61 protein-coding genes and 1 pseudogene (1 of these 62 running past the window's edge) are annotated in these 54343 nt (G+C 62.8%); 31 read left to right on the forward strand and 31 right to left on the reverse strand.

The features are described 5' to 3' along the window. Positions 1-9 precede the first annotated feature (9 nt). Entirely contained in the window at positions 10-1005 is a 996-nt protein-coding gene (locus ASD15_RS22610; RefSeq protein ID WP_057157241.1) for a S49 family peptidase, read from the forward strand. Between the two features lie 28 nt (positions 1006-1033). Here ASD15_RS22610 and ASD15_RS32570 read toward each other — a convergent pair whose 3' ends face one another. The 3 genes from ASD15_RS32570 to ASD15_RS22615 form a co-directional block, all read right to left on the reverse strand. Beyond that, positions 1034-1900, reverse strand: a complete 867-nt coding sequence (locus ASD15_RS32570; protein ID WP_157201084.1) for a hypothetical protein — start codon at positions 1898-1900, stop codon at positions 1034-1036. Positions 1901-1969: 69 nt separating this feature from the next. Beyond that, a complete protein-coding gene (locus ASD15_RS31945) occupies positions 1970-2224 on the reverse strand; it encodes a hypothetical protein (RefSeq protein ID WP_082552062.1) in 255 nt (84 codons plus the stop codon). After that, positions 2217-3284: a PRTRC system protein D gene (locus ASD15_RS22615; RefSeq protein ID WP_057157242.1), complete on the reverse strand. Its 1068-nt coding sequence runs from the start codon at positions 3282-3284 to the stop codon at positions 2217-2219. The genes ASD15_RS31945 and ASD15_RS22615 overlap by 8 nt, the downstream gene beginning before the upstream one ends. A gap of 437 nt (positions 3285-3721) precedes the next feature. Here ASD15_RS22615 and ASD15_RS32575 point away from each other — a divergent pair, with 437 nt between their 5' ends. From ASD15_RS32575 to ASD15_RS22625, 3 genes are all read left to right on the forward strand, one after another. Next, complete coding sequence (locus ASD15_RS32575) at positions 3722-3919, forward strand: hypothetical protein (RefSeq protein ID WP_157201085.1); 198 nt, start codon at positions 3722-3724, stop codon at positions 3917-3919. Between the two features lie 613 nt (positions 3920-4532). After that, on the forward strand, positions 4533-5567 hold the full coding sequence (locus tag ASD15_RS22620) for an integrase domain-containing protein (protein ID WP_057157243.1): 1035 nt from the start codon (positions 4533-4535) through the stop codon (positions 5565-5567). Further along, positions 5560-6237: a restriction endonuclease gene (locus ASD15_RS22625; RefSeq protein ID WP_082552063.1), complete on the forward strand. Its 678-nt coding sequence runs from the start codon at positions 5560-5562 to the stop codon at positions 6235-6237. The genes ASD15_RS22620 and ASD15_RS22625 overlap by 8 nt, the downstream gene beginning before the upstream one ends. 272 nt (positions 6238-6509) lie before the next feature. Here the strand turns inward: ASD15_RS22625 and ASD15_RS22630 are convergent. Continuing rightward, a protein-coding gene (locus ASD15_RS22630) for an IS3 family transposase (protein WP_373888198.1) occupies positions 6510-7633 on the reverse strand; the annotation gives its coding sequence in 2 pieces (ribosomal slippage) (positions 6510-7384 and positions 7384-7633; 1125 coding nt in all). Between the two features lie 93 nt (positions 7634-7726). On the opposite strand from ASD15_RS22630, the gene ASD15_RS33565 reads away from it, so the two are divergent. The 4 genes from ASD15_RS33565 to ASD15_RS22645 all read left to right on the forward strand — a co-directional run bounded on the left by ASD15_RS33565 (position 7727) and on the right by ASD15_RS22645 (position 10746). After that, complete coding sequence (locus ASD15_RS33565; RefSeq protein WP_082552064.1) at positions 7727-9214, forward strand: Ig-like domain-containing protein; 1488 nt, start codon at positions 7727-7729, stop codon at positions 9212-9214. Then, positions 9168-9653 (forward strand): hypothetical protein, encoded by a 486-nt coding sequence (locus ASD15_RS32580; protein WP_229418302.1) that lies wholly within the window; start codon positions 9168-9170, stop codon positions 9651-9653. The genes ASD15_RS33565 and ASD15_RS32580 overlap by 47 nt, the downstream gene beginning before the upstream one ends. 131 nt (positions 9654-9784) lie before the next feature. After that, positions 9785-10162: a hypothetical protein gene (locus tag ASD15_RS32585; protein WP_157201087.1), complete on the forward strand. Its 378-nt coding sequence runs from the start codon at positions 9785-9787 to the stop codon at positions 10160-10162. A gap of 215 nt (positions 10163-10377) precedes the next feature. Beyond that, positions 10378-10746: a restriction endonuclease gene (locus ASD15_RS22645; RefSeq protein WP_057157247.1), complete on the forward strand. Its 369-nt coding sequence runs from the start codon at positions 10378-10380 to the stop codon at positions 10744-10746. Between the two features lie 19 nt (positions 10747-10765). Here ASD15_RS22645 and ASD15_RS22650 read toward each other — a convergent pair whose 3' ends face one another. Both ASD15_RS22650 and ASD15_RS32590 read right to left on the reverse strand, forming a co-directional pair. Continuing rightward, positions 10766-11125, reverse strand: coding sequence for a hypothetical protein (locus ASD15_RS22650; RefSeq protein ID WP_057157248.1), 360 nt, complete (start codon positions 11123-11125; stop codon positions 10766-10768). A 258-nt stretch (positions 11126-11383) separates the two neighbouring features. Continuing rightward, positions 11384-11602, reverse strand: a complete 219-nt coding sequence (locus ASD15_RS32590) for a hypothetical protein (protein ID WP_057157249.1) — start codon at positions 11600-11602, stop codon at positions 11384-11386. Between the two features lie 30 nt (positions 11603-11632). Between ASD15_RS32590 and ASD15_RS22660 the strand changes: the two genes are divergently transcribed. The 8 genes and pseudogenes from ASD15_RS22660 (at position 11633) to ASD15_RS22695 (ending at position 20316) form a co-directional block, all read left to right on the forward strand. Further along, the gene (locus ASD15_RS22660) at positions 11633-14374 is read left to right on the forward strand and encodes an efflux RND transporter permease subunit (RefSeq protein ID WP_229418303.1); all 2742 of its coding nucleotides are present in this window, start codon (positions 11633-11635) and stop codon (positions 14372-14374) included. A gap of 10 nt (positions 14375-14384) precedes the next feature. Continuing rightward, the gene (locus ASD15_RS22665; protein WP_057157250.1) at positions 14385-15818 is read left to right on the forward strand and encodes a TolC family outer membrane protein; all 1434 of its coding nucleotides are present in this window, start codon (positions 14385-14387) and stop codon (positions 15816-15818) included. A 107-nt stretch (positions 15819-15925) separates the two neighbouring features. Next, the gene (locus ASD15_RS22670) at positions 15926-16126 is read left to right on the forward strand and encodes a hypothetical protein (RefSeq protein WP_057157251.1); all 201 of its coding nucleotides are present in this window, start codon (positions 15926-15928) and stop codon (positions 16124-16126) included. Positions 16127-16138: 12 nt separating this feature from the next. Continuing rightward, a complete protein-coding gene (locus ASD15_RS22675) occupies positions 16139-17785 on the forward strand; it encodes a PAS domain-containing methyl-accepting chemotaxis protein (RefSeq protein ID WP_057157252.1) in 1647 nt (548 codons plus the stop codon). Between the two features lie 439 nt (positions 17786-18224). Beyond that, positions 18225-18934 (forward strand): annotated as a pseudogene (locus tag ASD15_RS22685) (cation transporter). Between the two features lie 138 nt (positions 18935-19072). Beyond that, positions 19073-19450, forward strand: coding sequence for a transposase (locus ASD15_RS32960; protein ID WP_200954055.1), 378 nt, complete (start codon positions 19073-19075; stop codon positions 19448-19450). Between the two features lie 294 nt (positions 19451-19744). Next, positions 19745-20026 (forward strand): hypothetical protein, encoded by a 282-nt coding sequence (locus ASD15_RS32595; RefSeq protein WP_157201088.1) that lies wholly within the window; start codon positions 19745-19747, stop codon positions 20024-20026. Positions 20027-20100: 74 nt separating this feature from the next. Then, positions 20101-20316, forward strand: a complete 216-nt coding sequence (locus ASD15_RS22695) for a hypothetical protein (protein WP_057157255.1) — start codon at positions 20101-20103, stop codon at positions 20314-20316. A 194-nt stretch (positions 20317-20510) separates the two neighbouring features. Here the strand turns inward: ASD15_RS22695 and ASD15_RS22700 are convergent, their stop codons facing one another. Then, positions 20511-20738, reverse strand: coding sequence for a hypothetical protein (locus ASD15_RS22700; RefSeq protein ID WP_057157256.1), 228 nt, complete (start codon positions 20736-20738; stop codon positions 20511-20513). A 186-nt stretch (positions 20739-20924) separates the two neighbouring features. Further along, positions 20925-21167, reverse strand: a complete 243-nt coding sequence (locus ASD15_RS22705; RefSeq protein ID WP_057157257.1) for a hypothetical protein — start codon at positions 21165-21167, stop codon at positions 20925-20927. Between the two features lie 716 nt (positions 21168-21883). On the opposite strand from ASD15_RS22705, the gene ASD15_RS22710 reads away from it, so the two are divergent. From ASD15_RS22710 to ASD15_RS22730, 5 genes are all read left to right on the forward strand, one after another. Further along, positions 21884-22375, forward strand: coding sequence for a hypothetical protein (locus ASD15_RS22710; RefSeq protein ID WP_057157258.1), 492 nt, complete (start codon positions 21884-21886; stop codon positions 22373-22375). Between the two features lie 439 nt (positions 22376-22814). Then, positions 22815-24851, forward strand: coding sequence for an endonuclease (locus tag ASD15_RS22715; protein WP_057157259.1), 2037 nt, complete (start codon positions 22815-22817; stop codon positions 24849-24851). Between the two features lie 590 nt (positions 24852-25441). Continuing rightward, positions 25442-25690 carry a hypothetical protein gene (locus tag ASD15_RS22720; RefSeq protein WP_157201089.1) on the forward strand — a complete coding sequence of 83 codons (249 nt, stop codon included), beginning with the start codon at positions 25442-25444 and terminating at the stop codon, positions 25688-25690. Further along, on the forward strand, positions 25687-25896 hold the full coding sequence (locus ASD15_RS22725) for a hypothetical protein (protein ID WP_157201090.1): 210 nt from the start codon (positions 25687-25689) through the stop codon (positions 25894-25896). Before ASD15_RS22720 ends, ASD15_RS22725 begins: the two co-directional genes overlap by 4 nt. Positions 25897-26037: 141 nt before the next feature. Beyond that, positions 26038-26490, forward strand: coding sequence for a hypothetical protein (locus ASD15_RS22730; protein WP_157201091.1), 453 nt, complete (start codon positions 26038-26040; stop codon positions 26488-26490). On the opposite strand, the gene ASD15_RS22735 is transcribed toward ASD15_RS22730, so the two are convergent. After that, a complete protein-coding gene (locus ASD15_RS22735; RefSeq protein WP_057157263.1) occupies positions 26476-26706 on the reverse strand; it encodes a hypothetical protein in 231 nt (76 codons plus the stop codon). The genes ASD15_RS22730 and ASD15_RS22735 overlap by 15 nt on opposite strands. Before the next feature lie 170 nt (positions 26707-26876). Between ASD15_RS22735 and ASD15_RS22740 the strand changes: the two genes are divergently transcribed. Together ASD15_RS22740 and ASD15_RS22745 are read left to right on the forward strand one after the other, a co-directional pair. Further along, positions 26877-27158, forward strand: a complete 282-nt coding sequence (locus tag ASD15_RS22740) for a hypothetical protein (protein ID WP_157201092.1) — start codon at positions 26877-26879, stop codon at positions 27156-27158. Beyond that, positions 27142-27495, forward strand: a complete 354-nt coding sequence (locus tag ASD15_RS22745; protein WP_157201093.1) for a hypothetical protein — start codon at positions 27142-27144, stop codon at positions 27493-27495. The genes ASD15_RS22740 and ASD15_RS22745 overlap by 17 nt, the downstream gene beginning before the upstream one ends. Before the next feature lie 155 nt (positions 27496-27650). Here the strand turns inward: ASD15_RS22745 and ASD15_RS22750 are convergent, their stop codons facing one another. After that, entirely contained in the window at positions 27651-27941 is a 291-nt protein-coding gene (locus ASD15_RS22750; protein ID WP_057157266.1) for an H-NS family nucleoid-associated regulatory protein, read from the reverse strand. Between the two features lie 242 nt (positions 27942-28183). On the opposite strand from ASD15_RS22750, the gene ASD15_RS32600 reads away from it, so the two are divergent. Continuing rightward, positions 28184-29137 carry a hypothetical protein gene (locus tag ASD15_RS32600; RefSeq protein WP_157201094.1) on the forward strand — a complete coding sequence of 318 codons (954 nt, stop codon included), beginning with the start codon at positions 28184-28186 and terminating at the stop codon, positions 29135-29137. Between the two features lie 17 nt (positions 29138-29154). Here the strand turns inward: ASD15_RS32600 and ASD15_RS22755 are convergent, their stop codons facing one another. From ASD15_RS22755 to ASD15_RS22790, 8 genes are all read right to left on the reverse strand, one after another. Then, a complete protein-coding gene (locus ASD15_RS22755) occupies positions 29155-29916 on the reverse strand; it encodes a PRTRC system ThiF family protein (RefSeq protein ID WP_057157267.1) in 762 nt (253 codons plus the stop codon). Further along, entirely contained in the window at positions 29916-30554 is a 639-nt protein-coding gene (locus ASD15_RS22760) for a PRTRC system protein A (protein ID WP_057157268.1), read from the reverse strand. The genes ASD15_RS22755 and ASD15_RS22760 overlap by 1 nt, the downstream gene beginning before the upstream one ends. After that, positions 30547-31278 (reverse strand): PRTRC system protein B, encoded by a 732-nt coding sequence (locus ASD15_RS22765; protein WP_057157269.1) that lies wholly within the window; start codon positions 31276-31278, stop codon positions 30547-30549. Before ASD15_RS22765 ends, ASD15_RS22760 begins: the two co-directional genes overlap by 8 nt. A 25-nt stretch (positions 31279-31303) precedes the next feature. Next, entirely contained in the window at positions 31304-32293 is a 990-nt protein-coding gene (locus ASD15_RS22770; protein WP_057157270.1) for a PRTRC system protein F, read from the reverse strand. Positions 32294-32310: 17 nt separating this feature from the next. Further along, on the reverse strand, positions 32311-32529 hold the full coding sequence (locus ASD15_RS32810; protein WP_057157271.1) for a hypothetical protein: 219 nt from the start codon (positions 32527-32529) through the stop codon (positions 32311-32313). Then, positions 32526-32741 (reverse strand): PRTRC system protein C, encoded by a 216-nt coding sequence (locus ASD15_RS22780; protein WP_057157272.1) that lies wholly within the window; start codon positions 32739-32741, stop codon positions 32526-32528. Before ASD15_RS22780 ends, ASD15_RS32810 begins: the two co-directional genes overlap by 4 nt. Before the next feature lie 11 nt (positions 32742-32752). After that, on the reverse strand, positions 32753-33205 hold the full coding sequence (locus ASD15_RS22785; RefSeq protein ID WP_082552068.1) for a PRTRC system protein E: 453 nt from the start codon (positions 33203-33205) through the stop codon (positions 32753-32755). A gap of 227 nt (positions 33206-33432) precedes the next feature. Continuing rightward, the gene (locus tag ASD15_RS22790) at positions 33433-34434 is read right to left on the reverse strand and encodes a chemotaxis protein CheB (RefSeq protein ID WP_057157274.1); all 1002 of its coding nucleotides are present in this window, start codon (positions 34432-34434) and stop codon (positions 33433-33435) included. Positions 34435-35654: 1220 nt separating this feature from the next. Between ASD15_RS22790 and ASD15_RS22800 the strand changes: the two genes are divergently transcribed. Continuing rightward, on the forward strand, positions 35655-35870 hold the full coding sequence (locus tag ASD15_RS22800) for a hypothetical protein (protein WP_057157276.1): 216 nt from the start codon (positions 35655-35657) through the stop codon (positions 35868-35870). Positions 35871-36502: 632 nt separating this feature from the next. On the opposite strand, the gene ASD15_RS22805 is transcribed toward ASD15_RS22800, so the two are convergent. Further along, positions 36503-36712: a hypothetical protein gene (locus ASD15_RS22805; RefSeq protein WP_057157277.1), complete on the reverse strand. Its 210-nt coding sequence runs from the start codon at positions 36710-36712 to the stop codon at positions 36503-36505. 994 nt (positions 36713-37706) lie between these two features. Here ASD15_RS22805 and ASD15_RS33570 point away from each other — a divergent pair. Continuing rightward, entirely contained in the window at positions 37707-37838 is a 132-nt protein-coding gene (locus ASD15_RS33570; RefSeq protein WP_267877835.1) for a hypothetical protein, read from the forward strand. 68 nt (positions 37839-37906) lie between these two features. Here ASD15_RS33570 and ASD15_RS22810 read toward each other — a convergent pair whose 3' ends face one another. The 6 genes from ASD15_RS22810 to ASD15_RS22840 form a co-directional block, all read right to left on the reverse strand. Then, positions 37907-38179: a hypothetical protein gene (locus tag ASD15_RS22810; protein ID WP_057157278.1), complete on the reverse strand. Its 273-nt coding sequence runs from the start codon at positions 38177-38179 to the stop codon at positions 37907-37909. 151 nt (positions 38180-38330) lie between these two features. Next, positions 38331-39779 carry an ATPase domain-containing protein gene (locus ASD15_RS22815; RefSeq protein WP_057157279.1) on the reverse strand — a complete coding sequence of 483 codons (1449 nt, stop codon included), beginning with the start codon at positions 39777-39779 and terminating at the stop codon, positions 38331-38333. Next, positions 39776-40174, reverse strand: coding sequence for a hypothetical protein (locus ASD15_RS22820; protein ID WP_157201095.1), 399 nt, complete (start codon positions 40172-40174; stop codon positions 39776-39778). Before ASD15_RS22820 ends, ASD15_RS22815 begins: the two co-directional genes overlap by 4 nt. A 96-nt stretch (positions 40175-40270) precedes the next feature. Then, positions 40271-41962, reverse strand: coding sequence for a bifunctional diguanylate cyclase/phosphodiesterase (locus ASD15_RS22825; RefSeq protein ID WP_057157281.1), 1692 nt, complete (start codon positions 41960-41962; stop codon positions 40271-40273). Between the two features lie 33 nt (positions 41963-41995). After that, positions 41996-42637 carry a hypothetical protein gene (locus ASD15_RS32605; RefSeq protein WP_157201096.1) on the reverse strand — a complete coding sequence of 214 codons (642 nt, stop codon included), beginning with the start codon at positions 42635-42637 and terminating at the stop codon, positions 41996-41998. A 289-nt stretch (positions 42638-42926) separates the two neighbouring features. Next, positions 42927-43424 carry a pyridoxamine 5'-phosphate oxidase family protein gene (locus ASD15_RS22840; protein WP_057157284.1) on the reverse strand — a complete coding sequence of 166 codons (498 nt, stop codon included), beginning with the start codon at positions 43422-43424 and terminating at the stop codon, positions 42927-42929. 953 nt (positions 43425-44377) lie between these two features. Here ASD15_RS22840 and ASD15_RS22845 point away from each other — a divergent pair. Continuing rightward, positions 44378-44635, forward strand: coding sequence for a hypothetical protein (locus tag ASD15_RS22845; RefSeq protein WP_057157285.1), 258 nt, complete (start codon positions 44378-44380; stop codon positions 44633-44635). After that, positions 44632-44931, forward strand: a complete 300-nt coding sequence (locus ASD15_RS22850; protein ID WP_157201097.1) for a hypothetical protein — start codon at positions 44632-44634, stop codon at positions 44929-44931. Before ASD15_RS22845 ends, ASD15_RS22850 begins: the two co-directional genes overlap by 4 nt. Before the next feature lie 141 nt (positions 44932-45072). On the opposite strand, the gene ASD15_RS22855 is transcribed toward ASD15_RS22850, so the two are convergent. Both ASD15_RS22855 and ASD15_RS32610 read right to left on the reverse strand, forming a co-directional pair. Continuing rightward, positions 45073-45312 carry a hypothetical protein gene (locus ASD15_RS22855; protein ID WP_057157287.1) on the reverse strand — a complete coding sequence of 80 codons (240 nt, stop codon included), beginning with the start codon at positions 45310-45312 and terminating at the stop codon, positions 45073-45075. 290 nt (positions 45313-45602) lie between these two features. Beyond that, positions 45603-45776: a hypothetical protein gene (locus ASD15_RS32610; RefSeq protein WP_157201098.1), complete on the reverse strand. Its 174-nt coding sequence runs from the start codon at positions 45774-45776 to the stop codon at positions 45603-45605. Between the two features lie 576 nt (positions 45777-46352). Between ASD15_RS32610 and ASD15_RS22860 the strand changes: the two genes are divergently transcribed. Then, positions 46353-47588, forward strand: coding sequence for a sensor histidine kinase KdpD (locus tag ASD15_RS22860; protein ID WP_307188297.1), 1236 nt, complete (start codon positions 46353-46355; stop codon positions 47586-47588). Positions 47589-47787: 199 nt separating this feature from the next. On the opposite strand, the gene ASD15_RS22865 is transcribed toward ASD15_RS22860, so the two are convergent. Next, positions 47788-48843 (reverse strand): zinc-binding dehydrogenase, encoded by a 1056-nt coding sequence (locus ASD15_RS22865; protein ID WP_057157288.1) that lies wholly within the window; start codon positions 48841-48843, stop codon positions 47788-47790. Positions 48844-49157: 314 nt separating this feature from the next. On the opposite strand from ASD15_RS22865, the gene ASD15_RS22870 reads away from it, so the two are divergent. Both ASD15_RS22870 and ASD15_RS22875 read left to right on the forward strand, forming a co-directional pair. Next, positions 49158-51857 carry an HAD-IC family P-type ATPase gene (locus tag ASD15_RS22870; RefSeq protein ID WP_057157289.1) on the forward strand — a complete coding sequence of 900 codons (2700 nt, stop codon included), beginning with the start codon at positions 49158-49160 and terminating at the stop codon, positions 51855-51857. Positions 51858-52583: 726 nt separating this feature from the next. Continuing rightward, on the forward strand, positions 52584-52898 hold the full coding sequence (locus tag ASD15_RS22875) for a hypothetical protein (protein WP_057157365.1): 315 nt from the start codon (positions 52584-52586) through the stop codon (positions 52896-52898). A 180-nt stretch (positions 52899-53078) separates the two neighbouring features. On the opposite strand, the gene ASD15_RS22880 is transcribed toward ASD15_RS22875, so the two are convergent. From ASD15_RS22880 to ASD15_RS22890, 3 genes are all read right to left on the reverse strand, one after another. Then, positions 53079-53372 carry a hypothetical protein gene (locus ASD15_RS22880; protein WP_057157290.1) on the reverse strand — a complete coding sequence of 98 codons (294 nt, stop codon included), beginning with the start codon at positions 53370-53372 and terminating at the stop codon, positions 53079-53081. An 83-nt stretch (positions 53373-53455) separates the two neighbouring features. Next, the gene (locus ASD15_RS22885; protein ID WP_057157291.1) at positions 53456-54001 is read right to left on the reverse strand and encodes a DUF1643 domain-containing protein; all 546 of its coding nucleotides are present in this window, start codon (positions 53999-54001) and stop codon (positions 53456-53458) included. A gap of 61 nt (positions 54002-54062) precedes the next feature. After that, positions 54063-54343: the 3' portion of a hypothetical protein gene (locus ASD15_RS22890; RefSeq protein WP_057157292.1), read on the reverse strand. 34 nt of this gene lie beyond the right edge of the window; 281 of the gene's 315 nt are visible here — the last part of the coding sequence; the start codon falls outside the window, past its right edge; the stop codon is at positions 54063-54065.

The following is a 54343-nucleotide window of genomic DNA, read 5'->3' on the forward strand; positions in this document are numbered from 1 at the left end:
GAGGAAGAGATGGCTATTGAAAAGGATGCGGCGCCGATCGCGCCGCAGGAGGTCGTGTTGCAGTTGCTCGTGGATCTGCAAGCCCAGCAACTTGCCATTCGAGAGGAGCAGCGCCAGAGCGCCCGGGAGCGCAAGTCCGAGCGCCGATGGAGTATCGGAATTAAAGCCTTGTTGGTGCTGGCCCCAATTGCCGCCGGCGCGATGTTCCTGGTGAACGCCTCAGGCTATTCCTTCGGCCCGCTCCGCGATGTCGTCGGGGTCGTGCGCATCCAGGGCGAGATAGCCCAGGGCACGTTGGCCTCTGCGGACAAGGTCATACCGGCGCTGGAGGACGCTTTTTCCAGCGCGCGCGTCAAGCACGTCGTGCTGGCCATCGACAGCCCTGGTGGCGCCCCTGCGGAGGCGGAGCGTATCACCCGCGCCATCTCGGTCCTGAGGCAAAAACATCCGAAGCCCGTCACTGCGATTATCGGCAACATGGGCGCTTCTGCCGCGTACATGACGGCGATGCATGCCGATCGCATCGTGGCCGGAAAATACAGCCTGGTCGGGTCGATCGGGGCCATCATCGCGCCATGGCAGCTGGACCAGGCGATCGCCCAGTTTCACGTCTCGCAGCGCGTCTACGCGTCAGGGAAATTGAAGGCCTTCCTGAATCCGTTTACGCCGGTGTCGGAGGCGTCCGACGCGAAGGCCCAGCAGCTGGTCAGTCATGTGGGGGCGATGTTCGTTAACGAACTTGTCGCGCAACGAGGGATGCGGTTAAAGGCTGGTATCGACTACGGGACCGGAGAGGTCTGGAGTGGAGAAGAGGCCAGGTCGCTTGGCCTGGTGGACGAGATCGGCAGCTTGGAGTCGCTGGTACGGACTGCACCGGACCTTAAACCGTTTCATTTTGGGCCGCAGGAATCGTCGATTGCGCGTTTTGCTTCCACTATAGGCCGAACAGCGGCAGCAACACTCGCAGGCGCATCTTTGCGTGACGCGGGGCAAAGCATTCGATAGCGATTCAACTGAACAAAAAATTGCTGCGCTACAGCGATTTCAGATTGTCCGAGAATGGGCCGTGCACCAGTGTTTTTAGGAATTCGACTATGCCTGACTTTGTGAATACATGCAGATGTGAGACAGCATAGGTGATTGAGCTGCTTCCGTACCAGTGTATTGAGTATTTCTCGCCGACAAAAATTTCGGCGGAGTTGATCTGGAGTGGATCATTGATTAGGTGGCCAGTTTCATCATAGTCAGCAACCCATAGTGTTTCATCCGATACGACCAAAATCGGGAAAACTGCAACGTTAGCTTGGTCTCTTCCGGGATACGGGCCTCTCTTGAGCGCATCCTGAATCAAGTCGTTCGCAGACGCTAGAGCCTGGCCCCACTTTTCAAAGACTTCCGAATCGTTGGACGTCAACGTACTCGGTTCGTTGCCGCTTCCTCGTTTTCTGCCGACTTGTGCAGTCGATTTGCCGACGCTGAGCAAAGCCGGGTAGAGTGAACGCCCTTCGACAAACCTTAACACTTGTGGGTACCCGCGCTTCAATCCATCCATGGAGCTAGGATCGTCCTGGGTGTTAGGGCGGATGATTACTTCGTTGAAAGATTCCTCAAGGGAGCGGGGTATTCGACTAACAAGGAGCGGAAAATGAGGCTTTAAGCATTTGCATTCAATGGCTAGCTCGATTCGAACGTTGTCGGTGAGCGAAATCCCAGCACGCACGTCGAATTGCCTAGAAATTCCTGTAACTCGATCTGAGTATGAGCCGCCGTGCACGGCCTGGTATCCCTCTTCAAGGGCACTTCTATATACGAACAATTCCAGTGCGAAGTCGTCCTGATTATGAACAAACTCGAGTAAGTCATCTTTCTTTATCGGAGTTGTTACGAAACTCGTTGCCATGAACGCTCCTCGGAAATTGCCAAAGTGGTTACGATGAATCTTATCACCGGTCTACCTCCACCGCTTATCCTAACCAATAGATGGCCCGAAAAGCTCAACGCTGGCTGTTGCATGAACTGGATCCCCGTTGTCGATGGGCTGTTCTTGCTCTGCCACATTCCTCGATGTAGTTGCGACAGGCGCCTGCATCATTAGGCCCGCATGGGCGAGCGTCCGCAGACGGTTCACGCGCTTTGCGCCCTTGCTGAATCGGGCCAGCTCGTCATAGAGTGGCGGATTATCGGCGCGATCCAGTTCAAAATTGATGCGCAGGCCCTTACTCATGGCAACTGCTCCCAGCGTCGTTGATGTTAGCGGATAGGTTGGCGCCGGTCCCTCCGCTAACCAAGGCGCGCGCCAGTTCCATTCCTGCTTGCTGGAATCCCTTCACGTTCGCGAAGATGGGGTCCTTCAACTCGTGGATGGCATGGTTCGGAAAAGCAGCCTTGAGAGCTGCTCTGTAAAAGAACGCGCCGCCGCCGACCAGGATGATGTTCCTGATGTCGCTCGCATCGCCGACGTAATGCATCATCTCGGCCACTGCCTGTTCCGGAATCTTCTTGGCCAGCGGCAGGTGGCGCGCCAGGTCGTATTCCTTCTGGAAAACCACCGGCTTCTTTCCGGTGCGCAGCGCCGTATCGACGGTGTCATAGTCCCGGTAGTGCGAGCCGGTACTGCGGCTGATGCCTTCGATCATCGTGTGCAGCACGTCGTGCATGCCGCGCGGGACCGAGTGGCTGCGCTTGTCGATCTGCTGCATGCCTTGCGTAACCAGCCAGTCGAAGGTGCGGCGGCCAGGATCGACGATCAGGCTGCGTTCTTTGCGCAGCTGCGCCACCTTGCTTTGCGTCAGGCCGTAGTGCATCAGTGCGCCAGCGGGCTGGGCAATGGCCTTCGCGCGCATCACGCTGACGCGCCGGCCCTTGCCCAGCTCGTGCTCGCCAGTGAGGCGGCGCTCCAAGGCGGTGACCAGCGACTTGAGCTTGTACGTGGCGACTGGCAGGCCCACCACCAGCAGGTCGATGCGCTCCAGTTGCATGTAATGCAGCGCCCCCAGCAGCAGCGCCAGGTACTCGGATGTTTCGCAATAGCGGTCGTGCTGCAGGACGTTGGCGTTGAACACATCGGCCGCGAGGTGGACATCGGGGCCAACCTCGTACACCAGGCCGCCGGCGGGGATGCCGATGGTTTTCCTTCGCGCGCCCCATGCTTCGGGTTCGAGTCCAGTTTCCGATGGATGGGCTTGGGAAGGGAACATGTCGCAGCGCAGCTCGCCGTTCTTAATGCCGCTGATGAACTTGGTGTTGCCGCGTCCGACATCGACCGCCCTCACGATGGGTTCCATGGTGCGTGCTCCCTCCTGGTTGAACAGAGACAGCATATGCGGAAGGCGCGCGGTGATCCAGGTGAAAAGCCTCGTCTTGAGGCAGCATTTCGACTTTTGCTACTGCTGCAGTACGGTTCCGGAACTGCCCGGTCAGTCGGGCTCCTTGGGTTCGCCGTCGCGGCGCGGAGGTGCGCTGCTACAGTCCGGGTCGGCCAGTTCTAGGTTTGCGGAGGTGCGCGGGCGTGGCCGAGCTTGGCGCGCGAATCCGGTCCGTTGCTTCAGCAGATTTACAATCAGAGGAGTTCGCAGGCCCCGGCATCTCATAGCGGAGCAAGGCCCCGTTTCGTCACCTACAAAATATTTCACGCATCAATCCACAATTTTTCGCGCCCGCCGCGCACCTTGACATCGCCCCGTTTGCCTCCTATTCTGCCAGCACTGCTGGACCCGCTTCCATGAACATCGTGTTCTCAATGCGGCGCAGGCCTGCGATACAGCCCGTTGCGGTCGTTACCCGTCTCCAGTTCGGCGATGCCGATACTCCATTGTGCCTCGATGCACAGATTGCGCCAGCAGCGCCGTCGGCGACCGCCGCGACCCTGGTGCACTTTCCTTCCGATCTTTCTTTGAGCACGCGGGCATCCATGCCCTGAACGCGTGGCCAGGCACTACGCCTGCCCGCGCCGCACGCCGCCATGGCGTGCCGAATCGCACCGGCAAGTCCGGTGGCAGGGGAACGGCGACGCCGTCTCTCCGGATTTTTCAATACGTCCCTCAGCTCGTACGGCCACCGCGCAGGCGGTGCCGCGTTGTGACGGCGCCATCCGAAGCGTCGAACAGCGTGGTACGTACGGCAGCACGAAGCGGCCTGGTGGTAGGGCCGGGGATAACCGTGCGAGGAGGCGACACGTGTTTTGCGCGGCGATGGCCGCCACGTGATGTCCTTGCCGCGCCCAGCGTGGCACCGTCCGCCCAGGAGGCGGGGCGCGAGACAGAAGGCGAAATCCGCTGTCCGTGCACATGTTCATTTTTACGATACCGATCTATCCCACGCGCCGTGCCGGACCGGGACCGGCAGGCGGAGTTGCAGTTCCCGGCACTTGCCGCGCATGGCCCGCGCGGCAGGGTGGTTGGACAGGCCAGGTAGGGCGCCAGCCAGGCAGTGGCGGCGCCGTTGGATCGGGCAGGCAGCGCGCGGGCGAGCGTGCCGTCTTGGCGGGCGTTCGCCAGGCGGGCGCGCCCCGCGCGTAGGGAAGGGAGTCGCGTATGAGCCAATACCGGGACTGGCGGGAACAGCTGGCCGCCATCATTGACCAGCGCAACGAGATGCACGCGTTTCGCAACAAGGTGGTCTCGCACAACACGCGCGCGGCGCGCCGGCAGGCGCTGTTCCGCATGTTCGCGCTGCTGCGCCGGCTCGGCTACGCCACGGCGCCGGACAACCTCGGTGAGCGTCACGTCGCCGCCCTCGTGCGCTACTGGTGTGCCGGGCGGGACCAGGGCGTTGTGACACGCCCGCAGCCCTGCAGCGCGGCCTACATCCAGCAGCAGCTGTCCATCCTGCGCGTGTACGGCGGCTGGATCGGCAAGCCGGGCCTGGTGCGCGCGGCCGAGGCCTATGCGGACGATCCTGCGACTGTGGCACGCTGCTACCCGGCCGCGCGCGACCGCAGCTGGGACGGCAACGGCGTCGACACGCAGGCGCTGATCGACCAGGTCGCGGCGCTCGACCGCCACGTCGGCGTCCAGCTGCGCCTGATGCTGGCCTTCGGCATGCGGCGCAAGGAAGCGGTGATGTTCTGGCCGCACTTGGCCGAGGTGCCGTCCTACGCGCTTCCTGGCGGGCTTCCGGCGGCCGAGCGCTGGGTCAGCTTCCTGCGCATCAAGCGTGGCACCAAGGGCGGCCACTTGCGCTACACGGCGGTGCGCAGCGAAGCGCAGCGGGCGGCGCTGGACGACGCCAGGGCGCTCGTGACGACGCGCCACGGCCATGTCGGCTGCCCGGGCCTGTCGCTCAAGCAGTCGCTGGACCGCTTCTCCAACGTGGTGCGCGGCGCCGGCATGACGCGCAAGGCGCTGGGTGTGACCGCGCACGGCTTGCGCCACCAGTTCGCCAACGACTTGTACTTCGAGATCGCGCGGGTACGCTCGCCCGTGCGCGGCGGCGATCCGGCGCTCGACCCGGCCGTGCGGCGCGACGCCTACCGCCAGGTGGCCGAGCAGCTGGGTCACCACCGGCCGCAGATCAGTACCGCCTATCTGGGTTCGGTATGCAGGAGAGGAGGGAAGGACGATGCGTGATGAAGATTCGCGTAGGAACAGCGGGGGCCAGCGGCAGGGCGATTTTGGGTACCGGCGCGGATACCGGCAACGGCCGGTTGGCTGGGACGCGGCATGGGCGGCGCGCTTTCGCCGCTGGGGCGTGGCGCTCGGCAAGCTTGCGATCCGCTGCCTCTCCCGCTGGGTCAACGCGACCCGGCTGGCCTACCTGCCGGGCCACCAGCGCAATGTGCGCCAGTCGCGCCGCGTGCTGCGCACCGTGCGCGCGTTCAAGGAGCCGGGCGCGGCGGGCCGCACGCTGGCCTACCTGCGCGCGGTCGATCCGCTGGTGTTCGAAGAGGTGGTGCTGTCGGCGCTGGAAGACGCAGGCCTCTTGGTACTGCGCGGCACGCGCTATAGCGGCGACGGCGGCGTCGATGGCGCGGTGTGGCTGCCGGGGCAAGGGTGGCACGCGGTGCAGGCCAAGCGGTACCGGCATCACGTGTGCCTGGCGCACGTGCGCGCTTTTGGCGACGTCATCTCGAGCGGAAACTACGATGGCGGGCTGTTCGTGCACACCGGTCGCAGCGGCGCGGCGTTGTATCCACAGATGGATGTTGCGCGGATCGGATTGCTGAGCGGGGACCGGTTGCTGCGCCTGGTGAGGCAGCGAATGCTCGATGACAGATCGCGCGGAATGAAGCCGCGATAGCGTGTCAGGTGCATGAGGCGCGAAGGCAACGCTAGCCAGCCGGGCAGCAGCGTCTTGCGCGCAGACTGTAAGTCAATGAAGGGCGGGGGCGGCCTTCGCGCGTAAAACGTAGCCCTCGCAAACAATCGTTGTATTTGTGCTCACTGTGATTTTTGGTGAGAATCTGACTTACTTTTAAGAGCAAACTGAATCGCCACGAGTTTGCTAGACACTTGCAAGCCGTTGGAAATACTGCCTTTGATCCGCTTGGGTCCACTAGACAGTTTTGAGGTTTAGTTTTCAGCGTTCAAACTGCTTTTTTTCGGCCCCAAATTGGCCATTCTCCGGGCGTAGTCCTGCGGTGTCAGCCCATTGAGAGACGCGTGAGGCCGACTCTCATTGTAGTCCAGTCGCCAGGCCTCGATGACCTGTTTTGCATCCGCCAAGGAAGTGAACCAGTGGGCGTTGAGGCATTCATCGCGCAACGACCCGTTGAACGATTCGATGAAGCTGTTGTCGGTCGGTTTGCCAGGGCGGCTGAAGTCGATCTTGCACTTGTTATGGTAGGCCCACAGGTCCAGCAAATGGCCAGAGAACTCGCTACCGTTGTCCACCCGTAGGTATGCTGGCGCAGCGCGATGCGCCACGAGCCGATTCAACGCTGCCACCACGTGTTCCCCGCGCAGACCCGCGCCCACCTCGATGGCCAAGGCTTCCCGGGTATAAATATCGAGGATGGTGAGCATGCGGAATTTGCTGCCATCGGCTAATTGGTCCGCCACGAAATCCATACACCAGGCGTGATTGGGATGGGTCACCGCGGGCCGCTGCTCGCGCGTGACGGCCATCTTGCGCCGCTTGTTGCGCCAGGCCCGCAACTGCAACTGTTCCAGACAATACCAACGATAGGTCTGGTTGACGCCCAGCTGCCAGCCTTCTCGCTTGAGCAGGATGTGCAGGCGCCGATAGCCCCAGCGGGTACGGACCTGGGCCAGCTCCTTCAGGCGCTGGCGCAACGCCAGCTTGGGATCTTTTCGGCTGTGCAGGTACTGTGTGCTGCGCACTTGCCGTATCAGCTTGCAGGCCCGCGCCAATGCCAGCCCGTAGTGGTCCATGATGTAGCGGACCACCTCACGCTTCAGCGCGGGCCGCCCCACTTTTTTGCGGCCACGTCTTGCAGAATCGCTTTGTCCAGACTGAGCTCGGCCACCAGCTTTTTCAGTCGCGCGTTCTCGTCTTGCAGTTGCTTGAGTTCCTTGACCTGCTCCGACTGCATGCCGCTGTACTGCTTTTTCCAGCGATAAAACGTCTGCTCCGATATGCCCAGTTGGCGCACGATGTCGCCCACCGCCATCCCCAGTTCCGCCTGCTTCAATACAGCAACGATCTGTTCCACAGAATAATGTTTCCGTTTCATGGCGCACCTCCTGTCGTTAGGATAAATCGCGCCGAAAAATTCACATCACTTTCTGTCTAATTTTTCCACAGCAGATCACTCCTTGCCACGGTGATGGATGACCTGCATGTCTTCAGATGGACTAACGTGCCTATCGGGACGTATACGGTGACTGCGGTTGCGACCGACAACCGGGGAGCGACGGTCACTTCGGCGCCGTGGACCGTCCGCGTGGCGGCAAATGTTCCGCCGAACATTAGCATTGCGTCGCCCGTAAACAATGTTCCGGTGGTCGTGTCTGGCAACGCGGGCACCGTGGTGTTGAAGGCCGATACCAGCGACGAAGTCGGTCACGTCAACCAGGTTCAGTACTACAGCAATGGCGTACTTCTCTACAAGAGCTTTACCAGGGGGTCTTGGCTCGTCAATTGGAACAATGCGCCGGTTGGCACCTATACGATCACAGCCAAGGCGATTGACCATAATGGGGCATCGACCATGTCGGCGCCAGTGACGTTGATCGTTACGAGCAATGCGCCGCCAACTGTCTCGATGACGGCAACGCCGACCGTTGCGACGGCCCCAGGAACGATTGCCTTGAGCGCCGTCGCGAGCGACAGCGATGGCAGCGTTTCCAAGGTAGAGTTCTTCAACGGCACAGCCTTGCTGGCGACGGTGATCCAGGCGCCGTTCGCCTACACGTGGTCGAACGTGGCTGCTGGCAGCTATAGCCTTACCGCGCGCGCCACCGATAACGTGGGCAGTGCGACGACGACGCAGCCAAGCGTCGTCACGATTGCAACCGGTGCTCCGCAGCTCTACTATGTGTATGCAGACCAGGTCAACACTGCACGTGAAGTTACGAACTCGGCTGGTGTGCCTGTGTGGCGCGCCGATACTGATGAACCGTTCGGTGCGAATATGCCAAATGAGAATCCATCGGGCCTGGGCACGTTTTCCTATAATCTGCGTTTCCCAGGTCAGTATTATGACCAAGAGAGCAACCTCTACTACAATTACTTTAGAGACTACGATCCGCAGATAGGGCGGTACATCGAAAGCGATCCAATAGGTCTGCGCGGTGGAATTAATACCTATAGCTATGTTGAAGGCAATCCTCTTAGAAGGAGTGACCGTTTTGGTCTATTTGGTCCCGCCGAGCATCGTTGGATTACAGCGGAAGCTATGAATAGTGCGGAGAAGTGTAAGGATGGCCCATCTCTTCCGAATGATCTCCCCAGTTTGGTTTCTGGCGTTGATCGTTGGCCTCATAGCCAAGAGCCAGAAAATTCCTATTGGCATGCCATGAGCGATGGCACCAGCGACCAAACACCGCAACAGGCAGAAGATTTATACAGCAACTATGTGAACGAAAATATCGCATCTGGTACACCAGAAGGCCTTGCCAGAGCTTTACATGCGGTACAAGATAGTGCAGCATCCGGCCACAGAGGATTTCAACCTTGGGCTGGTGGAATCCCTAGCCCCCGTCATCTAAGAGGGGATGTACTACCATCCTTGTCGTCACTTGACCTAGCAATTAAGAAGTCGAAAGATGTTATTGATCGTTATAATGAGCGATGCGGTTGCAAGAAAAGGTGAGGTGTATATGCGTGTCCGACTTATATCAACAGCCGTTCTTCTTCTTCTCCTTGGGTGCGGCTTTTCTACCTTGGTTCTGGCGTTTGGGGATTGTCAAAAATTACCTTCAAGCCGGGCGGCAGTTATTGAGGATCACGGCTATTTTTTCTTTATATATCCGCGAACGATAAGTACTAATTTTAGTGGTTGTCAGACTATGTGGGACGAAAACGGAAAGCAACTATTTGTGCTAACCTTCAAGCAAGGAAATTTGATTAGTTATGAATCAAACGATCCGTCAGGAAGGGAGGAAAATCAAACTTGTTTGTATAAGCATGGAAAGCTCGCGCAACATGGTTCAACTGATTGCCCCGACTATGGCGATGTAAAAAAGGGACTTCGATCATTACCACAAAGCGATGAGCCGATTGTTCCAGCAGAGAGGGACCCTCGCAAGTAGAGAATAAGTCCCGTAGGTTCGGCTAGTGTTTCTGAATTGGTGAGTTCGCCCTTCACTTGTGGGTGCGATCCAGAAGATCAAAGATGGATCCATAGGGGTATAGAATATTGCCAATGCATCGGATAAAAAAGATGAAATTCCAATTTCGAATGGTTTCTATCTTATGCATCGCGATCCCCGCAATCTCTGGGTGTTGGGGCAGTGATTGTAGTAATCTTGTTATCAAAGAGAGCGCCTCGCCGGATGGAAAAAGGGCTGCGGTTGTTTTCTCGCGAGATTGTGGAGCTACAACCGATAGTGTGCAGGCGGTTGAAATTCATGAGGCCGGTACAGTGTTTTCTGCGAACGACCCAAGTAAATACATTTTTACAATGCGTGGTGAGCACAAGATTGATATTCAGTGGCTCGCGAGCGACCATCTCAAGATTGACAGGCCACGAAATCGCGATGATATTTTTTACGAGAAGAAGGAATGGAAAGGTATAAGTATTACCTATACACCGGAATAGCGCTTCGCGGGCCGTCCTCCGTGATATTGATTATTCGCTTCGGAACCGGTTTACCAGCAGCCCTCTGGGAATGCGCCACGCCCCGTACATCATGCGGCACCACCCCCTCGAAAACTATCAGACTCAGCAAACCAAATGAACTGAACCGCGCGACCTGCTGGTAGCGTTTTCTGGCACGGTGGCATGGAGGAGTAGCGGGCAAAGTCGCCGGCAGCTTGGCCTACCTACGCGCGGTCGACCCGCTGGTGTTCGAGGAAGTGATGTCGGCGCTGGAAGACGCGGGCCTGCTGGTGCTGCGCGGCACGCGCTACAGCGGCGACGGCGGCGTCGATGGCGTGGTGTGGTTGCCAAGGCGCGGGTGGCGCGTGGTGCAGGCTAAGCGCTACCGGCACCACGTATGCCTGGCGCACGTGTGCGCGTTTGGGAACGTCATCTCGAGCGGAAACTACGATGGCAGGCTGTTCGTGCGCACCAGTCGCAGCGGGCCGGTGTTGTATCCGCAAATGGATGTCGCGCGTATCGGGCTGCTGAGCGGGGACCGGTTGCTGCGGCTGATGCGGGAACGGGATCTTGACGACCGATAACATCGGGCAATTAGGTGAACTATTTGAGCTTCCCAACCCGCATGAGTTCATGTTCTACTGCGCGCGAATCTTCGAACCGCGCGCTGTCATAGATCACGTAGAAGGAAGGAAACCCGTCGCCGACATCGATGGCGCAGGCAGTTACCTTCAAACTGGTGTACTGCGCCGGATGGTGTCTTTCGAAGATGCGTTGGTAGCGCTCTTCGGTCAGGCTGTTGTGGACGGGGCGGTTCAAATGAGGCTCGTCGTCTTCGGTGACGTAGCCACATTTCTTCAATCGGTCGTGCAGTACGGCGAATGCCGCGGGGTCATCGATAAAGCGTGTCGTGAAATGGTCGGTCATGATCGGTAAGTTGTCCGGGAGTTCGATGTCGGCCATATTTCGAGAGCCGGCCGCAGATTATATTGCAACGAAGCGTCGATTGGGCAAGGGCGCCTCTTCCGCTGGCAGAAGCGTATGCCTCGGACGTAACCGCCCTCACAGAAGCCGTCGGGGACTACTTTGGCTGCCGAGCGCACGTGTAAAAGGCGCCTCTTGATCTGGACGAGACAGATCACGCAGTCGATTGGCATTTTGAAGGCTCGGGGGTATTTAGTAGACTTGTGGCGATTCATACAGCCCCATCGCGCTTGATAGTCAGCCTGCCTCGCGTTGCGGCGCGACGAATGCAACACACTCTTCGAACGAACGCAAATCCATGTCGACGGCGGAGCGGGTGGCGGGCGCCGGCCCCGCCAGTTCATCGGCCGGTAGGTGGATGGCCGCCAGCAGGGCTTGCGGCAGCAGCGCGCGCAGTTCGGCGACGGCTTGCCCCCAGGCCTCCAGATCCTCCGGCAGCGGGCTGGGAATAAACACCGTGGATATCAGCCCGGCCTTGCCAGGGTCATGCTCGTGCCGGAGGTGTGGTACCAGGTGCGCAAGAAACTGGCCGACATCAACCACACCCTGCCGCAGGGCGTGCAGGGGCCGTTCTTCAACGATGAATTCGGCGACACCTTCGGCAATATGTACGCCCTCACCGGCGACGGCTTCGGCTACGCCGACCTGCGCAAGATGGCCGACGCGGCGCGCAATGAGTTCCTGCGCGTGGGCGACGTCAACAAGGTGGACCTGGTGGGCAAGCAGGAGGAGAAGATCTTCATCGAAATGTCGACCGCAAAACTGGCCTCGCTGGGCGTGGACCCGGCGCTGATCGCCACCATCCTGGCGCAGGCCAACACGGTGGCCGCGGCCGGCACCGTGCAGACGGCCGCCGAGCAGGTGCGCCTGACCGTGAGCGGCGAATTCGACTCGGTGGAAGGCATCCGCGCCATCGGCATCCGCGCCGGGCAGCGCACCTTCCGCTTGGGCGACATCGCCGAGGTGCGGCGCGGCTTCGCCGAGCCGGCGGTCATGCGCATGCGCTTCAATGGCCAGCCCGCGCTGGGCCTGGCGGTCAGCATGCGCAAGGGCGGCGACGTGATCCGCCTGGGTCGGCAGCTGGACGAAACGGTCAAACGCATCCAGGCCAGCCTGCCGGTCGGTGTGCAGATCCACGCCGTGAGCGACCAGCCGCGCGTGGTGGCGCACTCGGTGCATGAGTTCAAAAAGAGCCTGGCCGAAGCGGTGGCCATCGTGCTGGCGGTGAGCTTCTTCTCGCTCGGCGTGCGCAGCGGCCTGGTGGTGGCGCTGTGCATCCCGCTGGTGCTGGGCATGACCTTCCTCGCCATGTGGATCCTGGGCATCGACCTGCAGCGCATCTCCTTGGGCGCGCTGATCATCGCCCTGGGCCTGCTGGTGGACGACGCCATCATCGCGGTGGAAATGATGGCCCTCAAGCTGGAGCAGGGCTGGGACAAGACGCGCGCGGCCACCTATGCCTACACGGCCACCGCCTTCCCCATGCTGACCGGCACCCTGATTACGGCCGCCGGCTTCCTGCCGGTGGGCTTCGCCAAATCCGGCACCGGCGAGTACGTGTATTCGCTGTTCCAGGTGGTGGGCATCGCGCTGATCCTGTCGTGGGTGGTGGCGGTGCTGTTCACCCCCTACATCGGCTTCAAGCTGCTCAAGGAAGAGCCGCATGCCCACCACGACGAGAACGCCGTCTACCAGCGCGGCTTCTACCTCAAGTTCCGCAAGGTGGTGGACTGGTGTCTGCGCCGCCGCGGCTGGGTGATCGCCGCCACGCTGGCCGCTTTCGTCGGCTCGCTGCTGCTGTTCAAGGCGGTGCCGCAGCAGTTCTTCCCGTCCTCCGACCGTCCCGAACTGATGGTGGACCTGTGGATGCCCAAGGCCTCCACTTTCGAGGCCAGCGAGAACGAAGTGCGCGAACTGGAACGCCAGCTCAAGGCCGACCCGGACATCGAGGCCGTCACCAGCTTCATCGGCGAGGGCGCGCCGCGCTTCTACTTGCCGCTGGACGTGCAGACGCCCAACCTGAACCTGGGCGAGATGATGGTGATGACCAAGGGCGGCGAGGCGCGCGAGCGCGTCGTGGCCAAGCTGCGCAAGCTGCTCGACGAGCGCTTCGCCAATGTGCGCGGCCGTGTCAACCGGCTCGAGAACGGCCCGCCGGTCGGTTATCCGGTGCAGTTCCGCGTGTACGGCAACGACCCGGCCAAGGTGCGCGAGATCGCCACCAGGGTAAGCGCCGTCGTGCGCAGCGAGCCGCACGTGCGCGCCGTCAACGAGGACTGGGCCGAGCGCGTCAAGCGCGTGCGGGTGGACGTGGACCAGGACAAGGCCCGCGCGCTTGGCGTGAGTTCGGTGGAGATCAAGGCCGCGCTGCAGGCGTCGCTGTCGGGCACGCCGGTCACCCAGTACCGCGAAGACGACCAGTCGATCGCCGTGATGGCGCGCCTGGTGGCTGCCGAGCGCACCGACCTGAACAACCTGAAGGACGCCAAGATCTATCTGCGCGATGGCAAATTCGTGCCGGTGTCGCAGGTGGCGCGCCTGGCGCTGGACAGCGAGGAAAGCGAAATGTGGCGCCGCAACCGCATCCCGACCCTGACGGTGCGCGCCGACATCGCCGGCGCCCAGGCGCCGGACGTCACCAACGCCATCTGGCCCAAGCTGGAGGCGCTGAACAAGGAGCTGCCGATGGGCTACGGCATCGAGGCCGGCGGCGCGCTCGAGTCCAGCGCCAAGGCCCAGGCCTCGGTGTTCGCCGTGATGCCGGTCACCGTCATTGTAGTGCTGGTGCTGCTGATGCTGCAGCTGCAGGATATGAAGAAGATGGCGCTGGTGCTGCTGACCGCGCCGCTCGGCCTGATCGGCGTGGCGCTGGTGATGGCCGCCTTCCAGATCCCGTTCGGCTTCGTGGCCATGCTGGGCGTGATCGCGCTGGCCGGCATGATCATCCGCAATTCGGTGATCCTGGTGGTGCAGATCGACGAGGACGTATCCAACGGCACGCCGCTGTGGGACGCCATTGTGGAATCGGCGGTGCGCCGCCTGCGTCCCATAGTGCTGACCGCGCTGGCGGCCATCCTGGCCATGGTGCCGCTGACCCATTCGGTGTTCTGGGGGCCGATGGCCTGGGCCATCATGGGCGGCCTGGCCGTGGCAACCCTGTTTACCTTGTTTTTCCTGCCAGCCCTGTATGCGGCGTGCTATCGCGCCCAGCGTCCGGCTGCAGCTTGAGGAGTATGAAATGAAGATGACATTGAAAACCCTGCCTGCGGCCCTGGGCCTCGCCCGCAGCCTTGGCCTGCTGCTGGCGCTGCATGGCGGCGCGGTGCACGGCATGGGCATGGACGTGGCCGAGGCCTACCGCCAGGCCTTGCGCAACGACCCGGCCAGCCTGGCCGACGAACAGTCCCTGGCGGCGGGGCGCGAGAAATCGGTGCAGGGCGACGCCTTGCTGCGCCCGCGCGTCAACCTGCAACTGGGCGTAAACCGGCTGCACAACCGCCAGAGCGGCGATTCGTCCGCGCTGGCTGCGCTGCCGGGGGCCGGATCGGGCGCCGGCAGCGGCAGCCTGGACGGTCTCGGCAGCCTCGGTCGCGGCGGCAGCAGCACTGGCACCACGGCCCAGGCCAGCGTACAGCTGGTGCAGCCGGTGTACGACCTGGGCGCCAGGGCCAGCCGGCGCCAGCTGCACGAACAGACCACACTGGCGCAGACCCAGTTCACTGCCGCGCGCCAGCAACTGGCGCTGCGGGTGGCGCAAGCCTACTTCGGCGTACTGGTGGCCGAGGAAACCGTGCGCGTGGTGCAGGCCGAGCTGGCCGCCGTGCGCCAGCAGCGCGAGCGCGCCCAGGCCCGCTTCGACGTTGGCCAGGACCGTATCACTGACGTGCAGGAAGCGCAGGCGCGGCTGGACGCGGTCACCACCCGCGAAGTGTCGGCCCAGTCGGTGCTGGAGCTGCGCCGCGCGCAGTTCCGCGAAACCACGGGCACGCCGCCCAACCAGCTGGCGCCGCTGGCCGCGCGCTTCGTGCCGCGTCCGCCGCAGCCGGCCGCGCTGGCCGACTGGCAGGCGCGCGGCGCCGGCGGCAGCACGCTGGTGCTGGCGCGCCAGTCCGAACAGGCCATCGCCAACGCCGAGCTGTCCAGGCACAGCCTGGCCGGCCGTCCGACGCTGGACCTGGTGGCCAGCTATGGCGCCAAACAGCAGCGCGGCGGGCTCTCGCCGCTGGTGGCGCCGGACGGCGACCGTACCGCTTCGGTGGGCCTGATGCTGAACGTGCCGCTGTATGCCGGCGGCGCGCTCGACTCGCACCAGCGCGAGGCGGTGGCCCGCTTCGGCCAGGCCGAGCTGCAACTGGCGGCGGCGCAGCGCGACGTGCGCCTGCAGGTGCAGGAAGGCTACCTGGCCGTGACCACGGGGGTATCGCGCGTGGCGGCCCAGGAGCAGGCGCTGGCCTCGGCGCGCAGCGCGCTGGACGCCACCACGCGCGGCCGCGACGTCGGCACCCGCACCGCGCTGGACGTGCTGGACGCCCAGCAGCGCCTGTTCTCGGCCGAGCTGGACCTGGTGCAGGGCAGGGCCGACTACCTGCTGGGCCGCTTGCGCCTGGCGCAAGCAGTGGGCGAACTGGACGAAGACACCCTGCGCGGCCTCGGCCCTTGGCTGGAGCGCTAAAGCTCGTCCGCGGCGGCGCGGACATCGGCATTACTGGCGTCAGCCCGCAGCATCCGCCGGCGGCTGCGCCCACCGATCAAGGCGGTTTAGGAAGCAGGAGGCATCACATGAAGATGATCATCGAGCAGCTCGCGCAGCAGGCCCGCAGCGGGCGGGAGCCCGGCCGCCAGCGGGAACGCCAGAGCGAAGCGTTCCAGGCCGCCATCGATTTCTACCGGCTGGATGTCGGCCACGGCCCGCGGCCGGCCCGGCCGGTCCCGGTTGACGCCGGGGAGCCGGCGCCGCCCGTCATCCATCCGAACACATAACAAGAGAGCAGCATGCGACTCAATCTCCCCCTCTACGACAACGAGCACCAACTGGCCGATGGCAGGTACCTCGTCTCCAAGACGGACCTCAAGGGCCGGATCACCTACGTGAACCCGTATTTCATCGAAGTGAGCGGCTTCACGGAAGAAGAGCTGATCGGCGTGCCGCACAACCTGGTGCGCCATCCGGACATGCCGTCCGAAGCCTTCCACGATATGTGGCGCACGCTGCGTGCCGGCCTGCCGTGGAACGGCCTGGTGAAAAACCGCCGCAAGGATGGCGGCTATTACTGGGTCGAGGCCAGCGCCACGCCGCTGCGGGAGGGCGGCGTGGTGACGGGCTACCTGTCGGTGCGCTGCAAGCCGGCGCCCGGGGCGGCGGAAGCCGCAGAGCGGCTCTACCGCAGCATCCGGCGGGGCAATCCGGAGCGGCTGGCGCTGCGCCAGGGCCAAGTGCTGCGCACCGGCTTGGCCGGGCTGGCGGCGCGCGTGCTGGGTTCCTCGCTGCGCTGGCGCGTGGCCGGCGCGCTGGCGGCCATCGCCATGCTGTTTGCCGCCGTAGGCGTGGCCGGGCTGACGCAGCTCTGCGGGCGCCTGGGCGCCTTCTTCACCGCGGCCGGCGCGCTTGGCGTGGCCGCTATCGCACTGCTGGAGTTCACGGTGCGGCACGGCGTCGGCATCCCCATGCAAAGGGCGGTCGAGGCAGCGCGCGCCATCGCAGGCGGGGACCTGAGCGGCACTATCGCCACCGGCCGCCGCGACGACGTGGGCCAGATGCTGCGCGCCATGCAGCAGATGAACGTCAACTTGGTGGCCATGATGGGCGACGTGCGCGGCAACGTGGACACCATGGCTGCCGCCACGCGCGAGATCGCCGACGGCAATGCGGACCTGGCGATGCGCACCGAGCGGCAGGCCGCCGGCCTGGAGGACACTGCCTCCAGCATGGAGCAGCTGGCGCTGGCCGTGCGCCAGAACGCCGGCAACGCCCGGGTGGCCAGCCAGCTGGTGGGGCAGGCCACGGCGGTAGCCGCGCGCGGCGGCGAAGCCGTGGCGCGGGTGGGCGCGACGATGGCCGAGATCAGCAGGGCCGGCAAGCGCATCGAGGACATCATCAGCCTGATCGACGGCATCGCCTTCCAGACCAACCTGCTGGCCTTGAACGCCTCGGTGGAGGCGGCCAAGGCCGGCGAGCAGGGGCGGGGCTTTGCCGTGGTGGCGTGCGAGGTGCGGGCGCTGGCGCAGCGCTCGGCGGCGGCCGCCAAGGAGATCAAGCAGCTGATCGACGACACCGTGCAGCGCCTGGAGGCGGGCAACCGCCAAGTGGCCGAAGCCGGCGAGACCATGGAGAGCATCGTCGCCTCGGTGCGCCAGGTGGACGGCATCATGGCCGACATGGCCGAGGCCAGCGCGGAGCAGAGCAGCGGCATTGACCAGATCAACCACGCCGTGGCCGACATGGACCGCAACACCCAGCAGAACGCCGCCATGGTGGAGCAGTCGGCGCAGGCTGCCAACAGCCTGCGCGAACAGGCCGAGCGCCTGCGCGCGGCCATCGCGGTGTTTAAGCTGACGGCGCCCGCTGCGCCGAACGGCCGCGTGGTGCTACCGTTTCAGCCCGGCACCCGGCCAGTCAGTTCGCAGCGATTGCACCGATAAGCGTTGCCTGCACGACGGGTGCCTGGCGCACATGTTCGCGATTGGCTACGTCACTACAAGAAGAACCTGCGACGGGGAACTGTTCGTGCGCACAGGTCGTAGCGGAGGCGCGTTGTATCCAAAGATGGATGTCGCGCGGATCGGATTGCTGAGCGGGGACAAGTTGCTGCGCCTGGTAAGGAAGCGGGTGCTCGATGACAGGTCGCTGTAGCGCCGGCAGCCCACTGTCTCGCTATGGTTGAGTGACACGTCAGCGCCGGTGGAATCGACCTTGCTGCCACCGGTGCTGGCGCCGACGCGCAGCGGCACTGGACCAATGTGGTGACCGGCGGGCTGATATCGGTTACGCTGCTTAAGCTGTTAGTGTTGTCCGCGCAATATATGCGTTTCGCAAAGCGGTTCAAACCAGCCGCTTCACCCAAATTTCCGGGAGTAAATCATGTCCGATTGCTGCGATGACAGTTGCGCGTCGAGCAAGCCGCCAGTCGATCCCCGCTACCGGCGCATCTTGTGGGTGGCGTTGTTCATCAATGCCGCGATGTTCGGTGTGGAGCTGCTGGGCGGATTGCGCGCCGATTCGGTGTCGCTGCTGGCCGACGCGATCGACTTCTTTGGCGATGCCACCAACTACGGGTTGTCCTTGTTCGCGCTCGGCATGGCCGCCGTGTGGCGCTCGCGTGCTGCGCTGGCCAAGGGCTTCATGATGGGCGCCTACGGCGTTCTCGTGTTGGGAAATGCCGCGTGGAGTATCGCCGTCGGTACCGCTCCCGACCCGCCACCATGGGTGTCATCGGTTCCATCGCCCTGGCCGCGAACGGCTCAGTCGCACTCTTGCTCTATGCCTTCCGCGATGGCGACGCCAATATGCGCTCGGTGTGGCTGTGTTCGCGCAACGATGCGATCGGCAACGTCGCGGTCATGCTGGCCGTGCTTGGCGTGTTCGGTACCGGGACCAGTTGGCCGGACCTGGGCGTGGCGGGGGTGATGGCCGTGCTGGGGCTGACGGCGGCCCGCACCGTCATCGCGCAATCGCGCCTGAACTGCAAGAAGGCGTCGAACCCTGTGGATCGGCGGACGCTCCACCATCCCAATTCGTGGGTGCCGAACAGTCCCGATGGGACGCGCGCTACGGAATTGAAACGCCGCTAGGAATCAGTTCGGCCCCGGGGGAAGCAAATCTTGGGGACAATCGAAAAACAGAAGGTAAAGCTCGGAGTTTTCAGTTGACCTTGCCGGTCCCAGTGGCGTTAAACTATCCGCGTCTCTGTCGAATGCGGAGGATATAACGTGATCAGCAAGGAATGTTGGGAACAAATAACCCAAATGGCTGCGACAGGCATATCGATCTCTGCGATTGCCCGCGAGCTGGATCTGGACCGCAAGACGGTACGGGTCGCAGTGCGCAAGCAGCAGTGGGCACCGTACCGGCGCGAGCAGAGCGTGACGCTGCTACTGGCACCGTATCAAGCCTGGCTCAAGGAACGGCCGCCCAATGTTAACTACTCGGCGCGCATCTTGTTTCAGGAACTGCAGCAGCAAGGATACCGCGGCAGTTACGACACGGTAAAACTGGCGGTGCGCCCCTTGCGTAGCGTTGGCGCTCTGGAGTTCCCGGCGCAGTGCCATTACGATGCCGCGCCAGGGCAGCAAGCGCCAGTCGACTGAGCCGGTTAAGGACTGCAGCGCGGAACGGAATTCACATTGGTGCTTTTGCCCGCAAGGCGGTCACGCCCTTCATCTCGCTTTTCCGGGATAAGGCCTGGCGGTACCCCTGCCGTTGGCGCCGTGCGCATCGCCATCAGCCTGTGACGTGTAGCCGACAATCCCCGGAAGATCTGTTCGCGCATGGATGGCGAAATTGGTGTACTTTTTGACACAGGCCAACATAAAAATCTTAAAACCAAAAACAAGTATTGCCTTGCAGTGTGCTACTGTGAAAGGCTATGCAGAGCATATCGCATGAAGGCCAAGTCCGTATCATGGCTGCTCGTCGCTTGCAAAGCCATTGGTGTTTTTGGAGGAGACTTGGGCCATTTTTCTGCTCAGGCAGCGCAATGCTTCGCACTGCCTGGTCGCAATCCTGATCGGCGCGTCAATACAGCCTTGGCTACCGTGGTCAGCCACGGATTCGACTTGCATTTCAAGGCAGGGTACCAGGCGTCCACCATCTACCTGAGAGCGCACGGCGTACCGGCTGCCGTTATCGTGCGCTTGATTAATTACGACCGCCGTCGCGGGTAGCCAGCGGCACGGCAGCGCTGCACGGACGAGGCCGCAAACCATAGCCCCATGGCGCTTTTTACGGGAGGCCCGCAATGTCCATCTATCGCCCCGAAGGGCGGGCCGCGTATCGCGACTTCGCCGTGGCGCTCGCGGAGGAGCAGGCCGTCGCCTACGAATTAAGCGAATGTGTCAAAGTCGAGGTCTACAGCCTGATGGCGCGTGACTTGTTTGACCGGATGACGGCCGCGCATGCGAAAACCGCCGCGGCTTTCGCAGCGGTGCAGTGCTTCCAATATGAGAAGGGCTAAGCGCCAGACGTTCTCGGCTGAGCGGAATTCACCATGCCGGCACCGAGGGGACCTGGTGGCACTGCGCCGGTCGCCTGCATGGCAGCGCCGCCAGCTTATTCGAAGCTGCCGGGACGCAGAATGGTGATTTCGTTCCCTACCCGGAGTGCGTTGAATGCGACACCCTTTGTGGGAAACCCGGTCGCCGCCGTGAATTATCGCTGATAACGGCGCCGCTCGTATGGTGGGTGCTCGCTGTGCACCCGTTCAAGCACGTAGGGGGGGAAGGCCTGTTCGATATGGAAGTGTTTGCCGACCCAGATGCAGAATATTGCCGGCGCGGGACCCTCATCAAAAGGGTACGCTTCCACGGTGCACAGCACCTCGATCTCCGGGCCGCCGCACTTGAGGCAGACCAGGTCGCCTTCACAGAACTCATCCATGCGTGCTCCGCAAACGGTCAAAGGTTGATACCAAAATTATAGTCTAGCGTATGAGAAGTTGTGTGCTGGATAGCGCTCACTAATGGTGGGCGTGCAACAGGAGTGGACACCCTGCAAAGTTGGGGGGCGCTGGCCGATCCCATCGTTTTGCTCGACGGCGTAGCCGTAGGCTACGGTGAGAATGTCCTAGTCCATGGCGACAATGTCCAGCCTGACGACGTTTAAGGACTGATCGAGGAATTCGAAATAGCGCGTGTCGCCGTCGCTGAAAGCCTGTACCTCGACGTCGCTATCCTTCAGTTTGTGGCTGCAGCGACGAAGCGGCGGAAGGGCTGCCGGATGGGGTTTGTTGGCGGGGACGAGGGTGTCCGTTTCGATCACTACGTACAGCGTGTTGTTGGCGTCGACTGTCACAATTTCCCTGCTCATTGATGCTCCCTTTAATTGCGCTGAGCCAATAGTATGGCCGACGGGAAGCTGGTCGAATCTATTGAATTGTCACCGCACTGTCAGGTACCCGGACGCTGCAGTGGTCGATGGGGGACCATCAGTCGCGTCCATTCGGCCTGTGTCGAACAACGAGTACCGGTACCGGCGGGGCCTGGCCGAGCGACGCCATCACTGATCGTGGTAATGCGCCGCGCTCCGGATTGGCCGCAGGGGATGAAACGGCTACACGCCGTCAGGGAGTGCGGGGCGCGGCACAACTCGGCGCTGCAGGAGCCGCGTTGCCCGGAGACCCAAGCGGCGCCAATTGGCCACTGGGCCAACGAAAGTTTCTATGGGGCCTGTTGATCCTCCGGCCCACGCTGCGCAACAACGCCTTCGTCTGGCCCCGGCAATTGCGCCAGCGTCCCGCCCCCAGCGCTCCCGTGCCGGCGCAGTCCGGCACGTTGCTGCCGGAAGTGCCCGCGAACCCTTGAAGCGGGGAGCGCACTGAATAGTGATGTTGATGAGGTATGGGGAGCCTTGTCGCGTGGATACGATCGTTTGCCCGCCTAAGCAACGTGGCGCAACAACTTTCCCCGGAGCGTAAAATAGTGACGGGTGCGCACCCGGTGGGCGGACCCGATGCGGCACGCGCGCAACCGAGGACACCCGGCTGCGTGTGACCGATACCGATTGATAAGTATGGCAAGTATTCCATGTTGAATCTGATTGAAGAGGACCGCGCGTTTCTGCGCACCCTCGGCGCGCTGACACTCAATTCGGAAGGTGAGGAAACCCTGGTTGGCCTGACCTCGGCAGAGTCGCATCTGCTCGTCAACTTCAAAGCGAAAGCCCGCACGGCGGGAGACTTCGCTGAACGGGTCGTCTATGATCAAGTTTTGCGCCTACACTTGCGCGCCAGGCTGGACGCGCTGAACAAGACGGCCGGCTATCTGGGCGGAAGTGGCATCATCGGCTATCGTGAAGGCGACGTGGTGCGGCTCAAATGCGGTGGCCCGGCACTGGATGTCGTCGGGCTTGTCGATGCGTATCCGTTCAAGGATGGCCCCGAGCCTGGCGTATTTTGCGTGTGGGAGGAGTCGTGTTACCGATACGAGCAGGTGTACCCGCTGTACGCGGTCGAGTCTGTCCAGCTGGCGTCCTGCAGCGCCCGGGCGGAAACCTCGGACGGCGCGAAAAAGCACTGACGCTTCCGATCCTGCGTAGTCTCGTGCCGGAGGACCGGGGCGCATGGCGCCCTTTCGCCAGCCGGTAAAGGCACCGCGGTTGGGATGAAGGCGCCGTCCCGCGTTCCTGATCCATTTGGTGGCCTGCGGTTCCCATCGCATCGCGTAGTACCCAAGCCGTGCCCTTCCAGAGGCATGTCAAACGTGTTGCCCCTCCCCGAAACGCGCGCATGGTCGCGCCCGCAGCAGCGTTGCATATGGCTGCCACGATGCAACGCGCTGGCGCCCGCTGCGCCGGTGATGCGTTGGGCTGCTCGTGCGTGGTGCACGTCTGAGGCCCCGAAATCGTGGCGCTGCTGTGACAATCGGTGAGAATTGAAAAATATTAAAAAGATACCATGGTGGGGCACGGCGATTTTTAGCGGCACGACCGTCGCATCATTCACCGGGGGAGGCGCACATGGGCAAGAAAGAGCTTTGGCAGCGGGCGGCACAGCGTTGGATCGACAGGATGGGCTTGCGCGGCACCGAGCCGCCGGAACGGGTGCAGAAGCGGCTGGACCATTTGGCGGAAGTGGCCACCAAGGCGACCGTCGAGACGCGATTGCCAGCGTCCGGTGTCGCCTTGCCGCTGGTGAGCAAGATCGGCCTGGAGCGCGTGATCAACAAAAGCGATTTCCTGGACATCAATTTCCTCGAGAACGCCCTCGCGGTGTCGCGCTCCATCGGGCGGGTCCATATCCGCGACGCCGGCGGCCACACGCTCGGCTTCGGCACCGGCTTTCTGGTGTCGCCTTCGCTGCTGATGACCAACAACCATGTGCTCGCGAGCGCCGCCGACGCGGCCCACAGCGTGATCGAGTTCGACTACCAGAACGACAGGACCGGCCGGTCGTTGCCGGTGGTCAGTTTCGCGCTGGAGCCGGGGCGGCTGTTCATCACCGATCCGGGACTCGACTTTTCGCTGGTGGCGGTGCGGCCGCTGTCGGCTGACGGGATAGCGCTGCAGCGCTATGGCTGGTCGCGCTTGCTCGGCATGGAAGGCAAGGCGCTGATCGGCGATGCGCTGAACATCATCCAGCACCCGCGCGGCGAGGTGAAGCAGCTGGTGCTGCGCTCGAACGAACTGGTGGACGTGTTTGACAATTTTCTCCACTACGTGACCGACACGGAACCCGGCTCGTCCGGCGCCGCCGTGTTCAACGACCAGTGGGAGATCGTCGCGTTGCACCACAGCGGTGTGCCGGCGACCGATCCGCAGGGCAATCTCCTGGCCAGCAACGGCGGACTGTGGCACGACGGCATGGGAGAGGCCGCGCTGAAGTGGGTAGCCAACGAGGGCATCCGCGTCAGCAGCCTGGTGGCCCACCTGCGCGCGCTGCCGCTGGCCGGCAGCCAGGCCCAGCTGCTCAAGGAGCTGTTCGAGCTCGTGCCGCCGGCACCGCAGGAGCTGGCCCAGCAGGCCCAAGTCGGCGTCGGCGCCGTACTGCCTGGCGGTATTCATTCTTCGCTGCAGCTGGCGCTGGGCGGGCAGACGGTGTCCTTGCCGCTGACGATCCAGCTGCAATTCGGCCAGCCTGTGCCGCAGGCCGTCCCGGTCGCCGCGCCGGTGTCGGCGGTGGCGGCGGCCGCCGATGCCGACGCGCTGGCCGAACTGCGGGAGGCCGCCGGCCGCGAGTACTTCGACAAGGCGGCCAACGAATCGGCGCTCGGCACCTTCTACAACGGGCTGGCGCTGGCGGACGATCCCGCTGCCGCTTTCCGGCAATTGAGCGCGCTGCTCAAAGGCTCGCATAGCACGCCGCTGTCCTACAACCCGTCGCGCCATGTCTACCCATGGGTGGACCTGCAGCCGCCCAGGCCGGACAAGACGCCCTGGCTCAAGAGCATCTACTCGGGCAAGGCCTTCGATCCGCGCGAATTCATCGCGGCCGATCGCGAGGTGGACCGGCGCCGGGAGCAACTGCGGCAACCCCTGCGCGAAAGCCTGGCACTGGGCCAGGAGTTGGCGTCGGCCGAAGAGGCGTTTCTGGAGGCCGCGCTGCCGTATAACTGCGAGCACGTGGTGCCGCAATCCTGGTTCGGCAAGCGCGAGCCGATGCGCGGCGACCTGCATCATCTGTTCGCGTGCGAAAGCGGCTGCAATAGTTTCAGGGGCAATATTCCGTACTTCGACTTTCCGGACTTCGAAGAGGTCGTGCGCAGCGACTGCGGCAAGCGCGAGACGGGGCGTTTCGAGCCCGGCGCGGGCAAGGGCGTGGCGGCGCGCGCCACCCTGTACTTCCTGCTGCGCAATCCGGGCCAGATCAACGCCACCGCCGCCGAATACACGGCCGACCGCATCGACACCTTGCTCGCCTGGCACGAACAGTTCCCGCCGACAGAGTATGAGCGGCACCGCAATCTGGCCATCCAGGAGCGGCAGGGCAACCGCAATCCGCTCATCGATTTCCCCGAATGGGCGCAACGGATCGACTTCACATTGGGACTGGGTTAGCGCTGCGCCGGGCCGCCTGCACAGGCTGCGGTGGACGGGATGGCGCCGGTGCCGCCGGCAGCGCATGCAGGGTGCGGTCACGCGCGGCGGCGCCGAAGCCCGAGGTTCCATGCCGCGTAAAGAACATGATACCGACGCATGCGCGGTTTTACGGTGCACGGTGCGTCCCGGCCACCTTGAAATGGCCGCAACCTGGTGCAATGATGAAGACGCTTACTGTGGGAATCGTTCCCGCACTGCTCCCGGCGCGTGCCATCGCGGTGCCTGTCCGGGACCTTGATTGAACAAGGCGTTGCGGTCGTCACCCGTCTTCATCTTGCCGGTATCGCTGCCGGCATGGTTCTGCGCTTACTGTGCAGGATCGTCTTTGTATTACCATAGGTTGGCGCCGGCACCCTGTGCCTGCGCTCGTGGAAGCGGCATTTCGCGCTTTCCTAGGTTGAGGCCCTGATTCGTCAGAATCACGGGCCTTTTTTCTGCCCGCTCACGCGGGCCGACCCAGTGGCGCCGTTGCGGCGTGCACGGCGGGGACACGCTTCCCGCCGATGGGAATGGCCGTCTCCGCTTTCATGTAGAAAAGGAGAGGCACCATGTTCCACATTGATGAAAAGGGGCGCCCACCGCGTCCCGTTTGCGCGTTGCTGGCTGGTGTGAGGGCCGACCCGTCGCACGCGAAGAAGCCCAACTCGCGGCGCAGCGCCGTCGCGCTGGACCGGTGGCGCGCACGCGGCGACGCGTTCGTTGCCAGCAAAGCCGTCCTGCTGACCGCGCCCGCGCCTGGCGCCCTGGGCGTGTTGATCGGGCGCCTGCTGTCGTGTGCCTGGGGGATGTTGTCATGAGGTCGGTCGTGTACGGCGGCTGCGTCGAGCCCGAGGGCTACGCGCTGGAGGACGTGGCGTACGAAGACGTCTGTCCGGCGTGCGGCCAGCCCGGCGCGCGCTACCGCCGCTGGGAAACGGCCGACGGTGCCATCAACCAGCACTGGGAGGTCAGCTGTCGCGCCTGTGGCCATGAGGACGGTGACATGTTCCGGGGCCAGCCGTAGGCGCGTCGTATGACGCACGGGCCAGCGGCGGTGCGGCTGACGCCGTCGTGGGAGTGAAGAGGAAGAACTGTGTGTTGAACCGGCGGGGCATCGATGTCCCGCGAGGGCCTGGTGCCGCGCCATATTCTTTTGGAGGTCACCATGAGCAAGGAATGGGAAGATCTGCCCGGGCGCAGTGTGCGCCGCATGGGCCGCGAGGAGGAACGGGTGTGGGCGGAGTTTTACCGGGCAGCCGGTGATCCGGCCGTCGCGGCCGAACTGATCGCGCATATGGACCAGGACGAGCAGGCCAGGCGGCAGCATTCCGGCCTGTACCTGCGCTGCCGGCAGTCGCTGCGGCGGGAAAAAGAACGGCGCCAGCGGGCGCAGGCGGCAGGCAAGGCACTACGTAAGCTGGCGTGGGCGTTGCTTGGCAAGCCGCTCGCCGCGTTCCTGCGCGCAGGGCGGTTCTGTTGCGACGCCGGTGCGGCGCTGTTTGGTTTGCGGGACGAGCCTGCGGCCGGCCAGCTGCGCAAGCTCGGCAAGCGCGCCGCGCCTGCGGTGCCGACGGCGCCGGCGGAAGCGAAGGCGCAGGCCGGCTCAGACGGCCGCTAGCTGGTGCCCCTCCAGGCACCCGAGGTAGGCATCGTCGATCAGGCGGTGCAATTCCCGGGTGGCCCTGGAGGTGCCCCAGTAGTGGCGCTTGCACTTGTTGATGTAGCGGTGCAGATCGTCGAGACGCCGGATCGGGCCAGGTTCGAAGCCGGTGATGTGGGTCAGGTAGTCGATCTCGACCTGGGTCAGGCGGATATGGGGTCCTAGTCGCAGCATGGATCTTGGCCGTGGCGTGAGCAGTTGATGGAAATGCGGTGCAGGCGCGCTTGCGCGAGCCCGGTTCGCTGGTAACCATGGTAGGCATGGATTCCGGCGTGTTCAACCAAGGCGAACGGGGATCGGCGTTTTTGCCGCGAACAGGTAATCATGCGAGGAGGGAGGTCATCATGAAACGCATGGAATGGCAGCCACAACACGATAGGGCGTGCGCGCAAATCGACGCGCTGTGCGCACCGCTGTTGGCGTGGCTGGAGGAGCTAAGGCCGGGCAGGCGGCTGCGGGCGCGGGACGGTACGCCGTTCATCCGCACCAACCGCACCTGCATCTGCTTTTGCAATCTGAAGGATGGTTCCTTGTGCTCGGCCAGGGATATTTGCCGCGACTATGGCGGCGTGGCCTGGGACGAGCTGAAAGTGAAGGAAGGAGCGGAACATGACGAGTATCGGTAGTGGAGGCGAGCCACGCTCACGCGCCTTGTGCGGCGGTGCGCCGGAAGACGAGGCCGTCCCGGGGCAGGCCGAGTGGGTCGCGCTGGAGCAGTGGCGTGCAAGCTGGCGGCCGGAGGTCGATCTGTTGGGTGGCTCCGAAGAGCTGGGCGCCTTGTTCCGGCGTGCGATGCGGCAGGGGTACGCCGCATATGTGGCTGGAGCCAGGGTGATGCCGGCGCTGTTCTCGCTGGATAGTTCGTTGGCAGCGATGTGGCAGCAAGGTTTCGCCGACGCGCGGGTGGATGCGGCGATCGGCGCCGTGTGCCGGCCAGCGTGTGACGTGGCGCGGCGTACGTAGGACGGAGAACATGATGCGAAAGGAAAGGGGCGGCGCGGTACGGCCGCCTCTTGCATCACCGGCCATGTTATCGGTGTTGGGGCCGCCGTGGTGGCGGCGCCAAGATACTGACCAGATGCGCTGTTAGCATCAATCAGGCGCGCGCCGCGGCCAATTCAACGCACGAGAAACTGATTCTTATCTTTACCTTCCAGCCACTTCGGTGCGCGTCCGCGTCCGGTCCAGGTCAGCCCGGTCGCCCCATCCTTGTATTTGATTTCAACGGGCTTGCGCGCGGACTTTGGCGGTTTCGCACCTCCGCTGATATCGGCCACGGTCAATCCATATTCGCGCATAATGGATTGAATCTTTGCCCGGGCACCGGCAACCTCGTTGCGGCGAGCCTCTTCAGCCTTGGCTTGAAGTTCTGCGATTTGCTTCTGGTAGTCCTGATACGTAGCTGACATGGAAGGCCTTTCAAGTGGTAGGAATGAGCGATTGTACATCGTAGCACGGTTGATTCCATGCTCAGCAGTCTATGCTTCATCATGGTCGGGGGAGGACGAAAATTTGCTCAACGGTGAGAATATGCGTATTTTTCTACATGTGCAAGATGATATCCTTTGTTGGTGGGAACTTCTTGGCCAAGCGTGGACGAATACTTGGATATTGATATAATGGTTCTATTTTTAATTTCCCGACCATAAAAATGAATGAAGAAGCAGCTTATTATATTTGCAGATTCCCGACGGCCACACATGTGTTCTCGCCGATTTGGAAAATCGCGGGTAACACTGCAATTCGATTGGGCGCGCCGAATGCGAAGTCCTGCGACAGCTCATATTGCGAGTCAGAGTCTGAAGAAGCAATTTTTGATTCGTTGCGTAGAGTATTGGAAAAATCGAAACCAACAGGTGAGATCGAGTTTCTTCGCACTGAACTTAAGCCTGGATTTTATTATCCAAGAATGGCACGCCCAAACGATCAACACTTGAATGCTTCCTCATCCCGCAACCCAGGAGAGCAAGAAAATCAGAATCTGATAGCCATGGCACTTGGTCAGCTAAATGTGCTCGTACGCCAATTGGAAGGAGTCTGTCAGATTGTTCATCCATCCAATAATACATTTAGCACATACGGTCATGCAATTCGCAATCTTTTAATACTGGCCTGCACCGAGGTGGAGACCCATTGGCGCGGAGTTCTAGTTGAAAACCGAATTGTTAAGGAAAGATATACAACCAAAGACTATGTCATGCTGCGCGATCCAATGCGCTTGGGTGAATATGTCGTTGTCTTTCCGAATTTTCCGTGGCTTGAATCACTTCGGCCTTTCAAAAGCTGGAACGAAGGACAGCCAACTCTGTCATTGCGTTGGTATGATGCATATAATGCGGTAAAGCACAACCGGGAGAAAGAGTTCGAGCGAGCCTCGCTTCTTCATGCTTTTGAAGCTGTGGCTGCGTGCGCAATTATGCTGGTTGCTCAATTTGGAACTAGTTTTGATGGCTGGTTATCATCGGACTCTAGCCGTTTCTTTAATTTCAAAGCGCTTCCAGAATGGGAGCCGTCACAAGCGTACATTTTCCCCTACGAGCAATTTTGGGAAAACGGGAGGGAGGAAATATGGCTGCGTGAAGATTATCCGTTTAAACAATCATGATCAATTTCTCCTCATTATCAGATTCGAATCGGTACCGATTGTTTTGTTTTCAGATTACAAACGACGCCTTGCATTTCGAGCCCGCCCGAGGAGAACAGTTCGTATAGCAACTGCGCTGCGTAGCGCGCCGCGACATCGTTGATGAACAACCCCTGCGACGCCAGCGACATGCGCACAGAACAGGACGGCGTGTCCTCTTCCGGCACAGTGTCGTCCAGCAGCTCCTTGTAGCGTTCGGTTACGCACCGCAGCCGCCCCGGCGCATCGAGCGGCTGGGCGGCGCTGGGCGGCTGCCCCAGCACCACCTGCGCGTCGTGCTGGCGGTTGCCCAGGTCCAGCCAGTACAGGTAGCGATGCTCGCTGAACAGGTAGGCGTGCATCGTTCGTCGCGCCGCGCGCGTGTCCACGCAGCTGATCAGGATGTCCGCCTCGCGCCGCACGTAGCCATGCTCGCCGCGCCAGCTTTGTTCGATGGGATGCACGCTCGCGTCCCAGTCCAGCCCGTAAAAATGGTTCAGGCGCGTGATCGTCACCAGTGCCTTGTGCGCGCCCACGTCGGCGCGGCTGTAGAGCTGGCGCCCCACATTCGCCTCGCTCACGGTGTCGGGATCGAAGGCATGCACGTGCAGGCCGGACGGGTGGCCCAGCGCGCGCATGGCGATGTCGAGCCGCGCCAGGCAAGCGGCCATCTGCGCGCCGTTGCCGCCCACGCCCGCCAGATGGATGGTGACGCGCCGCGTCAGCAGTTCGCTGCAGGTCCGGTGTGGCAGGGCGTCCATCACGCACCGCCTTCCAGCCGCGCCAGCCCGATGGCGCTGTCCCATTGGTCGGCGAGGTCGATGAACAGGCCGTTGATCGCCAGCCGGAACCGCGCCTCCGGGTGGCGGCTGTGCACCCGACCGAATACCCCGCAGATCTTGATGGCGCGGTCGTCGGCGTCATCCATCGGCGAGAAGAACACCGCAGCATCGCCGTGCGAATGCAGGTCGACCGCCACCTGCTCGCTCGCGGCCAGCAGTGGTGGCTGGTAGACGACGTGGTCGGCGTCGGCGGTGATCGTTTCGCACGCGGCCAGCCGCAGCGTGCCGGTGCGCGCGCAGTGGACAATGGCGGCAGCCGTCTCGTCGGGCGCGGCGCGCCGCGCCTGCGCCACGAACTGGCGCAGCAGGTCCGCCGGGATCAGCCCGAACGACAGGCGCAGCCAAGGCGCCAGCGTGCCATAGGGCAGCGGCAGGCCAAGGTCGACGCTGCCGCAGCGCTGCAGGCAGTCCAGCCACGGCAGGCGCACCTGCACGAACAGGCCATTGGCGGCGGCCACGATGCGCAGGCCCGGCACCATGGGCGGCAAGTCGCCGTGCCGGGGGGCGGCGATGACGGGGCAGGCGGCCTGCAGCGCCGCGTCGCGCGGATCAGTCATGCTCGCCTCCCAGCGAGGCAATGGTTTGGCCTAGTGTGACCTCCATGGGCAGCAGTGCGCGCAGCGGAAAGCGCGCGGGCGGCGCATCTAGCAGCGCCTGCCAGAACGCGTACGCGCCACCCTTGTGGCGTACCAGCTTCTTGCCGTTCGGGTGCGAGAAGAAGGAACCGAAAAAGGCGTCACTCCATGCGTCGATGCTGCGGCTGGCGTCGCCGCTGGGAAGCACGGTGCTGCCGTGGCAGATCGCGCCGTCGTCGCCCACGTTGAAGTAGGGCGCGCGGTAGAGCGGCGTGCCCGGCGTGGGCCGCGTGTCGTACTTGCAGGCCCAGACCCGCCAGCCCTTGGAGGAGACGGCGAACACCAGCGGCGGATGCGGCACCGCTTCTCCCCGTTCACCCAACTGCGGGCAGCGAAACGCGATGTGGCGCACGCAGGCCGCTTGCCACCACACCAGCAGGCTCTCGCCCGCGTACAGTGTCCGACCGTCGAGGTACGACGCCGTGCTGGCCGTCTGCCGGGTCAGTTCATACGCCAGCCGCCGCGCCGCACGCGGCGACATGGGTTTGCCGGCCAGGATGAGCGGCCGTCCATCTGTCAATTCGACCCGGTGGATGCTGGCGTAGGCCCGCGTGCTGTGGCGTTCCTGCTCGCGGTAGACCAATACCGCCTCGGCCAGCATCAGGCTGGCGGCGCGGGGTGCTTCGATACGCAATTGTGCTGGCATGGCGCGTCCTCCTCTGCACTCAGTATCACGCAGACAGGTGCTGCAGCAACTGGTCGATGAGGCCGATGGCGCGCAGCTGCGCCGTCATCGCGCGCATCCAGCGGCGCAGCGCCTGCGGTTCGTCGGCGGGCAGCAGCACCTCGCCGATCTCCTCGAAGCACTCGCCCTGCCACGCATAGTGGGCGTAGTCATCCGAGACCCGCACCGCGATGTCGTCGTCGTGCCAGCACAGCACCGCGCCAAAGCCGGTAAACAGACCCTCGCGCCGGGCGGCGAAGCGGTGGTGCGCGGGCGTGTGCACCAGTGATAGCGCCAGTTGCGCCGCCCGCCGCACAAAGCCGTCGGCGTGCTCCTGCGCGATCTGGCGCAGCCGCTTGCGGGGCAGCACGGCGCGAGGACGCAAGGCCCAAGGCGGGAAGGCCGCTTCGATATCGGCGCGGCTGACCATGTCGGCCCGCATCGCCTCCCGCGCTTCCTCATCGTCGCCGCATTCCTCCTCCAGCACTTCGGTTTCGTCTTGCTCGCCCAGCCAGTACTGGTTCGACGCTTCATCGAGCACCACCGACGGCGTAAACAACGGATAGGCCGCCGCGCATTTCTGTTCCATGATGTGCAGCACGGTTGCGCCCAAGCCGGGCACGGCCGCCTCCAGCGCGTCGAAACCCGGCCCGACGGTCCACCGGTGGACGGAACTTTCGCACCAGCGCAGGTGGATGTTGCGCACCGCCTCGGCGTCCGACGCGCGCAGGCCGGGTGCTGCGGCGTCGATCTCCTCGATGTCGCGCGCCGTGACCGGCGCCAGCACAAACACCGGCGACAGGCAGGCTGTCTCGCCGACATGGCGTTGCAGCCATGCCGACAGGACAGCAGCGCAGGCGGTCAACGGATCGTCGCAGGGCAGGGGAAACGCGCGCCATGTCACCGCGCCCGCGCGCACCAGATAGCGCGCCAGCATGCCCGCCACGCGCTGGCCTGCGGCGGGCAGGATGGTGGTCGGCACGTCCGGGCTCAGCACTGGCTGGCCTAACACCGCTAGGGGAGGGGCGGCAGCCATGACGACGGAGCCGCAGGCCGGGATGGTGCGGTACTGTTCGTGGCATGGCCGCTGCAGGTGTCGGCGAACCGCAGCCAGCATGCGGCCGTCTCGGCCTGCGCGCGCTTGGTCATCGCGCGGTTGATCGCGGCGGCGTTGGCGTCGGCGCGGCCCTCGGCCATCGAGTTGGTCAGCGCTTCGAATTCGCGCCAGTTCATATGCGTCCCTTGGTGCCGACCGCGCGGCGGAAGGTGATTTCCTGCGCGCCGTTCACCAGTTCGTCGGCGACGACGATATCGGCGCTGATCAGTTCCGGGTAGATGGCGCTGTGCAGGTCGCGCACATCGCGCGGCGACATGCCCGGCGGCGCGGGCAGTTCGATGCCGTTGTAGCGGTAGCGGCGCGGGGTTTCCTTGATAATGATGGCCATGCTGGCTCCTTTCAGAACAATTGCGGCTGGCGGTTCTTGATCCAGCCCAGGTCGGGGTCGTCGTTTGGATTGGTCGCGTCGCCCACTTCCTCGCCATCGTCGACATCCGCGCAGCGGGGCGCGGGCGTGGTTGCCCGCTTGGCGGACGACGCGGGTTTTTGTGTTGTCTTGGCCTGCTCTTGCAGCTTGGCCTTCTCGGTCTGGAGCGTGCGCTTGGCGGCGGCGGCCTGCTCCAGCATTGGCGCGAGCTCGGCGCGGTAGCCGGTCAGCGCCGCAACGAAGCCGTTGTCGAATTCTTCGGGCGTGGCGGTGAGCGTGAGGTCCGTCGTCAGTGTGGCGGCGTCGTTGTGGATGGGGCGCGGCATGACCGATATCGTCATGAGGCCGCGCTCCGCGTCGGCGGTGACCAGCATCGCCAGCCGGGTACCGGCGGCCAGCGGATACAACTCGGTAAACATTCCCATGGTGGACCTCCTTCGGTGAGGGATGACATCATGGTAACGGGCAAAGCGGGCCAATCTAGTAGCGGCAAGGCGGAGCGTGCCGGGCAAATTCACCGCCTAAAGGTGGCCTGCGCCACAGCGCTGGCACCACGCGCACGGGCGGTTGCCGGCGAGCAGCGTGATGAGAAGCATGATGAGAAGCGCGCTCCGGTTGGAGCGGGGCCGCAGGTGCTGTACCCGCGCGCAAGCTAGGCCGACAACAACGCGTGCAGTGTCTTCACGTCCGCCTGCAGCTTGTGAACGCGCGCGCGATGGTGCCGCTCTGCGGTCCGGTCGTGTCGGATCAAAGCATCCTGAAGCATCTCCTGTTCCAAACGCGCTTGTTCCTGCAAGGCTCTGAGCGATGCCCACAGCGCAGCTTCGACCGACTGGTCCTGCAATTCGGCCAGCGCGCGCGCCGTAAAGCTGTGGCCGGTATGGCAGCGGAAGCGTGGCGGCACCGCGTCGCTGATTTTCCATAGCGCGCCGTTGCACTCGGGGCAGGTATAGCCGGACGCGGTGCCGAAGCGCTGCAGTTCTTCGACACCCGCTGCGCCGCGCACGAAACGATTTTCCACCGTTAGCCACGTGGGCGGGACCGGCTTGTCCCCCGTTGCGACGTTGTGCTCAGGCGGGGATTGCGGCCTATTCGCCAGGGCGGCCAGCATGGGGCCGATCTCGCGCAGCGGCAACACATGGTCCACGGCCACATGATTCAACGCGTTAGCGGGCATGTCGGGCACTTGCGCGTCGTTCGGGTCTTGCACGATGGCCGCGCCGCCGCATGTCTTGACGGCGTACAAACCGGCAGTGCCATCGTCGAGGTAGCCGGTCAGGATGGCGGCGATTACGTGGCCGTCAAACGCCGCCGCGGCGGAGCGGAACAGTGGGTCGATGGCCGGACGGGTGAAGTTCTCTTTGGGGCCGTGCCACAGGCGCGCTTTGGGGACGCCATCATCCCTTTCCACCGTCAAATGGCGGTCCGGCGGCGCAATGAGTACGTGTCCCGGCAAAAGCGGCGCACCGTCTTCCGCATGCCTGACCGGTAACGGGCACACCTTTTGCAGGATTTCCGGCAGCTTGCTGGGACGCGCGCCAATATGCATGACGATCAGGACGGTCGCGCGGAAGTTGGCGGGCAAGGCGGATGTGACGCTGGTCAATGCGTTCACGCCGCCCGCCGAGGCGCCGATGACGATAAGTTTGTGCATCTCTGCTCTCCATGCCCCCCATTCTGGACGGATGATCGTGCGCCATCAGTACGCTGACACACATAGCTCGCCTTTGCCGCTGAACGGAGTGCAAAAATGGCCAACCGGTACGGATTGCGCACGACGCCGCACGCTTTACCGTCGTTCACGCGGCGGCGCGCCGTGCGTGTCGGCGATGCAAACGATTGGCGCTGCATGCAGCTTCGCCGTGGCCTACAATACAAGACGAGCAGGCTGATATCGGACTACCCGGGAGATGCCCAATGTACAGTGAAAGGCGGACCAATCATGCCATGTCCGACGTCGTCGAGGTTGGCATGCTGTTCCAGTACGTGCGGGAGCCTGGATACGCCGCCAGGTTTCTTGAAATGATGCGCGTCAAGCCGGCAGTCGTGCTGCGCGTGTTGAGCCATAGCGCAGAACAACGTCACTATTCGGTGCCACCTCAGCGTGTAACGTTCGTCCAAGTGTCCAGGAAACGGCTGAGTCTGGTTTGTACGCGTGCATGAGCACGGATGGGACGGCGGCGACCTTGTTCGCCGAGTTGGCCGACAGCGTTGCGAGAATCGCTCCCTACCGGATACGATAGGCGCTTTGCGGAACGTGCCGCGCTGCTGGCCGCCGGCTTGGTGAGCTCGCCCACAGTAGCGTTTGCGCAACCGGGTTGCAACAGATTGAGGAAGCAATTCGCTTCCGAGAGGACTACGCGTTTTCATGGCTCAGAGCTGAAGAACTCCTATCGTTCGACTACGATGCCGCCTTTCCAGACACGGGCGAAACTCCCCCAAGGCGGATAACGTATCGTGAGTTCCTCGGCGAATCGTACTTCAGGCACTTGGAATTGCTCGCAGCACTTGGTCGTCCGGAGGGGGTACGTATTATTTTTTGGTTCAACGCGTACGTCCGCGGAGGCCTGGCCTGGGGCGCGTGGCCGAGACTTAGTTTGGGGACTGGCCGGTATGGTGGCTGTTCTCGCGTGTTATCTGTCTTCAGCTATCAAGAAGGACGGCGCATGAAAAACTGTCTGATGATTTTTTGGCTGGCTGTGATCGGGCTTGCCGGACTGAACAAAGTACTATTCCCTGGCATCGACGAGGGGACGCCGTTCCGTCAAATGAGTTTTGGTTTTTGGCTGTATCTCGCGCCTGTAGGCGTAGCCTTTGCAGCTCTCGGGTTTTTTTTCGGCGCAAGTCGTCGGCATATGCCGGCAAGGAAAATTCATGGAAAACGATCTCCAAGCGGTACTCCCCAAAGCGGAGCGCGATTTTGTCGTTCACGCGTTGCAGGCCCTCTGGCGCGAGCGCGTCAACGCCTTCCAGGTGGCTGAGCAGGTTTCGATTGAGCGAAACGCACCGCCTGTGAACGGCAGTGCATTTGGCATCGAGGAAGCTGCGCGAATGCTTCGCCGTTTTGGTGCCGTACCGTTCCCGAACTAGCGCTGAGAAAATCACGGTTCGCCGTAACCAAGTGGTGGAACTGCATTGGGGCACGGCGCCTGACATCTCGCAACCGCGAGTTTCGTTGGGCTTGCCGTGGGAGATCGCGTTATCCGCGCACTGGATCAGCTCGTCCATGCTCCTGCCATGCTCGGGATGGAGGGGCACGCCGATGCTTGCGCCCACGGCCCGAGTCGCCTCGTGCGCTGATTACTGGCGGCGCGGTTGGGCACGCGGCGACGCCCCGGCCGGGACGTGACGTGGGAATGCTGCGTTCCATGGCAATAGGAAACCATGCCAAGCACAATGTGCCGCAGCATGTAGCGTTCAGAGTCTTGCTCTGTCGGGACAAATGCCGCACTTTTTGCCCCGCGCCGGCGCGCGATGTTGGCTTTAGCCACGAGTGCCACGTCATCAAGGCCGAAGCGAACCGATTCATCCGGCGGCTGAAGCGACACCCGTAGTCTCTGCTACCGCTTTGCGCAATTGCTTGCCCGCGCCCGGCAACCTGCCTGCGCGGTTCGCGGCAGTCCGGTTTGCCCGTGACAGGAATGTTACGGCAGCAATGGTTTGGCTGGCGTCGGGAGCAGGTACTCACGCCGTGGCACTGCCGGCGCGGCGGTGCGCCTCGCTCAGTCGCACAAGTGCTTGCGATGAAGATGCGGTGAGGTGAGCACCCTGATCGCCACGTCATGGTTAACACCGCGCTCTTGCATGTATTCGAGCGCCCGGCCGATCCCGTCCATTGCGGCGATAGACAGTGCGGTATCCACCTGGTCTGCGATCCGCGCATCTTTGCGTAGGTCGCGGTCCGCGTGCGCCGCAGATGGGACTTCGGACATGGCTTCCTCCTGGTTTTCACGAAGGTGGTGCCCTGCGATGTGGCGGGCCGGTCAGCCGTCCTGACCGGAGCATGGTCTTTTCAGAGGGATATCTTGCGGCTGCCGACGCCGGCAATGAACTGGACAGCGTGGGAGAGCGAACCGCTTCAGTGACAAATATACACCCGGACGGCGCTCACCGGCGGACGCATGGCAACGACAGCGGACTGGTCAATGGCCTGGCAGCGGAAATGGCCACTAGATCGCTCGCCGGGGCGGTTGCCCCCGCTTTCAAAAAGCGTGTCGTCTTGATGACGTTCTTGCTTGCGTGCTTGGCTGGCTGCGAACTGCCTGGGGCGGGACCTCGGTTCCGTTGTGGTGCTGACGTCAATCGCACGCCTCGTCCGGGTGGATTGATCTCGGCCGCCGGCAACAACATCCTGTCATGCCGTATCGGGTGCGTCTTGCGCTAATCCTTAGCGCTGGACGGGCAGGTGCGCGGTGTTGCTATCGACGTTGCCGTGGCGCGGTTGCTGGCTGCCGCGCCACGTGTTCCATCGCCGCTGTGCAGGCGTGGCTTGTCTTCGTGGTGCCGCTCCGCAAGGCTGCGCAGGTGTGGGTGGGAGATTTGCGCCTGTCCTGTCTGTTCTCGTTTCCATCCTCGGTCTCCTCGCGACATGTTCAACGGACGCCATTGCGCAATGCTAGTTGCCTCTACAGAATGCGCTTTTTTGGCTGAATTGTCTACGCGCAGGTGCCTGCAACCGCGTAGACGCACCCCAGGCTACATGGATGACATGATTCGCCCGGAGCAGTAGCGGGGGGGGGGGCATGATATTGCGGCGTCTCATTCGGCGCCTAAAGTCGGACTATTGAAGCTGGCGCATCGTATGTTGCCTGCTTTGTTGTTATCGCGCGCAGCATTAGTGGGACGCGGCATCCGCCGGACTTCCTTGGAACGGGGAGGGCGCTTCAGGCGTACATTGGTCCCATGCACTGGGCGGAGAACATCGCCATGAAAGAGATTTCGCCCAGCCAGACTTTCGGCGGCTTGCCACTCACCACCCTGCGCGGCGAGCCGCGCCTCGAGCGCTTCCGGGATGGCGCCGGAACGCCAGCGCGGCACGCCTGCGGGAGGGCGGCATAGGTCACCGCGCCGTGGTCTAGGGAAAATGGATCGTTTTGCGAGGGGCGCCGCGATGCGCCCACCGTGGCCTACGCCGATAACAAGGCGTGCAGCGGCTTGACATCGGTTTGCCGCTTCTGCAGATACGTCGTCCCGCCGACATGGCGGAGCGGCCATGCCGACGCGGCCGTGGCGCAGGCCGTTAGCCGAGCGGCGTGCGGCAGGGGCAAAGCGCGCCACGTCTTCGCGCCCGCCCGCACCGGGTAGCGCGCCAGCATGCCCGCCATGCGCTTGCCGGTGACGGGCATGGCGGTGCCGGGCACGTTTGGGCTCAGCACGGCTTCGGTAAGGGCGGCAGCCATGACGAGCGGGTTGTTGCGTGGATGAAGGCGGCGTGCAGGAACTTCTTGGCCATTGTGTCCGCGTCAAAACGAACTCGCGGCATTGGACATATCACGGAGACGCCACTGAAAGTGAATAGCAAGGGGACCGCTGCAGCGCGCCAGGCCGTGTTCACGCTGCAGGGGCACCTGGCCTACCGGTCAGAATTCCCTGGAACTGACTCAGTACCGGGCCGATTTCGATGCCTGCGTTGCCGATGTCGTAGAGACAGATATCCTTGCTGTGCTCGCTTGCGCGCACCTTGACCACCGAAAGAACGCGCTTGAACTGGCCATCGAGTTCAACGTAGCGCTGCATGACGATGGAGTCGGCCAGGAAGGCATTGCCGTACGAACTGAAGCTCAACTGATCATAACGATCTTCCAGTTCCGCTGTCATCAGGACAGTCACGCCCATCGCCGTGAGCACCGCCACCATCCGATACAGTGATTGCCGGAAGTCGTCGCGCGACGACGACGCCAGCGCCAGTTCGAAGCCGGACAGTGAATCGATCACCACGCGCTTCGCGTCCAGCTGTCTGATCAGCGCCACCAAATCTGCCAGCACCGCGTCGATGGACAGGTCCAGCGTGCGCGTGTTGATCACGCCGACCCGTCCGCTTTCAATCAGGACATCGAGTTGACGGCTCAGCAACTGGTTGGGGCTCTTCTCGAAGGCCGCAACCACGCCAGCCTCGCCCGCCCGCACGCCCTCACTCAAAAATTGCGTGGCGAGCACCGACTTGCCCGAACCGGATGGCCCCACCAGCAGCATGGAATAGCCGGCCGGCAGGCCGCCACCGAGCATGGTGTCCAGTTCCGGCACGCCCATTGACAGGCGGACGTTGCTGGCGATGGTGGCGGCGGCAGCTTCTTGGATCATCGCGCGCGGGAAGATCTCCACGCCGGTGTCGCAGATGCGGAAGGTGTGCACACCCAGGCTTTGCGCCTGGCCGCGCATCTTGACCACCTGGATCTTGCGCAGCAATGTGTCGCGCTGGATCAGTTGAGACATCCAGATAATCCCGTCGGCCACGGTGAAGACAGGACTCGATTCAGCTTCCGGCGCCAGGTACTCGCCGATCAGGAAGGTGGTGGCTAGCCAACTGGTCATCTGCATGCCCAGGCGCTGCACGAAGTTCTGCAAGCCCGCACCGCCTTGTTCCATGGCGCGGGCCGACTGCGCCACCGAACGGAATGAATCGACAAACACTAGGCTGGGAGCAAAGTCCCGCACTTCATCGGCAATGCGCGTCAACACACGTTCGAAGTCCCCCTCGAGCAGGTCGGCGGCCAAGTTGACGAACTTGACCGACTGATTCAGCTTGGCAAGGTCGAAGAACGGAAACTGCTGCTGGTAGCGCAGCATTTTCAACGGTGGTTCGCCCAGTACCGTGAAGAACAATGCCCGCCGTTCGGGGCCGGCCAGCGAGAACATGATCTGGTGTGCCAGTGTCGTCTTGCCACTGCCCGGGGTGCCTGCCAGCAGGTTGAAGGAGTATTCGGGTATGCCCCCGCCGAGCAGCTCGTCCAGGCCGGGCACACCCGTGCTCAGGCGCTGGATGTAGACTTTGTTATTCATGTTTCGGTTCCCTTAGCGGCGGTGTCGACAACGTCCGGACCCCAGGCCGAGCGTAAAATGGCAGTGGTCAGCGACTCTCCGATCAGCAAGGTCAGCGTGTCAGTGAAAATAATGAACAAGGAAATGCTCGCTGCACCCGCCTCGGCAGGGTGTTGTTCCAAGCTGGCATACCAGCGTTCGAAGGCCGCGCCGTCGCCTTCTGCCAGCCAGGGATGCGCCGTGCTGGCCAGATGCGCGCTGCGCGCGAACAGCACGTCGAATGCGCCATTGCCGATAATCGGGCATAACTGCACAGCCAGCTGTTCCCACAGCATGACGCTGTGCTCCACTGCCGCCTCGGGGCGGTGCATCACGCAGCGTTGTATCCACTGGTGCCGTTCATCGTTAATTGCCATAGCAAGAGGGGCCGGATCTAGCAATCGTTTTCGTGGCCGACAGTGTACAGGCAATCGGCATGGCGCAGGCCAGGTATCGCATGCTGTTGCCTTCGCTTAAGCAACGCACGCACCCGGACGCGCAAGCAGCTGGGCGAACTGATCGGGCGGCAGAGGGCGGCTGAACAGAAAGCCCTGGCCCTCGTCGCATCGGCGCGCGCGCAAGAATTGCAGCTGCGCGGGGTTCTCGACACCTTCAGCCACGACGCGCTGGCCAAGGCTGCCGCCTATCGCGATGACGGCGCTGACGATAACGCCACCACCCGGCGCCACGCCGATGTCGCGTACAAAGGACTGGTCTATCTTCAACACATCGATGGGGAACTGGTTCAGGTAGCTGAGGCTGGAATAGCCGGTACCAAAGTCGTCGACCGCCAACAGCACGCCAATCTGCTTGAGCTCGCGCAGCAAGGCGGCGCTGGCATCGGCGTCGCGCATGAGCACGCCTTCGGTAATTTCCAGTTCCAGCTGGCCTGGCGGCAAACCGCTGTCGGCCAGGATGCCGCGCAGGTTGGCCAGGAAGTCGGCATGACGAAACTCCAGCGCCGACAGGTTGACCGAGATGATGCCGCAGGTGAGGCCCGCGCCTCGCCATGCCATGGCCTGCCTGCATGCTTCGCGCAGCACCCAGCGCCCAATGGACACGATCAGGCCGCACTCCTCGGCAACCGGAATGAAGCGCACCGGCAGCACTTCCCCGAGCAGAGGGTGCTGCCAGCGCAGCAGCGCCTCCGCTCCGGTAAGCGTGCCGTTCTCGAGCGCGATCCGTGCCTGGTAGTGCAGTTCAAACTCGCCGCGCTGCAGGGCCTGGTGCAAATCGGCCTCGGTGCGCTGACGTTCGCTGGCGCGCACATTCATCTGGGAACGGAAGAAGTTGCAGGTGTCGCGGCCGCTGTGCTTGCCATGGTACATGGCCACATCCGCGTTACGGATCAGGCTCTCGGCATCCCCGCCATCGTCAGGGAACAAGCTGACGCCGATGGTCACGCCAATATAGGCCGTGTGTCCGCCTAGCTGGTATGGCTCGCCGATCGTGCGCCGCATCTTATCGGCAATTTCCGACACCGCCCGCTCGTTGGTCACTTCCGTCAGCACCACCACAAATTCGTCGCCGCCCAGCCGGCACGCGGTGTCGCTCGATCGGATCACCTGCAGCAGGCGCTTGCTCACGGTTTGCAGCAGCAGGTCTCCGGCCGCGTGCCCGAGCGAGTCGTTGACCACCTTGAACCGATCCAGGTCCGCAAACAGTACGGCCAGCCGCGTTCCCTGGCGCCGCGCGATGGCGATAGCTTGCGCCAGCCGTTCCATCAACAAGGCGCGGTTCGGCAGCCCGGTCAGGAAATCGTGGTGCACCATGTGCACCATTTGGTCCTTGGCCAGTTGCACCTCTTCCGTCATTGTCTGCGCCTGCAGTGCCGTGATGACCAGGTGTTCGTTTGCTTGGCGTAGCCGCGCCATATGAATCTCGAGCGCCTGCTGCACGCCGTCCGCTTCGCGCAAATGCAGTTCCAGGTTGGTGGCCATGTTCTCGCGATGCGCCACCGCCGCCTCGCGCTGCCGGTTCATGGCGTCGCGCAGGCTCGCGGCATGTTCCCGCGCGTGGACCAGCGTTTCGCGCGCTGCCACCTGATCTTCCCGTGTGGCGATGATACGTTCACGTGCCTGCCCGGCGGCACGGCGGTCCTGGCAGCCTTCGCGCCCGCCGAATCGGCGCTCGTTGGCAGCGCTGCGGTCATTGTCGGGATCCATGTCAAGCTTCCATAGGGAGAAACGATATAGCGGTCAAAGGCACGGCGCTGACGGCCGGCGCTGCTTGCATGCGCCCCAGGCGGCGTCAAGCACGCCGGCGGTCAACGACGCGCCGATCAACACCTGCAACAGATCGTGCAACGTCACGAACAACAGCCGGCTGGCCGTCTGCACATCGGCCGGTCGCTGCCCGGCCATCCTGCCCGTCAGTTGCCGCCAGTCCGCCGTCGTCGCACTTGAGCCGTCCGGCGCCCGCAGCCAGGGAAACGCGCCGTGGCACATGCACAGGCAGCGTCCAAGGAGCGACGCGACACCCTGCGCCCCCAGCAGTGCAGACAATTCTTCGCTGATTGCCTCCCACAGTCTTTGTGACCGCAGTTCCTGCTCCTGCGCAGGGCACGCCGCCAACCAATCGAGGATTGCATCGGGATACATGGCGCCTGCGCACATCGCTGCATTTCCCATCAACACCGCTATCGCGCGACGCGGCAGTGATGAAGAAGCACCGTGCGCGCGCAGCGCTCCAGCCGTACCCAGGTGACTATACTGCAGTATGGTCAACTTTGGCACATTATTGCACCGCGCCACACGCAAGGTGCCCCATAGAAACAATACTGCCGGAGTGCGGCTGCGATTGGGGCGTATGAAGTCGTCGCGCTGGTGGGAATCGTCCATTAGGCAGCCCCCCCCCGCCATGTCCAACCCGCTTGCACCAGCGCTTACGTCCTGTGCAAACCGGCCGGCCCAGGGGCGTCGCAGCGCGGAATGGGCGCTGCGATGCAGCGGCGACGCGGCAACGTCAGTAGTACGCGCAGCGCCGTGTGCGCGGCGACTCGGTGAAATTGCAGATAACAGTCAGCGACGCCGATGCCCCACGCGCGCTGCAGCAGCAGGGATTCTTCGATGCGTTGGGCCTGTTCGACGTCGACGCGTTCGCCCGCAGCGCCATCGGTCTCCAAGCGGCTCACAGCGCAACCTCTGCCAGCCGGGACGGGTCCACGGAAAAGTACTCCGTGTGGCCGAAAGACTTGGAATAGTCCAGCAACGAAACGAATAGCGGCTCCAGTACGATAAACAGCATGCCGGGCCACGGCAAGGCCCTCGTATCGGAGATGACGTGGGAAAACTCGGGGTATTTTTTCAGCAGCAGGTCGCTAACCTGCCGAAGTTCGTCCGACTTGTGCAGCATGCTGGCCTTGGCATCCACCGACACGCCCCGGATTTCGGCCCACGAACTGTAGGGCGTGTTGATGGCGTAGGCGACGTTGGCGTGCTGCCGGATGTCGTGGGCTTTCTGGCTATCGAGTGAAATGGCACAGTAGGTGCGCAGACCGTCGTTGGCATAGCTCATCGTGCTGGCATGCGGTGTGCCATCCGGACGGATCGAGGCAAGGACCAGTTCTTTGCCGCGATGGAGTATGTCGGCGACCCACAGGGCCTTGTCGAGACTAATGTTCTCCATGATGCTTCTCCTGCAGGAAGATGGTCCTGCGGCCGCGGCGTGAGCTGCGGCTTGTGTTTTGTCCCAAGTGCCGGGTAGCTTTGGTCGCTGTACCCGGCGTGGGCGAACGTGGTGCGCGTTTGCAATTGGCGTCATGCCAGGGATGGCCGGCTGCCTTGTTCGAGCGTATCAGCGACGAGCGCGCCATTTAAGTGTACGCGCATCCTGCCCGGTGCCACGTTCATTTGCGTGGACGTACGGGCGCACCGGGGAGCGTTGGGCGCAAGGCTGGCTGCCCGCTTGGCGGGCGGGGCTGGTTTGGCTGTGGAATTGGCGTGCTTTGGCAGATCGACCTGGTCGGCTTGCCGCGCAGGGCGGGCCGCAGACTGCGCCAACAGCGCTGCGGGCACGGCGCGCTTGCCGATGAGCGCTCATAGAGGGCGCTGGCGAATGCGTCGATTGTGACGGCCAGGGTGAGATCGGCGAGCAGGCGGCCGATGGTGTTGTGCAATGTATTGCATTGCGCGCGGCAAGACCACGATCCGCACCATGCGGCGCCGCGCGCCGGCGGTAGCCTGCACGGGGCACTGGGTGCGCGTGGCCGGCGTAACTCGTTGGTCGTTTCGGCTGGGCCTCACCTGCGCCAGGGACCGGCCCGATGGCAAGGCGGGCGTGCAGCATCTCGGGTGGCGCTACGCCGCTAAACGCCGCCTCGCTGATGTGCCCAGCCTGCGAGGACGCTGTCGCCAGGCCCGCTGTTGTGCTGGTGGCGCTGCGATCGGACGGGAAGCACCGGGCGCGCGGTCAGACTGTCAGCGCGAGAGAGGGAGCCTGGCCCGGGCACGCCACAGTTCAGATAGGCAACTATGCCCGAAGTGGATAAGACCATTGCAATATGCAATGGACGGAAGTCTCCAGAGGCCTACAATGCATTGCGGGCACGTGGATCGCGGTCATGCCCAAGGAGGCGCACAATGTACATCAACCAGCGTTCTGACCATACCATGGCCGACATCGTCGAAGTAGGCATTTCGATGCAGCGCTCGCGGCAGCCGGGGTACGCGATCCGATTTCTGGAAAAACTGTGCGTCCAGCATGCGGTCATACAACGCGTGCTGGAGGAGCCCGCGCAAAGGCGGTGTTACTACGCGTCTCCCGGGCGGATGACCTACTACCTGGTGAGCCCAAAGCGGCTCCATGTGGTGCGCGACCTGGTCGGCCATTCGTGGTGACGGCATTGACCTTGGACCGGGCACAGCATCTGCAGGCGACGCGCAGGGATGTGCTGCGTTCACAGCAGGTGGAAGTGGGCATCGTGTACCAGAAGATGCTGAGCAACGTCGCGGCGGCCGAGTACCTCTTTGCCCACAATGTTCCGTTGCATGTGGCGCTCAGAATCTTGCTGTGTCCCGGCAAGCGGCGCACATTTTGCTCTGCGCCGGAGCGCGATGTTGGCTTGAGTCAAACGTGCCAAGCCGAGGCTGAAGCGCAGCGCCTCATTCGGCGGCTGACGCAGCAGGCAACTTAGTGTCGAACCCATCCGGCGCCGTGCCAACCTGATACGCATGCGGGTGATGCCCAACGTGCGTTGGTTGCCCCCAAGGCGCGCCGCCGCTGGCGGGCTGGCGGTCACGTCGCGACATGTCCGCGTGCAGGCCGGTCCATGCGGTCATTCCCGCTTGTCGGTCTCCATGAGGCTTAGACCGACATTGTGCGCCATGGTTTGCGCCATGCCCGGGGCGCCGCAGGGCGTGTTCAGGCTGGCGCTGGCAATCTTGACGTTACCCTTCCAAACGCGGAAGGTGCCGTACCATTCGCCCGGCCTCGGTCCCGCATAGGAGGCATACTCCAGTCGGTAGTCGTCGGCAAACTGTCGCGCGGTGAAGGTTGCATACTTCTGTTCGGTCATGTCTGCTCCGCTGAGGTGGTTGCAATCGTGGTCTGACGCACTGGCCAAGCAGCCTGGTGGGTGCGTCTGCAGGCAGGGGCCGCCGCCGGCAAGACCTTGACGCTGGGTCGGGCTAACGCTTGGGCGCGGTTCGGCGCTTTGGCCGGTGGCAGGCGAGGCGGTCCTGCATGTTCAGTCAAATGCGAGTTTGCGAGGAAGGTGCCGCGACGTGAGCAACCAGATCGCGGCGTGACGGTCCACGCCTTGCACGCATGCGCAAGCGGGCCGCGCCCACCGGCGGCGTACTGGCACTACAGCGGGCTGGTCGAGGGCTTGGGAATGGAGATTGCCACTGGATCGCTCGCTGGGAAGGTTTCATCCAAGCCCTCGTCGAGCGCCGCGTCCTGATGGCCCTCCGGCTTGGAAGGCTCCACGTTGCGTGGCGGCAGCTTCTGGGGAGCGGTGTGGGTGTCAATGATGCTCATGGTTCACCTCGTCTGGCTGGAGTGGCTTGGGATGCATACGGCAAGATGCTCTTGCGCCCATCGCGCGTGCGTCATCATGGGCGCTGGTTGGGCAGGCGGCTGGTATCGTTGTTGACGACGCCATGTGGCGGTTGCTGGTTGCCGTGCCACTTGTTCCAAGGACGTTTTGCGGGCGGGTTGCTCCTTTGAGGTGCCGGCCCGACAAAAGGGGGCGGTGTCGGTAGGGACAATGCTTCGGTACCGCCGGTTGCTGTCGTTTCCATCGTCGATCTCCTCGCAATATGGGCGTTGCACGAAATCGCTCAGCGCCAATTGCACACGCAGCATGCGCCTATTTTGGCGGGCTGTATAGCGCGGCCGTGATCGCGGTAACGTCGGCATGTTCCTGCTCGGCATCCATGAAGTGGGGCGAGCAACATGTCGACATGGTGGCGATCGAACGCAGCGTGGCACCGCCAGGCGCTAAGTGCGCTTAGTCCGCCAGGCGTTGTTGCGGGTCCGCGCGCCAGTTCGTTCCTGGGCCTCAGTAAGGCGATCATCGGTGAATTTCCGGCCTATAATGAAAGGAGGAAACGGATGGTCGCCGTTTGGCGCAAGCCGTCCGGCGCGCTCCCCGCGGTCCTTCCCCCGGTCGGGCAATCCATGCCCGGCCCTCTTGGCGCAGTGACGCAGGTGAAGATCATGTTGCACGAGTTCCTTGCCAATAATCGCCGCGACCTGATTGCCCGATGCCAGGCGAAAGTGGCCACGCGCAAGCACTTCGCCTCTGCCGAACAGTTGCATAATGGCGTGCCCCTGTTTCTTGAACAGTTGATCAGTACGCTGCGCATGGAGCAGACGGGGTCGGCGCTCACGGGCCAGGATTGCGCAATTCTCCATGCGGACGCCGTGACCCATGTCGAGATGGACGCGTCCGCGATGCTGCACGGTCAAGACATGCTGGCGTTGGGCTTTACGGTCCATGAAGTGGTCCTCAACTACGGCGACCTGTGCCAGGCTATTGCCGACCTGGCGGTCGAGCGTGACGCGCCATTTTCCGTCGACGAATTCCGGACACTGAATCGCTGCCTGGACAACGCCATCGCCTACGCCGTGACCGAATTTAGCAAACAGGACGCGTCCATTGCGGCAGAGCGCCACAATGTGGAGGAGCACAAGCGCATGGGCTTTTTTGTCCACGAACTGCGCAACCTGCTCGGCACGTCGAAGCTGGCCTACGCAGCGTGCAAGACAGGCAACCTTCCCCTTGCCGGCGCGACCGGCAGCATACTGGGCCGCAGCCTGGTCGGCCTGGAACGCTTGATCAACAACACGATAGCCGTCGTGCGCGAGGAACAGCGCGATAACTTGCGATATCTCTTTTCGCTGGCGGAGTTTGTCACCGAAGTCGAGGCGACGGCGGCATTGGCCGCGATCGCGAAGCAATGCCAACTGAGGGTGTTCCCGGTCGATCCGCAACTGGCCCTGCGTTGCAACCGGCCCATGCTCCTGGCCGCCGTGGTCAATCTGCTGCAGAACGCCTTCAAGTTCACCCACGCGCAGAGCGAGGTGACGTTGACCTGCCATGCCACGCCCGAGCATGTCCTGATCGATATAGCCGACCATTGTGGCGGGCTGGGAGCCGGCGTGGCCCAACGTATGTTTCAACCTTTCGAGCAAGGCGGAGCGGATCGGTCCGGTCTCGGGCTAGGCCTGACCATCGCGCAGCAGTGCGTGGTGGAAAACGGGGGGCAACTGGGCGTCCGTGATCTTCCGCTTGTCGGTTGCGTGTTTACCATCACGCTGCCCCGGCATGCGATGCCGACAGGATGAAACAGTCTGTCTCGGCCAGCGACCCCAGGCAGGGAGCGCACCAGAGCTGGCGTGCTTGCGCCACGCTGCCGCCGCCAATCCAGCATGTCAGCACCGGCCGCGCAGCCGCGCACATCGACGGCGCCAACATTTCATGGGTTGGGCGTGGACAGGGAAGGACCCGCCCAGAGGCCGCTACGGAGCTGATGTCTGCGGGCGGTCAGGGTGTGATCGCCACTTTCAAAACGCCATCGCGCTGGTTTGCGAACAGCTCGTAGGCGTGCTCGATCTCATCGAGCTTGAAGCGATGGGTCACCATGGACTCAAGATTGACGCGTCCGGACGCGACAACGTTCATCAGGCGGCGCATGCGCTGCTTACCGCCTGGGCAAAGCGTGGTCACGATCCGGTGGTCGCCCAATCCGGCCGCGAAGGCGTCTAGGGGGAGCGAGAGCTTGCCGGAATAGACGCCGAGACTTGACAGGGTTCCGCCCGGTTTGAGGGCGCGCAGGCACTGCTCGAACGTTGTCTGGGTTCCCAGCGCCTCGATCGCGACGTCGACGCCGCAGCCCCGTGTGAGCCGCATGATTTCTGTCAGCGGATCGGTTTGCGTGTAGTCGATCGTGATGTCGGCACCAAGCGCGCGGGCCATGTCGAGTCGCCCCCGCACGCCATCAACAGCGATGATCATGCTGGCACCGCGCAGCTTGGCTCCCGCCGTCGCACACAGGCCAATCGGACCCTGAGCGAAAATGACGACGGTATCGCCGATCTTTATGTCGCCGTTTTCGGCACCGCCGAAGCCGGTGCTCATGATGTCCGGACACATCAAGACCTGCTCATCCGTCAGTCCGTCGGGGATCGGTTCGAGATTGCCCATGGCGTAGGGAACCAGAAGATAGTCGGCTTGACAGCCATCGATGGTATTGCCGAAGCGCCAACCACCCGCCGCCTTGCCGCCGCATTGTGATGCATGTCCGTCGAGGCATGAGTGGCATTGGCCACAGGGTGTGATGGCGCCGACGACCACGCGCTGCCCCACCGTGTACCCTTCAACGCCGGCACCGATTTCGGTTATGAGGCCGACTGGCTCATGGCCGATGGTCCTGCCAGGATCGACGGGAAACTCCCCCTTGAGAATGTGCACATCGGTTCCGCAAATCGTTGTCGTGGTGATTTGCACCACAACGCTGCCGGGGCTTGCGACCGGAATCGGTTTGTCGACAAGCGATATTACGCCCGGTCTAACATACACCGCCGCCTTCATTTTGCGCATGGAAGCCTCCTTGTGGACACATGTCATGGTACGCCGCGAGTGCTCCGTGTCCCGCTGATATGTCGTGCGATTCACCTAAATTTGCACCGCTTGAGATGTTCGATTCGGATCCTGGGACTTAACGATAGGACTGCCGTATGATCAGACTACCATTGACGTTCCTCTGCCGCGCGTCACGCATGGACTCACAGGCTTGTTTTGCCTGGAATCCATCGGGATGGTGATCGCGTTTTCGGTAGTGATACGAATTATTCGGTTGTGTTTAAGCGAGGAGTCCGAGTGAAAGTCGTTCCCACAGACACTCTAAGCGTGCCATGAATCAACAGGAATGGTCGCAGCATCCTTGGTATGCGATGGATCCGGCCGCCGCCGTGGAACGATTAGGTAGCAACAGGGAAACCGGGTTGTCTTCTGACACAGCTGCCCGGCGGGCCGTCGAATACGGGCCAAACGCGCTGCCGGAGACGGCAAGGCGCTCTACATTGCTGCTTTTTCTGCGCCAGTTTCTCAGCCCGTTAATCTACGTACTGTTCGCTGCGGCTGCGCTGGCCGCTGGCATGGGCCATTGGGGCGATGCGGTTGTGATCCTCGGTGTGTTGATGGCAAATGCCTTGATTGGCACATACCAGGAAGGCCGCGCCGAGCGCTCGATGGCCGCGCTGCGCAAGCTATCGACGTTGCAGGCACGCGTCATACGCGATGGCTGCGAGCTGGCTGTGGCGGCACGCGATCTGGTGCCCGGAGACATCCTGGTCTTTGTCGCTGGCGACGCAGTCGTGGCGGATGCCCGTCTGCTGGAGGCGTCGGCGTTAGCCGCGGCCGAGGCGACGTTGACCGGTGAGTCCGTTCCAGTGTCCAAAGCAATTGCATCGCTCCCAGTAGCAACCGGCCTTGCGGATCGGCACAACATGGTGTTTTCGGGGACCTATATCACTGCCGGACGTGCCCGCGCAATGGTTACGGCAACCGGCGTCCACACCGAGGTGGGAGGTATCGCTCGGTTGACCGAAGGTGCCGAAGAGGCAAAAACACCACTGGAAATGCGCATAGCCCAGCTCGGTCGCTACCTTGTGGTCGCGGCCTTGGCGCTGTTCGGTTTGGTGATGGCGCTGGGTTTGGCGCGCGGTCTACCGTTCGGCGAAGTCCTGATGGTCGCAATCAGCCAGATGGTGTCGGTGATACCAGAAGGCCTGCCGGTGGCGATGACGATCGCGCTCGCCGTCGGCATGCAGCATATGGCCGGCAGAGGCGCCATCATTCGGCGCCTGTCGGCGGTCGAGACGCTGGGTGCAATCACGGTGATATGCAGCGACAAGACGGGTACGCTAACGCGCAATGAGATGACGGTAAGCGCACTTTGGTTCCCTGGTGGACGGGCCATCGACATTACGGGCGTTGGATATGCACCGGAAGGAGAATTGGTTAGCACTGGCATCGCGCGCTCGTCGACGGACGTCGAGCTGGCTCAGTTGCTGGAAGCCATCGTGCTTTGCAACGACGCGGAACTCGTCCCACCTGATGACGAATCGGCGCCGTGGACGGTGCTCGGCGATCCGACCGAAGCTGCGTTGCTCGTTGTGGCCGCCAAGGCCGGCGTCGAGGCCGGCACCTTACGCCGCAGCCGTCCTCGCATGGCGGAGATCCCCTTTGATTCCGACGCGAAGATGATGGCAACCCGGCATGGTGGCACTGCGGGAACAGAAACGATTTACCTCAAGGGGGCGCCCGAGGCGGTATTACGGCTCTGCAGCCGGGATGGACAAGATGCCCTGCGCGCGGCGCGCGAAGCGGTCGAGAAGATGGCAGGGCGCGCCCTGCGCGTGCTGGCTGTCGCGCGCATCGATGACTGCCCGCTCGACGCCGTCGCCGGTTTTGACGAACTGGCCGGCCGCGCCACCCTGCTTGGCCTGGTCGGCCAAATCGATCCGCCTCGCGAGGTGGTCAAGTTAGCGGTGGCGGCGTGCCGCGCGGCAGGCATCCGTACCATTATGGTCACAGGCGATCACAAACTCACAGGACTGGCCATTGCGCGTGAATTGGGGATAGCGTTGGACGGCGACAGAGGCATTGATGGCGTCGAGTTGGAGCGCATGAACGACGCTGAGCTGTTGAAGGGACTCGAGAACATTGCGGTGTTCGCGCGCGTCCATCCGGCGCAGAAGCTGCGCATCGTGGCCGCGCTGCAGTCGCGTGGCGATGTCGTCGCCATGACCGGGGACGGGGTCAACGATGCCCCGGCCTTGGCCAGCGCCGACGTTGGTGTCGCGATGGGCATCACCGGTACCGAAGTGGCGAAGAGCGCGGCGAAGGTTGTCATCACCGATGACAACTTTGCCACGATCGTTGGCGCGGTCGAACAGGGACGCGTCGTATATCGCAACCTCAAAAAGGTGATCCTGTTCCTGTTCGTCACCTCAGCCGACGAGGTGTTGGTGCTTCTTCTGGCGTTGCTTGCCGGGTATCCCCTGCCGCTGGCGGCGGTCCAAATATTGTGGATCAACATCGTCACTGAAAGCACATTAACTGTCAACTTGGTGATGGATCCGCCGGGCGGCGACGAGATGATGGATGCGCCGGTACCGCGCAACGACCGCCTTTTGGACAAAGCCATGCTTTGGCGCATTGCAACGCTAGTGCCGATGGCAGTCGTCGCCACTTTCGGTTGGTTTGTCTGGCGACTATCCAACGGCGTCCAATACGAGGTAGTCCGGACCGAGACCTTCACTATTCTGGCGCTATGCCAGTGGTTCAATGTCCTAAATTGCCAATCGGCGTCGCATTCCGCCTTAACGTTCGGCATCCTGCGTAATCGCTGGCTGATAGGCGGTTTGGCGCTGAGCATTGTGCTGCAGGGAGCCGTCCTATACTGGCCGCCGCTGACTGCATTGTTCCACATTGTGCCTATTCCGCCCGCCGATTTGTTGCCACTCGTGGCGTTGGCTAGCTGCGTGTTATGGGGCGAAGAGTTGCGAAAATGGGCCACACGCATGCGGGGCAAGCCGCCTGCGCAATAGGTGGCATCGATACGGTGATTTGCAACGAGAACTGATCTACTTTGCCGCATAATTTGCGCACGAAACGTGGCTTCGTATAGGTCACGATCCTGCGAGTGACCTGGGAAATCGGCGTATTCGACGCTGGCACATGCGCGACCAGGTTCCACTGAGAGAAATTGCCAGGCGCTTGCGCATCGCCCGAGACTGTGTCCGATGCAATGTGCGCCCGGAAACCATAGCGCGTGCCTACGCTGAGCGGCGCTCCAGCCGCAACATCGACAACTACGCGTTCCAGGTTTTTGGCACTGCTCAAGCCTGCGGCGGCGCGATCACGCAAGCAGCGGCGCACGCTGAAACAGATCATGGGTACTTGGAGGACCTGGGGTTTGAGGGGCTAACGATAGGGGCGCGGAGATCGCAAGGGTGCGACGAGAGCGTCAAGCTGAAGATCGGTCCCGCGAGTAACGAACAGTGCAGCCGCTTCGTCAGCGCGCGACACGCCACAACACGCGATCAGCAGCGCGTTTCGTCGCCGTCAACAAAAGTCTATTTTGGCGCGCTTGCTGTGCCCCCTCGTTGCGGCGCAGATTCATTCGGTGTTCGGCGCCGCGCGTGCGGTACGCGGTGCCCGCGTGGCGGTCGCGCAGCGCATGTCGGGCGATGCGCCGTACGCCTGGCACCTTCCGCGCAAGCCTGCCAGGATAGGCGTACACTGGCGCCATGCAATGGGCGGAGGAGATCGCCATGGAAGAGATTGACCCCAGCCAGACTTTTGACGGTCTCCCCCTCACTGTGGAGCAGGATGCGGCCATCCGGCACTACATCTTGCAATGCCGGCGCAATCGTCGCCCCATCGATGCGAAGGAGTTGACCGCGATGCTCAAGGATATGCTGGATCCGCCAGCCGATGGCGAGCCGGATGACTTCTTCACCCACGCTGTCGAGCATGTCGTTGCCGCCGAGCGCGCTGCTGCCTCGGTGGACGAGGCCATGAATCCGATCGAGGCGTGCGAGGAGCGCAATGCCGCCATGGAATCGGAGGCGATGAAGGGGAGCTAGGCGCGAAGCTGGCGCCTCGGTTGCCGGCGGGCGCTTCGTGCATGCGCCGAACCGACGAGGCATCGCAGTGGCAAGGGCAGATACGCCTTGGTGCGGCGTTTGCCGACAAGGCGGATGACGAGGTGGCTGCAGTAGCGCACGCCATCCATGCCCATTCCAGTTCCTTGTGATGTTCCGAAACTAGGAGCGAACGTGAATACTGTTCCAACTTTCGCCGCTATCTTCAGAAATATCGACGGTCTCGACGGTGCGCAGTCCAGTATTATCCACACCCTTGGGCTCGGCGTGATTGGTTCCTACTACTGCGGTGCCGGTGGGGCTGAGCATCGAGAAACAGACAGTCTCCCCGGTGTCGTTAGCGATCTGTTGCACGACGGCTCGAACCACTTCATGTGAACCGGCCATATCTGCCGTCCGCTGAAATTCGCCTTCGTAGGCTTCACCCGCTTGCGTGTACCTGTACATGATTGTCATCGTCCACTCCAGTGTCGGCCGCCGGCCGGGTCGGGGTGCCGATCGGCACCAGGTTCGTTTCCCTGCAAACCGTTCATGCGGGATTATCCTTCGTTCCCGATCTCAAACGGCATGGTTTTATAGCCCACGTAAAGCGGATGCTTCGGTGTTCTATCCTTATTCAACTTCAGCGGATGCGGCTTGATGCCAATGTCTCTCAGCAGCTGCAATACCGCCTGGCCACGCCCGCCGAGGGTGCCGGACTCACTCCACCCACAAACCACGACCGATGCGCGTCGAGCGGCTCCAAGAATCACGGCGTCGACGTTCTCGCCGACAAGGTCGAACCCGGCAGCATGTAACGGTCCAAGTTCGTCGGAATCCGGTTCCCGAAAGGCGAATGCGTTGGCAACTTCCAGACCGCCGACAGCGAAGTTAAAGCCGATCTTCGGCCACATCATCACGCGCTTAAACCGGCGCTCAACGGTCGGATCGTTTTCAACTTCATTCGCGGTGCTCGGATTCATCATCAACAGCAACGCCGTTGGCAGCGCATCGTCCCATACCCTCCCCAGCAAGTAGCGGTAGACCTCGCAGTCGGAGAAGATTGCGCCGGTCGATCCGGTCAAGGTTTTGACCTCGCGGCGCATCACGATGATTTCCTATAAACGGTTTATACCAATTCTCCTGGTCGGGTAGTTGCAGGGCCGGCTATTTCTTGTTCGGATCATGCCCCATCCAGACGCAATATTCCCCAGCGCGTTCCTCTGGCAGAACTGCATGCGACTTGACCGCCTTATCCCAATTGCGATCAGAAAGCATCCTGCGCACAGAGGACGCCACAGCGCAGAAACTGATGATGAGCGCGACAATCGAAACGAGATCGAAGCTCGGATGATGATACACGACGACCGCGAATGCTACACCACCCGACGTCGCGTTCGCACACTTCGCGTCGACAAAATACAAGCATGCCACAACGAAAATGCTTA

Source organism: Massilia sp. Root351, assembly GCF_001425045.1.
GTDB lineage: Bacteria > Pseudomonadota > Gammaproteobacteria > Burkholderiales > Burkholderiaceae_D > Rugamonas.

Excerpts from the sequence above, each read along its gene's own strand:
- ASD15_RS22610 (WP_057157241.1), top strand. The coding sequence starts at position 10 with ATGGCTATTGAAAAGGATGCGGCGCCGATCGCGCCGCAGGAGGTCGTG.
- ASD15_RS32570 (WP_157201084.1), bottom strand. The coding sequence starts at position 1,900 with ATGGCAACGAGTTTCGTAACAACTCCGATAAAGAAAGATGACTTACTC.
- ASD15_RS31945 (WP_082552062.1), bottom strand. The coding sequence starts at position 2,224 with ATGAGTAAGGGCCTGCGCATCAATTTTGAACTGGATCGCGCCGATAAT.
- ASD15_RS22615 (WP_057157242.1), bottom strand. The coding sequence starts at position 3,284 with ATGGAACCCATCGTGAGGGCGGTCGATGTCGGACGCGGCAACACCAAG.
- ASD15_RS32575 (WP_157201085.1), top strand. The coding sequence starts at position 3,722 with ATGAACATCGTGTTCTCAATGCGGCGCAGGCCTGCGATACAGCCCGTT.
- ASD15_RS22620 (WP_057157243.1), top strand. The coding sequence starts at position 4,533 with ATGAGCCAATACCGGGACTGGCGGGAACAGCTGGCCGCCATCATTGAC.
- ASD15_RS22625 (WP_082552063.1), top strand. The coding sequence starts at position 5,560 with ATGCGTGATGAAGATTCGCGTAGGAACAGCGGGGGCCAGCGGCAGGGC.
- ASD15_RS33565 (WP_082552064.1), top strand. The coding sequence starts at position 7,727 with ATGGATGACCTGCATGTCTTCAGATGGACTAACGTGCCTATCGGGACG.
- ASD15_RS32580 (WP_229418302.1), top strand. The coding sequence starts at position 9,168 with ATGTTATTGATCGTTATAATGAGCGATGCGGTTGCAAGAAAAGGTGAG.
- ASD15_RS32585 (WP_157201087.1), top strand. The coding sequence starts at position 9,785 with ATGAAATTCCAATTTCGAATGGTTTCTATCTTATGCATCGCGATCCCC.
- ASD15_RS22650 (WP_057157248.1), bottom strand. The coding sequence starts at position 11,125 with ATGGCCGACATCGAACTCCCGGACAACTTACCGATCATGACCGACCAT.
- ASD15_RS22660 (WP_229418303.1), top strand. The coding sequence starts at position 11,633 with ATGCTCGTGCCGGAGGTGTGGTACCAGGTGCGCAAGAAACTGGCCGAC.
- ASD15_RS22665 (WP_057157250.1), top strand. The coding sequence starts at position 14,385 with ATGAAGATGACATTGAAAACCCTGCCTGCGGCCCTGGGCCTCGCCCGC.
- ASD15_RS22670 (WP_057157251.1), top strand. The coding sequence starts at position 15,926 with ATGAAGATGATCATCGAGCAGCTCGCGCAGCAGGCCCGCAGCGGGCGG.
- ASD15_RS22675 (WP_057157252.1), top strand. The coding sequence starts at position 16,139 with ATGCGACTCAATCTCCCCCTCTACGACAACGAGCACCAACTGGCCGAT.
- ASD15_RS32595 (WP_157201088.1), top strand. The coding sequence starts at position 19,745 with ATGAAGGCCAAGTCCGTATCATGGCTGCTCGTCGCTTGCAAAGCCATT.
- ASD15_RS22695 (WP_057157255.1), top strand. The coding sequence starts at position 20,101 with ATGTCCATCTATCGCCCCGAAGGGCGGGCCGCGTATCGCGACTTCGCC.
- ASD15_RS22700 (WP_057157256.1), bottom strand. The coding sequence starts at position 20,738 with ATGGATGAGTTCTGTGAAGGCGACCTGGTCTGCCTCAAGTGCGGCGGC.
- ASD15_RS22705 (WP_057157257.1), bottom strand. The coding sequence starts at position 21,167 with ATGAGCAGGGAAATTGTGACAGTCGACGCCAACAACACGCTGTACGTA.
- ASD15_RS22710 (WP_057157258.1), top strand. The coding sequence starts at position 21,884 with ATGTTGAATCTGATTGAAGAGGACCGCGCGTTTCTGCGCACCCTCGGC.
- ASD15_RS22715 (WP_057157259.1), top strand. The coding sequence starts at position 22,815 with ATGGGCAAGAAAGAGCTTTGGCAGCGGGCGGCACAGCGTTGGATCGAC.
- ASD15_RS22720 (WP_157201089.1), top strand. The coding sequence starts at position 25,442 with ATGTTCCACATTGATGAAAAGGGGCGCCCACCGCGTCCCGTTTGCGCG.
- ASD15_RS22725 (WP_157201090.1), top strand. The coding sequence starts at position 25,687 with ATGAGGTCGGTCGTGTACGGCGGCTGCGTCGAGCCCGAGGGCTACGCG.
- ASD15_RS22730 (WP_157201091.1), top strand. The coding sequence starts at position 26,038 with ATGAGCAAGGAATGGGAAGATCTGCCCGGGCGCAGTGTGCGCCGCATG.
- ASD15_RS22735 (WP_057157263.1), bottom strand. The coding sequence starts at position 26,706 with ATGCTGCGACTAGGACCCCATATCCGCCTGACCCAGGTCGAGATCGAC.
- ASD15_RS22740 (WP_157201092.1), top strand. The coding sequence starts at position 26,877 with ATGAAACGCATGGAATGGCAGCCACAACACGATAGGGCGTGCGCGCAA.
- ASD15_RS22745 (WP_157201093.1), top strand. The coding sequence starts at position 27,142 with ATGACGAGTATCGGTAGTGGAGGCGAGCCACGCTCACGCGCCTTGTGC.
- ASD15_RS22750 (WP_057157266.1), bottom strand. The coding sequence starts at position 27,941 with ATGTCAGCTACGTATCAGGACTACCAGAAGCAAATCGCAGAACTTCAA.
- ASD15_RS32600 (WP_157201094.1), top strand. The coding sequence starts at position 28,184 with ATGAATGAAGAAGCAGCTTATTATATTTGCAGATTCCCGACGGCCACA.
- ASD15_RS22755 (WP_057157267.1), bottom strand. The coding sequence starts at position 29,916 with ATGGACGCCCTGCCACACCGGACCTGCAGCGAACTGCTGACGCGGCGC.
- ASD15_RS22760 (WP_057157268.1), bottom strand. The coding sequence starts at position 30,554 with ATGACTGATCCGCGCGACGCGGCGCTGCAGGCCGCCTGCCCCGTCATC.
- ASD15_RS22765 (WP_057157269.1), bottom strand. The coding sequence starts at position 31,278 with ATGCCAGCACAATTGCGTATCGAAGCACCCCGCGCCGCCAGCCTGATG.
- ASD15_RS32810 (WP_057157271.1), bottom strand. The coding sequence starts at position 32,529 with ATGAACTGGCGCGAATTCGAAGCGCTGACCAACTCGATGGCCGAGGGC.
- ASD15_RS22780 (WP_057157272.1), bottom strand. The coding sequence starts at position 32,741 with ATGGCCATCATTATCAAGGAAACCCCGCGCCGCTACCGCTACAACGGC.
- ASD15_RS22785 (WP_082552068.1), bottom strand. The coding sequence starts at position 33,205 with ATGGGAATGTTTACCGAGTTGTATCCGCTGGCCGCCGGTACCCGGCTG.
- ASD15_RS22790 (WP_057157274.1), bottom strand. The coding sequence starts at position 34,434 with ATGCACAAACTTATCGTCATCGGCGCCTCGGCGGGCGGCGTGAACGCA.
- ASD15_RS22800 (WP_057157276.1), top strand. The coding sequence starts at position 35,655 with ATGGAAAACGATCTCCAAGCGGTACTCCCCAAAGCGGAGCGCGATTTT.
- ASD15_RS22805 (WP_057157277.1), bottom strand. The coding sequence starts at position 36,712 with ATGTCCGAAGTCCCATCTGCGGCGCACGCGGACCGCGACCTACGCAAA.
- ASD15_RS33570 (WP_267877835.1), top strand. The coding sequence starts at position 37,707 with ATGAAAGAGATTTCGCCCAGCCAGACTTTCGGCGGCTTGCCACTCACC.
- ASD15_RS22810 (WP_057157278.1), bottom strand. The coding sequence starts at position 38,179 with ATGGCTGCCGCCCTTACCGAAGCCGTGCTGAGCCCAAACGTGCCCGGC.
- ASD15_RS22815 (WP_057157279.1), bottom strand. The coding sequence starts at position 39,779 with ATGAATAACAAAGTCTACATCCAGCGCCTGAGCACGGGTGTGCCCGGC.
- ASD15_RS22820 (WP_157201095.1), bottom strand. The coding sequence starts at position 40,174 with ATGGCAATTAACGATGAACGGCACCAGTGGATACAACGCTGCGTGATG.
- ASD15_RS22825 (WP_057157281.1), bottom strand. The coding sequence starts at position 41,962 with ATGGATCCCGACAATGACCGCAGCGCTGCCAACGAGCGCCGATTCGGC.
- ASD15_RS32605 (WP_157201096.1), bottom strand. The coding sequence starts at position 42,637 with ATGGACGATTCCCACCAGCGCGACGACTTCATACGCCCCAATCGCAGC.
- ASD15_RS22840 (WP_057157284.1), bottom strand. The coding sequence starts at position 43,424 with ATGGAGAACATTAGTCTCGACAAGGCCCTGTGGGTCGCCGACATACTC.
- ASD15_RS22845 (WP_057157285.1), top strand. The coding sequence starts at position 44,378 with ATGTACATCAACCAGCGTTCTGACCATACCATGGCCGACATCGTCGAA.
- ASD15_RS22855 (WP_057157287.1), bottom strand. The coding sequence starts at position 45,312 with ATGACCGAACAGAAGTATGCAACCTTCACCGCGCGACAGTTTGCCGAC.
- ASD15_RS32610 (WP_157201098.1), bottom strand. The coding sequence starts at position 45,776 with ATGAGCATCATTGACACCCACACCGCTCCCCAGAAGCTGCCGCCACGC.
- ASD15_RS22860 (WP_307188297.1), top strand. The coding sequence starts at position 46,353 with ATGGTCGCCGTTTGGCGCAAGCCGTCCGGCGCGCTCCCCGCGGTCCTT.
- ASD15_RS22865 (WP_057157288.1), bottom strand. The coding sequence starts at position 48,843 with ATGCGCAAAATGAAGGCGGCGGTGTATGTTAGACCGGGCGTAATATCG.
- ASD15_RS22870 (WP_057157289.1), top strand. The coding sequence starts at position 49,158 with ATGAATCAACAGGAATGGTCGCAGCATCCTTGGTATGCGATGGATCCG.
- ASD15_RS22875 (WP_057157365.1), top strand. The coding sequence starts at position 52,584 with ATGGAAGAGATTGACCCCAGCCAGACTTTTGACGGTCTCCCCCTCACT.
- ASD15_RS22880 (WP_057157290.1), bottom strand. The coding sequence starts at position 53,372 with ATGACAATCATGTACAGGTACACGCAAGCGGGTGAAGCCTACGAAGGC.
- ASD15_RS22885 (WP_057157291.1), bottom strand. The coding sequence starts at position 54,001 with ATGCGCCGCGAGGTCAAAACCTTGACCGGATCGACCGGCGCAATCTTC.